The organism is Actinacidiphila sp. bgisy160, assembly GCF_057707815.1.
In genome coordinates this window covers 1-53,332 of sequence record NZ_JBYIQW010000054.1, presented here as the reverse complement: position 1 = coordinate 53,332, position 53,332 = coordinate 1, and the positions used below count along the sequence as shown (strand labels likewise).

At 73.7% G+C, this 53,332-nt stretch carries 49 protein-coding genes; 25 read left to right on the top strand and 24 right to left on the bottom strand.

The annotated features are described in order from the left end of the window. Positions 1 to 217: 217 nt before the first annotated feature. The 7 genes from AC3EUJ_RS30460 to AC3EUJ_RS30430 all read right to left on the bottom strand — a co-directional run bounded on the left by AC3EUJ_RS30460 (position 218) and on the right by AC3EUJ_RS30430 (position 6,218). Positions 218 to 1,627, bottom strand: a complete 1,410-nt coding sequence (locus AC3EUJ_RS30460) for a carboxylesterase family protein (protein WP_431967008.1) — start codon at positions 1,625 to 1,627, stop codon at positions 218 to 220. A 121-nt stretch (positions 1,628 to 1,748) separates the two neighbouring features. Continuing rightward, on the bottom strand, positions 1,749 to 2,510 hold the full coding sequence (locus AC3EUJ_RS30455; RefSeq protein ID WP_431967006.1) for a VC0807 family protein: 762 nt from the start codon (positions 2,508 to 2,510) through the stop codon (positions 1,749 to 1,751). Positions 2,511 to 2,646: 136 nt separating this feature from the next. Next, the gene (locus tag AC3EUJ_RS30450) at positions 2,647 to 3,015 is read right to left on the bottom strand and encodes a tetratricopeptide repeat protein (protein WP_431967004.1); all 369 of its coding nucleotides are present in this window, start codon (positions 3,013 to 3,015) and stop codon (positions 2,647 to 2,649) included. Further along, positions 3,012 to 4,001, bottom strand: a complete 990-nt coding sequence (locus tag AC3EUJ_RS30445) for a pirin family protein (protein WP_431967002.1) — start codon at positions 3,999 to 4,001, stop codon at positions 3,012 to 3,014. Before AC3EUJ_RS30445 ends, AC3EUJ_RS30450 begins: the two co-directional genes overlap by 4 nt. A 143-nt stretch (positions 4,002 to 4,144) precedes the next feature. Then, positions 4,145 to 4,468, bottom strand: a complete 324-nt coding sequence (locus AC3EUJ_RS30440; RefSeq protein WP_431967012.1) for a GNAT family N-acetyltransferase — start codon at positions 4,466 to 4,468, stop codon at positions 4,145 to 4,147. Beyond that, positions 4,468 to 5,109, bottom strand: coding sequence for an FMN reductase (locus AC3EUJ_RS30435; RefSeq protein WP_431967000.1), 642 nt, complete (start codon positions 5,107 to 5,109; stop codon positions 4,468 to 4,470). The genes AC3EUJ_RS30440 and AC3EUJ_RS30435 overlap by 1 nt, the downstream gene beginning before the upstream one ends. Further along, positions 5,106 to 6,218 carry an LLM class flavin-dependent oxidoreductase gene (locus AC3EUJ_RS30430; RefSeq protein WP_431966998.1) on the bottom strand — a complete coding sequence of 371 codons (1,113 nt, stop codon included), beginning with the start codon at positions 6,216 to 6,218 and terminating at the stop codon, positions 5,106 to 5,108. Before AC3EUJ_RS30430 ends, AC3EUJ_RS30435 begins: the two co-directional genes overlap by 4 nt. A 714-nt stretch (positions 6,219 to 6,932) precedes the next feature. On the opposite strand from AC3EUJ_RS30430, the gene AC3EUJ_RS30425 reads away from it, so the two are divergent. From AC3EUJ_RS30425 to AC3EUJ_RS30415, 3 genes are all read left to right on the top strand, one after another. After that, entirely contained in the window at positions 6,933 to 8,009 is a 1,077-nt protein-coding gene (locus AC3EUJ_RS30425) for a carboxylate-amine ligase (RefSeq protein ID WP_431966996.1), read from the top strand. Positions 8,010 to 8,493: 484 nt separating this feature from the next. Then, entirely contained in the window at positions 8,494 to 11,637 is a 3,144-nt protein-coding gene (locus AC3EUJ_RS30420; protein ID WP_431966994.1) for a hypothetical protein, read from the top strand. Then, positions 11,525 to 12,160, top strand: a complete 636-nt coding sequence (locus tag AC3EUJ_RS30415; RefSeq protein ID WP_431967010.1) for a CHAT domain-containing protein — start codon at positions 11,525 to 11,527, stop codon at positions 12,158 to 12,160. Before AC3EUJ_RS30420 ends, AC3EUJ_RS30415 begins: the two co-directional genes overlap by 113 nt. Before the next feature lie 20 nt (positions 12,161 to 12,180). Here AC3EUJ_RS30415 and AC3EUJ_RS30410 read toward each other — a convergent pair whose 3' ends face one another. From AC3EUJ_RS30410 to AC3EUJ_RS30400, 3 genes are all read right to left on the bottom strand, one after another. Next, the gene (locus AC3EUJ_RS30410) at positions 12,181 to 12,480 is read right to left on the bottom strand and encodes a YciI family protein (RefSeq protein ID WP_431966992.1); all 300 of its coding nucleotides are present in this window, start codon (positions 12,478 to 12,480) and stop codon (positions 12,181 to 12,183) included. 68 nt (positions 12,481 to 12,548) lie between these two features. After that, a complete protein-coding gene (locus tag AC3EUJ_RS30405) occupies positions 12,549 to 13,448 on the bottom strand; it encodes a hypothetical protein (protein ID WP_431966990.1) in 900 nt (299 codons plus the stop codon). 165 nt (positions 13,449 to 13,613) lie between these two features. Beyond that, the gene (locus tag AC3EUJ_RS30400) at positions 13,614 to 13,967 is read right to left on the bottom strand and encodes a hypothetical protein (protein WP_431966988.1); all 354 of its coding nucleotides are present in this window, start codon (positions 13,965 to 13,967) and stop codon (positions 13,614 to 13,616) included. 33 nt (positions 13,968 to 14,000) lie between these two features. Between AC3EUJ_RS30400 and AC3EUJ_RS30395 the strand changes: the two genes are divergently transcribed. Further along, positions 14,001 to 14,861: a phosphotransferase enzyme family protein gene (locus AC3EUJ_RS30395; protein ID WP_431966986.1), complete on the top strand. Its 861-nt coding sequence runs from the start codon at positions 14,001 to 14,003 to the stop codon at positions 14,859 to 14,861. Positions 14,862 to 14,918: 57 nt separating this feature from the next. Further along, positions 14,919 to 16,556 carry a PQQ-binding-like beta-propeller repeat protein gene (locus tag AC3EUJ_RS30390; protein ID WP_431966984.1) on the top strand — a complete coding sequence of 546 codons (1,638 nt, stop codon included), beginning with the start codon at positions 14,919 to 14,921 and terminating at the stop codon, positions 16,554 to 16,556. On the opposite strand, the gene AC3EUJ_RS30385 is transcribed toward AC3EUJ_RS30390, so the two are convergent. From AC3EUJ_RS30385 to AC3EUJ_RS30370, 4 genes are all read right to left on the bottom strand, one after another. Continuing rightward, positions 16,537 to 17,250 (bottom strand): 3'-5' exonuclease, encoded by a 714-nt coding sequence (locus AC3EUJ_RS30385; protein WP_431966982.1) that lies wholly within the window; start codon positions 17,248 to 17,250, stop codon positions 16,537 to 16,539. The genes AC3EUJ_RS30390 and AC3EUJ_RS30385 overlap by 20 nt on opposite strands. Positions 17,251 to 17,471: 221 nt before the next feature. Continuing rightward, positions 17,472 to 18,719 (bottom strand): DUF5919 domain-containing protein, encoded by a 1,248-nt coding sequence (locus tag AC3EUJ_RS30380; protein WP_431966980.1) that lies wholly within the window; start codon positions 18,717 to 18,719, stop codon positions 17,472 to 17,474. A gap of 125 nt (positions 18,720 to 18,844) precedes the next feature. Next, on the bottom strand, positions 18,845 to 20,137 hold the full coding sequence (locus AC3EUJ_RS30375; protein WP_431966978.1) for a copper amine oxidase: 1,293 nt from the start codon (positions 20,135 to 20,137) through the stop codon (positions 18,845 to 18,847). 19 nt (positions 20,138 to 20,156) lie between these two features. Then, positions 20,157 to 20,996 (bottom strand): Tat pathway signal sequence domain protein, encoded by an 840-nt coding sequence (locus AC3EUJ_RS30370; RefSeq protein WP_431966976.1) that lies wholly within the window; start codon positions 20,994 to 20,996, stop codon positions 20,157 to 20,159. A 234-nt stretch (positions 20,997 to 21,230) separates the two neighbouring features. Here AC3EUJ_RS30370 and glgX point away from each other — a divergent pair, with 234 nt between their 5' ends. From glgX to AC3EUJ_RS30355, 3 genes are all read left to right on the top strand, one after another. Beyond that, positions 21,231 to 23,351, top strand: coding sequence for a glycogen debranching protein GlgX (gene glgX, locus AC3EUJ_RS30365; RefSeq protein WP_431966974.1), 2,121 nt, complete (start codon positions 21,231 to 21,233; stop codon positions 23,349 to 23,351). A gap of 51 nt (positions 23,352 to 23,402) precedes the next feature. After that, positions 23,403 to 25,799 (top strand): malto-oligosyltrehalose synthase, encoded by a 2,397-nt coding sequence (gene treY, locus AC3EUJ_RS30360; protein WP_431966972.1) that lies wholly within the window; start codon positions 23,403 to 23,405, stop codon positions 25,797 to 25,799. A gap of 200 nt (positions 25,800 to 25,999) precedes the next feature. Further along, entirely contained in the window at positions 26,000 to 26,536 is a 537-nt protein-coding gene (locus AC3EUJ_RS30355) for a hypothetical protein (protein ID WP_431966970.1), read from the top strand. A gap of 14 nt (positions 26,537 to 26,550) precedes the next feature. Here the strand turns inward: AC3EUJ_RS30355 and AC3EUJ_RS30350 are convergent, their stop codons facing one another. Continuing rightward, on the bottom strand, positions 26,551 to 27,105 hold the full coding sequence (locus AC3EUJ_RS30350) for an FHA domain-containing protein (RefSeq protein ID WP_431966968.1): 555 nt from the start codon (positions 27,103 to 27,105) through the stop codon (positions 26,551 to 26,553). A gap of 238 nt (positions 27,106 to 27,343) precedes the next feature. Between AC3EUJ_RS30350 and AC3EUJ_RS30345 the strand changes: the two genes are divergently transcribed. From AC3EUJ_RS30345 to AC3EUJ_RS30335, 3 genes are read left to right on the top strand one after another with little or no spacing between them, the layout of a single operon-like run. After that, positions 27,344 to 28,252 (top strand): GNAT family N-acetyltransferase, encoded by a 909-nt coding sequence (locus AC3EUJ_RS30345; RefSeq protein WP_431966966.1) that lies wholly within the window; start codon positions 27,344 to 27,346, stop codon positions 28,250 to 28,252. Between the two features lie 29 nt (positions 28,253 to 28,281). Further along, on the top strand, positions 28,282 to 30,039 hold the full coding sequence (treZ, locus tag AC3EUJ_RS30340) for a malto-oligosyltrehalose trehalohydrolase (protein ID WP_431966964.1): 1,758 nt from the start codon (positions 28,282 to 28,284) through the stop codon (positions 30,037 to 30,039). A 13-nt stretch (positions 30,040 to 30,052) separates the two neighbouring features. Continuing rightward, complete coding sequence (locus tag AC3EUJ_RS30335; protein WP_431967014.1) at positions 30,053 to 30,190, top strand: hypothetical protein; 138 nt, start codon at positions 30,053 to 30,055, stop codon at positions 30,188 to 30,190. A 16-nt stretch (positions 30,191 to 30,206) separates the two neighbouring features. Here the strand turns inward: AC3EUJ_RS30335 and AC3EUJ_RS30330 are convergent, their stop codons facing one another. The 3 genes from AC3EUJ_RS30330 to zapE form a co-directional block, all read right to left on the bottom strand. Continuing rightward, entirely contained in the window at positions 30,207 to 31,085 is an 879-nt protein-coding gene (locus AC3EUJ_RS30330) for a PPK2 family polyphosphate kinase (protein WP_431966962.1), read from the bottom strand. Between the two features lie 64 nt (positions 31,086 to 31,149). Then, the gene (locus AC3EUJ_RS30325; protein WP_431966960.1) at positions 31,150 to 32,529 is read right to left on the bottom strand and encodes an alkaline phosphatase PhoX; all 1,380 of its coding nucleotides are present in this window, start codon (positions 32,527 to 32,529) and stop codon (positions 31,150 to 31,152) included. 108 nt (positions 32,530 to 32,637) lie between these two features. After that, positions 32,638 to 33,744 carry a cell division protein ZapE gene (zapE, locus tag AC3EUJ_RS30320; RefSeq protein WP_431966958.1) on the bottom strand — a complete coding sequence of 369 codons (1,107 nt, stop codon included), beginning with the start codon at positions 33,742 to 33,744 and terminating at the stop codon, positions 32,638 to 32,640. Between the two features lie 87 nt (positions 33,745 to 33,831). Here zapE and AC3EUJ_RS30315 point away from each other — a divergent pair, with 87 nt between their 5' ends. The 6 genes from AC3EUJ_RS30315 (at position 33,832) to AC3EUJ_RS30290 (ending at position 39,962) form a co-directional block, all read left to right on the top strand. After that, the gene (locus AC3EUJ_RS30315; protein ID WP_431966956.1) at positions 33,832 to 34,590 is read left to right on the top strand and encodes a pyrimidine reductase family protein; all 759 of its coding nucleotides are present in this window, start codon (positions 33,832 to 33,834) and stop codon (positions 34,588 to 34,590) included. Between the two features lie 195 nt (positions 34,591 to 34,785). Beyond that, positions 34,786 to 35,259 (top strand): indole-3-glycerol phosphate synthase, encoded by a 474-nt coding sequence (locus AC3EUJ_RS30310; protein WP_431966954.1) that lies wholly within the window; start codon positions 34,786 to 34,788, stop codon positions 35,257 to 35,259. A gap of 78 nt (positions 35,260 to 35,337) precedes the next feature. Further along, a complete protein-coding gene (murC, locus tag AC3EUJ_RS30305) occupies positions 35,338 to 36,729 on the top strand; it encodes a UDP-N-acetylmuramate--L-alanine ligase (protein ID WP_431966952.1) in 1,392 nt (463 codons plus the stop codon). 14 nt (positions 36,730 to 36,743) lie between these two features. Then, entirely contained in the window at positions 36,744 to 37,151 is a 408-nt protein-coding gene (msrB, locus tag AC3EUJ_RS30300; protein WP_431966950.1) for a peptide-methionine (R)-S-oxide reductase MsrB, read from the top strand. A 98-nt stretch (positions 37,152 to 37,249) separates the two neighbouring features. Further along, positions 37,250 to 39,334: a spermidine synthase gene (locus AC3EUJ_RS30295; RefSeq protein WP_431966948.1), complete on the top strand. Its 2,085-nt coding sequence runs from the start codon at positions 37,250 to 37,252 to the stop codon at positions 39,332 to 39,334. A gap of 4 nt (positions 39,335 to 39,338) precedes the next feature. Next, positions 39,339 to 39,962 (top strand): LysE family translocator, encoded by a 624-nt coding sequence (locus AC3EUJ_RS30290; protein ID WP_431966946.1) that lies wholly within the window; start codon positions 39,339 to 39,341, stop codon positions 39,960 to 39,962. A 26-nt stretch (positions 39,963 to 39,988) separates the two neighbouring features. On the opposite strand, the gene AC3EUJ_RS30285 is transcribed toward AC3EUJ_RS30290, so the two are convergent. Genes AC3EUJ_RS30285 through AC3EUJ_RS30275 form a run of 3 tightly spaced genes read right to left on the bottom strand, consistent with a single transcriptional unit; the run spans position 39,989 to position 42,157 of the window. Then, complete coding sequence (locus AC3EUJ_RS30285; protein WP_431966944.1) at positions 39,989 to 40,660, bottom strand: ABC transporter; 672 nt, start codon at positions 40,658 to 40,660, stop codon at positions 39,989 to 39,991. Then, positions 40,657 to 41,481 carry an ABC transporter ATP-binding protein gene (locus tag AC3EUJ_RS30280; RefSeq protein ID WP_431966942.1) on the bottom strand — a complete coding sequence of 275 codons (825 nt, stop codon included), beginning with the start codon at positions 41,479 to 41,481 and terminating at the stop codon, positions 40,657 to 40,659. Before AC3EUJ_RS30280 ends, AC3EUJ_RS30285 begins: the two co-directional genes overlap by 4 nt. A 1-nt stretch (position 41,482) precedes the next feature. Beyond that, positions 41,483 to 42,157, bottom strand: a complete 675-nt coding sequence (locus AC3EUJ_RS30275; protein ID WP_431966940.1) for an AIM24 family protein — start codon at positions 42,155 to 42,157, stop codon at positions 41,483 to 41,485. 68 nt (positions 42,158 to 42,225) lie between these two features. On the opposite strand from AC3EUJ_RS30275, the gene AC3EUJ_RS30270 reads away from it, so the two are divergent. The 5 genes from AC3EUJ_RS30270 (at position 42,226) to AC3EUJ_RS30250 (ending at position 47,265) form a co-directional block, all read left to right on the top strand. Next, positions 42,226 to 42,906 carry an aminoacyl-tRNA hydrolase gene (locus AC3EUJ_RS30270; RefSeq protein ID WP_431966938.1) on the top strand — a complete coding sequence of 227 codons (681 nt, stop codon included), beginning with the start codon at positions 42,226 to 42,228 and terminating at the stop codon, positions 42,904 to 42,906. A gap of 93 nt (positions 42,907 to 42,999) precedes the next feature. Continuing rightward, on the top strand, positions 43,000 to 44,385 hold the full coding sequence (locus AC3EUJ_RS30265; protein WP_431966936.1) for an MbnB/TglH/ChrH family RiPP precursor modification enzyme: 1,386 nt from the start codon (positions 43,000 to 43,002) through the stop codon (positions 44,383 to 44,385). A 162-nt stretch (positions 44,386 to 44,547) separates the two neighbouring features. Further along, positions 44,548 to 45,285, top strand: coding sequence for a DUF4142 domain-containing protein (locus AC3EUJ_RS30260; RefSeq protein WP_431966934.1), 738 nt, complete (start codon positions 44,548 to 44,550; stop codon positions 45,283 to 45,285). A gap of 14 nt (positions 45,286 to 45,299) precedes the next feature. Then, positions 45,300 to 46,442: a DUF1996 domain-containing protein gene (locus tag AC3EUJ_RS30255; RefSeq protein WP_431966932.1), complete on the top strand. Its 1,143-nt coding sequence runs from the start codon at positions 45,300 to 45,302 to the stop codon at positions 46,440 to 46,442. Between the two features lie 73 nt (positions 46,443 to 46,515). Continuing rightward, a complete protein-coding gene (locus AC3EUJ_RS30250) occupies positions 46,516 to 47,265 on the top strand; it encodes a TIGR04222 domain-containing membrane protein (RefSeq protein ID WP_431966930.1) in 750 nt (249 codons plus the stop codon). A gap of 21 nt (positions 47,266 to 47,286) precedes the next feature. Here the strand turns inward: AC3EUJ_RS30250 and hemQ are convergent, their stop codons facing one another. Both hemQ and hemG read right to left on the bottom strand, forming a co-directional pair. Continuing rightward, positions 47,287 to 48,018, bottom strand: a complete 732-nt coding sequence (gene hemQ, locus AC3EUJ_RS30245; protein WP_431966928.1) for a hydrogen peroxide-dependent heme synthase — start codon at positions 48,016 to 48,018, stop codon at positions 47,287 to 47,289. Positions 48,019 to 48,022: 4 nt separating this feature from the next. Beyond that, on the bottom strand, positions 48,023 to 49,468 hold the full coding sequence (gene hemG / locus AC3EUJ_RS30240) for a protoporphyrinogen oxidase (protein WP_431966926.1): 1,446 nt from the start codon (positions 49,466 to 49,468) through the stop codon (positions 48,023 to 48,025). Between the two features lie 127 nt (positions 49,469 to 49,595). Here hemG and AC3EUJ_RS30235 point away from each other — a divergent pair, with 127 nt between their 5' ends. Then, the gene (locus AC3EUJ_RS30235) at positions 49,596 to 50,639 is read left to right on the top strand and encodes a DUF4349 domain-containing protein (protein WP_431966924.1); all 1,044 of its coding nucleotides are present in this window, start codon (positions 49,596 to 49,598) and stop codon (positions 50,637 to 50,639) included. 47 nt (positions 50,640 to 50,686) lie between these two features. Here AC3EUJ_RS30235 and hemE read toward each other — a convergent pair whose 3' ends face one another. Continuing rightward, positions 50,687 to 51,730 carry a uroporphyrinogen decarboxylase gene (gene hemE, locus AC3EUJ_RS30230; protein WP_431966922.1) on the bottom strand — a complete coding sequence of 348 codons (1,044 nt, stop codon included), beginning with the start codon at positions 51,728 to 51,730 and terminating at the stop codon, positions 50,687 to 50,689. A gap of 89 nt (positions 51,731 to 51,819) precedes the next feature. Here hemE and AC3EUJ_RS30225 point away from each other — a divergent pair, with 89 nt between their 5' ends. Both AC3EUJ_RS30225 and AC3EUJ_RS30220 read left to right on the top strand, forming a co-directional pair. Continuing rightward, on the top strand, positions 51,820 to 52,470 hold the full coding sequence (locus AC3EUJ_RS30225; RefSeq protein ID WP_431966920.1) for a DUF3000 domain-containing protein: 651 nt from the start codon (positions 51,820 to 51,822) through the stop codon (positions 52,468 to 52,470). A gap of 215 nt (positions 52,471 to 52,685) precedes the next feature. Continuing rightward, positions 52,686 to 53,332: LuxR family transcriptional regulator (locus tag AC3EUJ_RS30220; RefSeq protein WP_431966918.1), on the top strand; the 647-nt coding region annotated here is incomplete at its 3' end.

Below are 53,332 nucleotides of genomic sequence, written 5' to 3'. Positions count from 1 at the left end.
CCCCCCCCCCCCCGGGCCGTCCACCGCGCGCGTGGCCGGGGCCGTGGCCACGCCCGCGGAGCCGGGGGTCCGGAACGGATCGATGACGGGGATCGGACCGCGCACCCTGAGCGGCGCCATCTGGTCGGGATCGGAGAACAGGTCTCGCTCATCGTCTGAAGTCGACATGCCCGCAGCGTATCCCGTGTTCGAATATCTGTGCGATCCCCCGGAAGAGTTAACGGACCGGCGGCCCGAACCTCCTCACCTCCGCGGCCGCCCCCGGCTCGTACGGCCGCCACGGCCCGCGCTCGTCGCCGCCCCCGCCGCCCCCGCCGCCCCCGCCGTCCCCGCCCTCCGGACGGCCGGTCGCCACGAACGCGGCGAGCGCCCCGCCGAAGGCCCGGGCGAGGGCGCGGTCGGCGTCGTCCACCGGGCCCAGCATCGGGGCGTCGGCGTACGCCGCGAAATCGCCGAAGAGGAAGGGGAGTTCCGCGCAGTGTGTGGCGCCCAGGGTTCCGTCGTCGCCGGACGGGCGCCGCGTGAAGCGGTAGGCGTACGCGGGCCGGCCCCGTTCCGCGCAGCGGGCCGCGATCTCGGTGACCCCGGCCCCGAAGACCCGCTCGGTCCCCGCCGCCGGATCGGGGAAGCCGGCCGGCGAGGCGGCACGGAAGGCCGTCATCTCGTCCTGTGTGCTGCCCAGCAGGACGTCCGTGCCGTCCAGGCCGCCCGCGGCCACCGCAGCCATCGGGGCGCGGGGCAGCCCGGACCCGCCGAGCACCGGGTACATCGGCGGGGCGACGTCATCGGGCCGGGCGCGCTCGGCCGCCAGTCGTCCGTACGCCGACACCAGGCGCTCCGCGGAGATCTCCCGCAGTTGCGGCAGGTGTGTGACGCCCAGGAGCCGGAGATAGGCGGCGGTGACCTCGGCCGCCTCGGCGCGCTCCCGCGGTTCCAGTCCCCACGGCCCGCTCTCGGCGATCACCCGCCGGACGAGCCCGTGTGTCCCGGGGTCGACGGCGAGGCAGAGCGCGCTGTACGCGCCGGCCGACTGACCTCCCACCGTGACCAGCGCCGGGTCGCCGCCGAAGGACGTGATGTTGTCGCGCACCCAGCGCAGCACCGCGGCCTGGTCCTGGCCGCCGAGGTTGTCCGCGCCGATTTCCGGCAGGTACAGCCAGCCCAGGGGACCGACGCGGTAGTTGGCGGTGACGACGACGATGCCGCCGAGTGCGGCCAGCCGCGTGCCGTCGTACCAGTCCCAGCCGCCCGAGCCGGTGGTGAAGCCGCCGCCATGGAACCACACCAGCACCGCCCGGGGAACGGCGCCGACGTCGAGCGCCCCTTGCGGCGCCCACACGTTGAGGGTGAGGCAGCCGTCCTCGTCGCCGTGCGGCTCGCGCGCCCCCATGACGACCGCCAGCCGGGACGGCGCCTGCGGCACGTCGGGGCCGGCGTGGGCCGCGTCGCGCACACCGTCCCAGCCGGGATGCGGTGCGGGCGGGGCGAACCGCAACGCGCCCACAGGCGACGCCGCGTAGGGGATCCCGCGGAAGGCCGTCACTCCCCCCTGCCCGGTCACCCCGCGCACGCAGCCCCGCTCCGTGACCACCACCGGCGGTCGCTGTCCTTCGGTCTCACTGTCCATGGCAGCCGGTCTACCGGCAACGACCGGCCGGCGGCCACGACGCGCCGGGTCGGCGCGGCGGCAAGGCAGGACCCCGAAGCCGCCCGGACTGCCGAACGCGTGCCGTACGCGGCGGCTCCCGTCAGCCCCCCGCCTGAGCGTCCTGCGTCGCCTCCGCGTTCTCCGCCACCTCGGCGTTCTTCACCTCGGCGTTCTCCGCCGCCTGCGCCTCCGCCTCCGCCGCCTCCGCCTCCACGGCCGACCGCGCCCGCTCCTTGCCACGGGCGGCGGCGCGCCGGCCGTAGAGGATCGTCCAGGCGATGAGGACACCGGTGACGGCGTACGCCATCACCGAGTTGACCGTCACCATGGTGGCGGTCGAGAGCTTGTACGAAAGGCCGATCCTGGTGAGGGCCTCCAGGACGTAGCCGACCCCCCAGACGACGGTCATGGTGCGGATGACGTGGCGGAAGCCCTCGTACTGCCAGAGGCCGTCGAACCGCTCGGCGTCCTCCTTGGTGCCGTCGGTGCCGAACTTGCGCCCGAAGTAGAACATCAGCGGCCGCGGCGCAAGCAGGCTGGCGAGGCAGACCACCCCGAACAGGCCGGTGACGGCGGAGTCCTTGACCAGCAGCAGGCGCGTGGAATGCGGGCCCACGACGGTGACGACCACGGTGATCACCAGGAAGACGAGGGTGATGACGGCGAACTCGTCCACCTTGCGGCGCCAGGCGAGTGTGATGGCGGTGTCGAGCACCGGCCAGACGCCGGAGAGGAGCAGGGCGGAGAACTCGCTCCAGCCGGCGTCGGTGAGCCGGCCGTAGGTGAGGATGGGCAGGACGATGTTGAAGGTGATGGTGAGCGCCCAGCCGAGCGCGGACGACGTGCCTGAACGTTCGGACAAGGCTTTCCCCCCGTATTTGTTGCCAAGCCGGAGGGGAGGGTACGTGCGACGCCGCCGCCCCCGCCGGACACTTTGCCCAGGCTTTTAGGACGGCGGCGCTGTGCCGCCGGGCCCCGCTCCGGGGCCCGGCACCGGCTCAGTCCTCCGGGGACAGCTCCCCCGCGAAGGCGGCGGCGAGCCGCAGCCAGGGGGCGGCCTCGGCCTCGCGGCCCTGCCGCTGAAGGGTGCGCCCCAGCATCAGGTGCGCGTAGTGCTCGACCGGGTCGCGCTCGACGACCGCACGCAACTGCTCCTCGGCGCGGCCGAGCTGGGCGGAGTGGTAGTAGGCGCGGGCGAGCAGGAGCCGCGGGGCGACCTGCTCGGGCACCTCGTCGACCACGGCCGTGAGCAGCCGGGCCGCCTCGGTGTACTCCTTGGCCTCGAAGTAGAGCCCGGCGCGCGCCCAGCGCTCGGCCGTGGTCTCCTCGTGGGAGGCGTAGGACTCGTGGGTGGTGACGGTGTTCACGCGAGCTCCTCTCCGGGTGCGGTGTGCGGCATGCGGCCGGCCGGCTCCAGTCCGAACCGGCCCCGCTCGAAGTCCTCGACGGCCTGCATGACCTCGGCCTTGGTGTTCATGACGAACGGGCCGAAGTGCGCGACGGGTTCGCGGATCGGGCGACCGCCCAGGATCAGGACGTCAAGGGCGGGGGTGCGGCTGTCGGGGTGGCCGGTGGCCTCCAGGGTCAGGGTGTCGCCGCTGCCGAACACGGCCAGCTGGTGCGCGTCCAGCGGGCGCCGTTCGGCTCCGGCGGAGCCACGCCCGGACAGTACGTACGCCAGGGCGTTGAAGTCCGGCCGCCAGGGCAGGACCAGCCGCGCGCCGGGGCTGACCGTGGCGTGGACCAGCGTGATCGGGGTGAAGGTGCTCCCCGGTCCCGCGTGTCCCGCGACCTCGCCGGCGATGACGCGGACCAGTGCGCCGCCGTCGGGCGAGGAGAGCAGCGCGGACTCGGGGCCCTCGATGCTCTGGTAGCGGGGGGCGTTCCACTTGTTCGCCCGCGGCAGGTTCACCCACAGCTGGACGCCGTGGAAGAGCCCGCCGGAGACGACCAGTTCCTCCGGCGGCGCCTCGATGTGGAGGATGCCGCTTCCGGCCGTCATCCACTGCGTGGCGCCGTCGGTGATCGTGCCTCCGCCGCCGTGCGAGTCCTGGTGCTCCATGCGGCCGTCGATCATGTACGTGACGGTCTCGAAGCCGCGGTGCGGGTGCCACGCGGTGCCCTTGGGCTCGCCGGGCGCGTACTCGACCTCGCCCATCTGGTCCATGTGGATGAAGGGGTCGAGCTCCCGCGTCGGCACGCCCGCGAAGGCGCGGTACACCGGGAAGCCCTCGCCCTCGAAGCCCTGCGGGGCGGAGGTCACCCGGCGGACGGGGCGCTGCTCGGCGGTCACCGGGTCGGGCTCGGTGACACGGGGCAGCAGCAGGGTGTTCTCCACGGTCACAGCAGGCATGACGCCCTCCTCGGCAGTTCCGGCGGGCCCGGTCCGGGCCCCGCACAGCCGGTTTAACATTCAACCAACCGGATCCATTCCGGCCCGCCCGACCGCCCCTCCGCTCCCCGGAAGGCCCCGGGGACTCCCGGGGCCCGGGGACCTCAGAAGCCGAAGCGCGGACGCTCGCCCTCGGGCACCAGTTCCACGTACTCGGGGTGCTTGCCGATCCAGGCGCGGATGAAAGGGCAGAAGGGCAGCACGGCGAGTCCGCGCTCACGGGCCGCGTCCAGCGCGGCCCGGGCGAGGACCCCGCCGAGGCCGCGACCGCCGAAACGGGGGTCCACCTCGGTGTGGATGAACGCGATCTGGTCCCGGTACAGGTGGTACTCGGCGAAGCCGGCCACCTCCTCGGCACCGCCCTCCTCCGCCGCGTCGAAGATCTCGAAACGGGACTTGCCGGGGTTGTCGGCGACGCGCAGTGCCATCATCTCTCCCACTCGGGCCGCAGGGCGGCCAATTGCTGCTCGAACGGAACGACCGTATCCGCCGCGGCCACGGGGGCCGACGGCCGCGTCACCAGCAACGCCGCCAGTTCGCCCGCGGCGCGGGCGATGCGGGTCGGCAGGGTGTCGGTGAGCGCGTCGCCGCTGCCGCCCCAGTCCTCCGACGCCGCGTACACGGCGGTCGGGACGACCACGGCCCGCAGGTAGGCGAAGAGCGGCCGCAGGGCGTGCTCCAGCGCCAGCGAGTGCCGGGCGGTGCCGCCGGTGGCGGCGATCAGGACGGGCTTGCCGGACAGCGCGTCGTTGTCGATGACGTCGAAGAACGACTTGAACAGCCCGCTGTACGAGGCAGAGAAGACCGGCGTCACGGCGATCAGGCCGTCCGCCCGCGTCACGGCCGCGACGGCCTCCGCCAGGGCGCGGCCGGGGAAACCGGTGACCATGTTGTTGGCGATGTCCACGGCCAGGTCGCGCAGTTCGACCACCCGCACGTCGACCGTACGGCCGCCGTCCGCGACGGCCCGCCGTACGGCCTCCGCGAGCCGGTCACCGAGCAGCCGCGTGGACGACGGCGTGCTCAGGCCCGCCGATACGACCACCAGCCTCAGGGGTGCGACGGTCACTTCACGGCCTCCTTCTCCTTGTCCTCCAGGGCCCGCGCGTCACGCCGGGCGACCAGAGAGGCGTGCGTCGGGGCCTCCGGCACGTCCTCGGGGCGGCCCTTGGCGAACTCCTCGCGCAGCACCGGCACGACCTCCTCGCCGAGCATGTCGAGCTGCTCCAGCACGGTCTTCAGCGGGAGTCCCGCGTGGTCCATCAGGAACAGCTGGCGCTGGTAGTCGCCCGCGTACTCGCGGAAGGCCAGCGTCTTCTCGATGACCTGCTGGGGCGAGCCGACGGTCAGCGGGGTCTGCTCGGTGAAGTCCTCCAGCGACGGGCCGTGCCCGTACACCGGCGCGTTGTCGAAGTACGGCCGGAACTCGCGGACGGCGTCCTGCGAGTTCCTCCGCATGAACACCTGGCCGCCGAGGCCGACGATGGCCTGCTCGGGGGTGCCGTGGCCGTAGTGCGCGTAGCGCGTGCGGTACAGCTCGACCATCCGCTTGGTGTGGTCGGCCGGCCAGAAGATGTTGTTGTGGAAGAAGCCGTCACCGTAGTAGGCGGCCTGCTCGGCGATCTCCGGCGAGCGGATGGAGCCGTGCCACACGAAGGGCGGCACGTCGTCCAGCGGCCGGGGCGTGGAGGTGAAGCCCTGCAGCGGGCCGCGGAAGCGACCGGACCAGTCGACGACGTCCTCGCGCCACAGCCGGTGCAGCAGAGCGTAGTTCTCGACCGCCAGCGGGATGCCCTGGCGGATGTCCTGCCCGAACCAGGGGTACACCGGCCCGGTGTTGCCGCGGCCCATCATCAGGTCGACACGTCCGCCCGCCAGGTGCTGCAGCATCGCGAAGTCCTCGGCGATCTTCACCGGGTCGTTCGTGGTGATCAGCGTGGTCGAGGTGGACAGGACCAGCCTCTCCGTGCGGGCCGCTATCCAGCCGAGCATCGTCGTCGGGGACGAGGGCACGAACGGCGGGTTGTGGTGCTCGCCGGTCGCGAAGACGTCCAGCCCCACCTCCTCGGCCTTGAGCGCGATCGCCGTCATGGCCTTGATCCGCTCGTGCTCGGTCGGCGTCCTGCCGGTCGTGGGGTCCATGGTCAGGTCACCCACGGTGAAGATCCCGAACTGCACCGCCTTCACCCTCCTCCGTCGTCTCACGATATGTTGTTGATGATTCAACCATCCCTGCCAACGGGATGACCACCCGGGCTATTCCTCCCTGCGCGTCACCCTGCGGGGCCGGGCGCCGAGCGGTGACCGCGGCGGACGCGCGCGCCGGCATGACGCCCGGGACGGGACGGAACGGGGCGCGCCGCACCCCGCGTACTCGCGCCGAGGCGGACGGGCGGCGCGACTGGCCCGGGGAGGCCATGGGCCTGTACGCGGCGAGCTTCGTCGTCCCCGTGGACGGCGGTACCGACGACCTGTGGGCCCGCCGCGCGCGAGGCGCGGGCCGATCCACTCCCGGCTCCCCCCGGAGGAGGTGCGGCCGCTCGTACGTGTCTTCCGGCTGACCTCGTTCCTGCCGCACCGCGCCGCCGCCCTGCTGCGGCGCGGCGAGTCGCGCGGCCCCCGGTTCGACGGGGCCGTGAGCAGACACGCCTGGACCTCCCCGAGACGTACGGGCCGCTGCGACTGGCCGCCGTCCACGGCGCCGCGCACACGAGCCTGTCCGGGGCGCCGCTGGTGATCGTGGTGGGGCTCGGCGGGCGGCTGTTCCTCAGCGTGACGTCCAGGGCGGGCGAGGAGGCCGAAGGCCTGTGCCGGCGCGCCCTGGACCTCCTGCTGTCCGCCGGGTGAGGACCGCGGACGGATAGCGGCGCGCTCAGCGGGTATCGGAACAGGGTGGCACGCACCGTGGGAGTCGAAGAAGAGCTTCTCCTGGTGGACACGCGAACCGGGGAACCGCGCGCGGTGGCCGACGCGGTGCTGGACGGCGGACCCTGGTCCCGGGAGCTGGTGGCCGAGCTGCAACAGCAACAGCTCGAACTGAACAGCTCTCCCTGCGTCACCCTGGACCAGCTCAGGGAGGAGCTGCGCGCCTGGCGACAGCGGGCGGCGGGGCTGGCCCGCTCGGAAGGCGTCACGGTGGCGGCGCTGGGGACCTCCCCGCTGGCGGTGCCGCCCCGGCTGACCCCCAGGGGGCGCTACCGCAGGATGGCCCAGGCCTTCGGCCTCACCGCGCAGGAGACCCTGACGTGCGGCTGCCACGTCCACGTGGGCGTCGAGTCGGACGAGGAGGGCGTGGCCGTCGTCGACCGCATCCGGCCCTGGCTGCCGCCGTTGCTGGCGCTCAGCTCCAATTCGCCGCTCTGGCAGGGCGCCGACACGGGGTACGCGAGCTATCGCTACCAGGTCTTCGGCCGCTGGCCCACCGCCGGGCCGACACGCGGCTTCGGCTCCGCCGCGGGGTACCACGCCGCGGTGTCGCGACTGCTGGCCACGGGGATCCTGATCGACCAGGGCATGCTCTACTTCGACGCCCGGCTGTCGGCGAAGTTCCCCACCGTCGAGGTGCGCGTCTGCGACGTGTGCCCGGAGTACCAGGACACGGTGGTGCTCGCCGCCCTGGTGCGCGGCCTGGTCGAGACCGCCGCCCGCGAGTGGGCCGACGGGCGCCCCGCGCCCGACGACGAACTGGCCCTGCTGCGGCTCGCCTCCTGGCGGGCCAGCCGCTCGGGGCTGGACGGGGCCCTGCTCGATCCGCGTACCTTCCGTCCGGCCGGCGCGCACGACGTCGTCGAGACCCTCGTCGCCCACGTCGAGGACGCCCTGAAGGACGCCGGCGACCTCTACACCGTGCGTGCCGGCGTGGACCGCCTGACCTCCCGGGGCTCCGGCGCCCGCCGGCAGCGCGAGGTCTACGCGCACGGCGGCGCGGCCGCGGTCCTCCGGGACGCGGTCCGCCGCACCGCGGCGTGACGGCGCCGCAGTCGGGGGCGAGGCCCGGTTCTGCGTGCCGTGCTGACCGGAGCCGTCGGCTCCGCTGATGGCCGGCGCGCTGCCGGCCGCCGCGGTGGAGAACAGCAAGCCGGCCACGCGCACGGTGAGCATCGGCACGCTGAAGGTCTCGTTCAAGGACACCTGGCGAGGCACGGGCATGAAGACCTGGACGATCGACTCGTCCAAGGCCTCCGCGTCCTGGAAGAGGGACGGCGCCGGCCGGTGTAGCCGGCGGAACGCGTCCAGGCGGGCTCGCGTACCGGGGCCGCAGTGCCGGGGCGCCTCACGCCGCTTCACCGCCGGGCACCACGTGCCGGCGATCTGCGGGGCCGGGCGGGCCTTTCCTCCGGGTGAATGTGGGCGCGGCCCCGCGGGATGCTCCGTCGTGCCGCGGAGTGAGCGGTCGGTCACGCGGGGCGCGCTATCCTGCCGCGACGCCGGAAGCGGGGATCGGGAGCGGCTGATGACGGACGCGCGCGCGGCTGTGGACCGCATGCTGACGCGCTTCGGGCTCGCGGAGCCACCTGCCACCGCCCGCCTCGTCGACGGCGCCGGAACGACGCCCGGGAGCCTGCTCGAGGCGGCCGGGAACCTGTTGCGGGAATCCTGGCAGGGCGAGGACGGCCGGGCCCCGGCCGCCGCCGCGCTCGCGCTGATGGTGCTGGGCCTGGACACGGCGCCCCGCGGGCATCCGCTGCGCGCCCGGCTCGTCCTGCACCTGCAGTTGGCCGACCGCACCCTGGCGCGCATGCACGGTGACTTCCGCACCGCGCCCGAGGTCCGCCACCACCTGGGGGCGCAGACCCAGCACCGCTCACCCGACGATCTCGTGGCCGTAGCGGCCGTCTACCCGTCGGGCCCCGCCCAGCAGCCGTTCCGGCCCGCGGACCCCGTGGAGGGCAGGGTGGCGGAGCTGCTGGCGACGCTCCCGCCGGACGATCTGAGCCGCCCCGGGCTACTCGCCCGGCTCGCGCACTCCGCGCTGATCCGTTACGAGTGCGGGGCCACGGACGAGTTGCCGGCGCTGTGGGCACGCGCCCGGGAGGCCTTCGCCGCGGTCACCCCCGGGCACGTCGACGCACCGGACGCGGGAAGGGCGGCGGTGCTCGCCGGGATCGCCTGGATCCGGGCCCGTCCCCAGGACCGGGAGGCGGTCGACGTCGCCGTGCGGGGCGGGCGGCTGGCGGTGGCCGCCGCGAGCGGGCGCGCCATGGGCGGGCTCCGGGACCGGCACGAGATGCGCAGCGTCCACTTCGCGCTGGCGGCCGCGCTGATGTGCACGCTGCCCTGGGCACCGGCCCGCGCGACGATCGACGAGGCGATGGGGCACCTGGAGGCATACCGGGCCGAGGGGCTGCCGGACGACAACGGGGCCTACGAGGTCAACATGGCCTCGCTGCTGGCCGCCCGCGCGGTCGTCGCCTGGGAGGCAGCGGACGCCGCCGAGGCCGAGCGCATGCTGCGCGCGCTCCTGGAGCGGCTGCCGCCGGGCCATCCGCTGCTGCCGCACATCGCCGGGAAGGCCGCCGCCGTGGGCGAACTCCGCTCCAGGATGCGGCTCTTGCCGCGGTCCCTCGGCTCGGTGGTGACCCGCTTCCTGCCGATGATGGTGCGGTTCGCGCCCGCGTTGCCGCCGGTGCAGTTGCGGACGGCCCTGCCGCCCGACGGCTTCCGTGCCGACCCCGGTCCCGTACCCCGCCCGGAACCGAGCTCGGAACCCCGCCCGGAACCGGGCCCGGGCGCAGGCAACGGCGAGGGCGACGACCTGTACGCCCGCTTCACGGCCGCCTTCCCCGTCCCTCCCGACCTGCGGCCCCTGGTCGACGCCCTGGCCAAGGGCCCCGGCACGCCCCAGGGCATGGATCCGGCCTTCGTCGCCGACGCCGAGCGGCGGTTGCGCGAGGCGCTGGGGCGGACGGAGCCCGGCAGCACCGAACGGGCCCGGACGGCCGGACTGTTGATGGCGGTCATCGCGATGCGCTACATGACCGACCAGGACGCCGCCGTCATCGAGGAGGCGGCCGCGCTCGGCGACCGCGTCCTGGCCGAACTCCCGCACGGCTCCGCGGAGCACGCCCGCCTGGTCCTCGCCTCGGCACCGTGGCAGCACACGCGGGCGGTGCTCGCCATGGACGTCGGCGCACTGCGCACCTGCTGCCGGGAGTTGCGAGCCGCGCTCGACCTGCTGCCCGGGGACGCGCCGGAACGCGCCGCCGGGGAAGTGGAGTACGCCAGCGCGCTCACCAACCTGGCCGGGCTCACCCAGGACCCCGTCCTGGCCGCCGAGGCGCGTCGCAGGATCGCCGACGCCTCGCGGCGCGTGGAGCGGGCCCCGGGCCTGACGGACCTGCTGGGCGGGATGGTCACGTCGTACGGCCACTGGGCGGACTACACCGACGCCACCGTCCGCGGGGACCAGGAAGCGGCGCGGGCGGCCGAGGCCGCCTTGGCGGCGGAGCCCGCCGACGAGATGCCGGCGCTGCGGTTCGAGGTGGCGCGCATCGCGATGACCGACGCGCTGGAGCGCCGCGACTGGGCCGCGGCCGCCGACGCGGCCGCACGCGCCCTGGAGACCCTGCCGTCGATGGCCTCGCGCGCCCTGGCGCGAGGGGACCGCCGGGCCTTGGTCGACGGGGCGCTGCTCGGCCGCCGCTACCCCATGGCGCACCTGCGGACGGACGGCGCCGACCCGGCGTCCGCCGGCCGGCCGGATCCCCTGACCGGTACGAGCCTGGGACGCACCGGCTGCGCCGCGGCGCTCGCCGCCGGGCGGCCCGCGCAGGCGCTGGCCCTGCTGGAGCAGGGCCGGGCGGTCCTGATGGGCCAGGATCTGGAGGCCCGCGCCGATCTGACCGCGCTGGCCGCGGCGCATCCCCTGCTGGCCCGGGAGTTCTCCGCGCTCGGGGGCCGCCTGCGGCGGGCCGAGGCGGGCGACGACTACATGGAACGGCACGTCGCGGCCGCCGAGTGGGAGGCGCTGCTGATGCGCGTCCGCGGCAAGGTGGGCTTCGAGCGGTTCCTGATACCGCCCACGGAACGGGAGATGCGGGCCGTGGCGGCGGAGGGACCGGTCGTCGCGGTCAACGTGGACCGGTTGCGCTGCGACGCGGTCGTCGTCACGCGGGAGCGGATCTTCTGCGTGCCGCTGCGCGAACTGACGGAGGGGCAGCTGGCGCTGCGGGCACAGCAGTTCCTCACGGCCGTGAGCCTGCCGCGGACCGCCCCCGACGAGGAGCACGACCACGCCCGCGAACTCGTGCTGGACACCCTCGCCTGGCTGTGGCGGACCGTGGCCGAGCCGGTACTGAACGCCCTCGGCCTCACCCGGCCGCTCCCCGAGGACGCCCCCGCGTCGGCCGCGCCCCGCCTGTGGTGGTCTGCCTCGGGACCGCTGGCGTACCTGCCGCTGCACGCCGCCGGGCTGCAGCGCAAGCACCAGCTGCGCGACGGACGCACCGTCCTCGACCGGGTGGCCTCCTCCTACAACCCCCACCCTGCGGGCCCTGCTGCACGCCCGGCGGATCTCCTCCGGCCGCACCGGCGGACGGCTGCTCGCCGTCGGCCGGCCCACCGGGACGGCGGGCTCCGCGGGCGCCTCGGCGCGTGAGATCGCCGCGATCGCGGACGCGCTGGGCGGCGTGCGCGCCGTCGAGGGCGAGGCGGCCACCCCGGAACGCGTCCTGTCGGCCCTGCGCACGGCGCGCTGGGTGCACTTCGCCTGCCATGGCGTCAGCGACCCGCAGGACCCGCCCGCCAGTCATCTGCTCCTGCACGGCGGGCCGCTGAGCGCCGCGGACGTCTCCCGGCAGGAACTGCTCTACGCCGAGCTGGCGGTGCTGCTCGCCTGCCATACCGCGCACACCGGGCAACTGCCCGACGAGGCCGTCCACCTGGCCTCCGCCTTCCAGACCGCGGGCTACCCCCAGGTCGTCGGCGCCCTCTGGGAGGCCGACGACGCGGTCTCGGCGCTCCTGGCCGCCCGCCTGTACGCCGCGCTCCGCGGCCGGACACCCGGCGCCGTCGCCCCCGCGGACGCGGGCCGCGCCCTCAACCACGTCATCCGCGTGCTGCGCACCCGCTACGCCCGCTCCCCCGCGGCCTGGGCGCCCTTCGTCCACATCGGCCGCTGAGCCCCACCGCGACCGGGGGGTCAGGCGCCGCCGAGCAGCCCGGCCAGGACCGGGTGCATGCGGGCCGGGTCGACAGTGGTGACGGTGTACGTGGCGACCCCCGAGGTCACCAGGGGGTCCTCCGCGGCGATCCGCTCGACCGTGCGGCGGTCCGTCCCGCGGGCGAGGATGACCCCGCCCTCGGACGAGGGCACCGTCTGCCCGGAGAGCAGGAACGTGCCGGCGCGGTGGTGGCGTTCCAGGAACGCCACGTGGGCGGCGACGAACGGCCCGGCGTCCTCTTCCGGTCCGGCGTACGTCAGGAACAGCAGGTACAGCATCCCCGTCCGATCTCGTGGCGGCGGGCCCGGCGGCCCGGCACATCATGGCAGCGTCCGCTCCGGCCGCGTCACCGGCGGCGGCGCAGCACCAGGTCGAGCTCCCGCCAGGTCGCCGGGGCGAGAGGCCCCGACGGGACGGGGATCCCCACCGCGCGGGCGACGGAACGCAGGCGCAGGTCCACGACGGCGTCGACGAGGTCGGCCAGGGCGAAGAGCCGTTCGCGGCCGAGCCAGCAGGCGGCGAACACGAGCACGGCGCCCGCGGCGAGCGCGGGCCACCACGCGGTGGCGCAGGCCAGCGCCGCGTACAGCAGACCCCAGCCGCACAGCCGGGTGGACGCCTCGAAGGCACCGGCCGCCGTGCGGATCTCCCTGCGGTCGGCCTCCGTGGCCGCCAGCCACAGGCGCGGCCAGACCGCCGTGAAGGGCACCGCGTAGTACGCGCCGACGCGGTGCTCCAGGGCGTGCATCCGGTCGCCCATGCGCGTGGGACGGGCCGGGGGCAGGGGCGCGATCCGGTCACGGCGCGCCTCGGCCGCGCGGGCGGCGGCCAGTTCGCTCTCGTCGCCACCGCGTTCGTAGTTCCGCAGGTGGGCCGCGACCTGCGCGTCGGCGCGTTCGCGGCGGGCCCGGCGCCTGCGCACGAGCCGCTGCCCCGATCCGCCCGGCCAGGGCCCGAGCCAGAGCACCTGGACGGCGCGCGCCAGGAGTTGCACCGCGAGGCCCGGCACGACGGCGAGCAGCAGCGCGGCGACCAGGACCAGGAAGAGCGCGGCGCCGCCGTGCGCGCCGGTCCAGTCCGCGTAGCGCTCGACCTCGCGCAGCAGGCGGCCGGCGTCGAACGGCCGTCGTCCGCCGAGCACATGGGCGGCCCAGGCGGTGCCGAGGAAGAGCGATCCGGGCAGCGCGAGCAGGGAGACCCAGCGCTCGGCGAGTTTCCCGCCGATCTCGTCCAGCAGACCCGCCACCGCGCTAGGACCTGCCTTCCGGGGCGCGGTGCCCTCGCGCCGTCCGGTGGGCGCGTCCGCCCCTCCGCCGTCGCGCACCGGCCACCCGGGCCGGCTGCTTCCTGCGCTGTGCGGCTGCGCGCACCGGACGAACCTCCTTCACCCGCGGGGACCGGGACGACAGGGCTAGTACCAGACGGGCCGCAGTTCGGCGTCCCAGATCGCGCAGCGCGGGGCGGTGACGGACGCCGTCGGGTCCTCGCTGCGGGCGCAGACGCCGCGCGGGCAGCGGTGGCGCAGGAGGCCGCCGCCCCCGCCGGTCATGCCGGGCACCTGGGAGTAGCCGCCGGCGTCCTTGCGGGGGCCGACGACCCGTACGCCGAGCCGCAGACCGAGGTCGGCGACCGCCGCCATGTCGCCGGCGCCTTGCCGTACGGCCTCGGTGACGGCCTCGAGCTCGGCCGCCTCGTCCGGGTCGCTCGCGGCGCCCCGCAGCCGCGGCAGCAGCTCGCAGAAGGCCATGACGTCTTCCTCGGTCACCGGGTCAGCCTACTGATCTGCGATCATCGCCGTATGGCGTTCACCGAAGAGCTCGCCCGGGCCGTCCTCGCGGCGGACGGACAGGACGGCGCGAAGCTGATCGCGCTCGGCGAGAACGCGGTGTTCGAGCTCGCGGACGGCGTGACCGTCGCGAAGGTGAGCCGCGGTCCCGAACTGCTGGACCGGGCCGCCCGCGAGGTGCGCACGGCGTCCTGGCTGGCCGCGCACGGCGTTCCGGCGGTACGGGCGGCGGCCCCACAGGCCCGGCTGGTGCAGGGGCATCCGGTCACGTACTGGGAGCGCCTGCCGGACACGGTACGGCCGGCGGAGCCCGCCGACCTCGCCGCGTTGCTGCGGCTCGTGCACGCCCTGCCCGAGCCGGACTTCACCCTGCCGCGCCGTGACCTGCTGGACGGGGTGGAGCGCTGGCTGCGGCTGGCCGGGACGGCCATCGATCCCGCGGACGCGGCGTATCTGCGCGAGCGCCGGGACGGATTCGCCGTCGCGGCCGCCGCGCTGACCCCGCGTCTGACCCCTGGGCCCATTCACGGTGACGCGCTGCCGCGCAACGTGCACGTCGGCCCGGACGGTCCGGTCATGGTGGACCTGGAGACCTTCTCCGCCGATCTGCGCGAGCACGACCTGGTCGTCATGGCGCTCAGCCGGGACCGCTACGGCCTCGGCGCGGACGCCTATGACGCCTTCACGGCCGCCTACGGGTGGGACGTGCGCGAGTGGGAGGGCTGCGCGGTGCTGCGCGGGGCACGGGAGACGGCGAGCTGTGCCTGGGTGGCGCAGCACGCGCCGGGCGACCCCGCGGCGCTCGCCGAGTTCCGCCGGCGGGTGGCCTCGTTGCGGGACGGCGATCCGTCGGTGCGCTGGTACCCCTTCTGACCCCGTCGCGCCGCCCGGGCTGGGAGGATGGGCGCTCCTCCAGTCAGGGCGGTGTCCATGCCGGAATCGTTGGTCGTCCGCCGTGTCCTCGGCGACCGTCCCTTCGCCGAGATCGGTGAACCGGGCGTCGCCGCCGTCGACGAGCGGCTGGGATGCCTCGTCGTGGGCGGCGACATGGGGTGGATTGCCTGGCCGAACCCGGGACGGGCTCCCATCGATCGGTGGCCGCGGTACCGCATCGGCGTCTACGACGCGGACGACCTGCGCTGCCGGCACGTGTACGACTGCCAGTGGCCGGTGATGTCGGTCGCCTTTCATCCGCTCCTCCCGCTGGCGGCCGTGGGTGTGGGCCGCTACGACGGCAGTTGGGACTTCGAGGGGCAGTTGCTGCTGATGGACCTGGAGTCGGGGCGGGTGCGGCCGCTCCTCGACGACGGCCGCCAGGTGACCTTTGTCCGGTGGCTGGACGCCCGGCGGCTGCGCCTGGTGGTCTCCCCCGAGGACAAGGACTCCGCACACGCCTTCAGCCACGGCTTCGAGGCCGTCCTGGAACGCCACGACTGGCGGGCGGTGCCCCCTCGGTCCGTCGGCCGGCGCGAGGTGACGGGCCCGCGGGTACGGTACGAGGGGCCGCCGGACCGGGATCGCGCCCGCGACCTGCTGACGGAGCGCAGCCGCCGCATCCCGGGGACGGTGTGGGCACCGCGCCGCCAGGTACGGGCGGTCGAGGTGCTCGGTGACGGCCGGGTGCTGGCCACGGTCGAGGGCGCGCGGCTGGAGTGCTGGCTGCCGTCGGGGGATCTGCAGTGGTCCGTGCCGGACCTGGACGGGGCGCGGCAGATCCACGTCGGCGCCGACGAGGCCTCGGCCTGGGTCAACGTGCAGCACACGGTGCGCCCGGCGGGGTCGGGGTGGCAGGGCCACGGCACCCTGGTCGAGCGGTTGTCGCTGGCGGACGGACGTTCCCTGGAGGCCTTCGATCCCGGTCACGCCGTGACGTTCGCCGCGAGCCGCGACGGCCGGCTGGTCATCCGGGCGGGCTCGCCGGACCAGCGGGGCGGCGAGACCCGTCTTCTGGCCCCCGACGGCACGGAGCTGACGCGCTTCACGCTGACCGCGAGCGACTTCCGCCTGCGTCGCGGCGCGGACCCGCTGTTCGTGCAGGACCTCCACACCCGCCCCGGGAGCCGGGCGTGGATCGGCGCGCTCACGATCGGGGAACCGGGCGCGGAGCCAGGACTGCGCAGGCTCTTCGCCCTCGACTGGGAGAGCGGGCGCGGCTCGCACCTCTTCCCCGGCCCGGCCGTCCAGCTCGGCGACGCCGCCCTGGTGCACGCCGCCGTGGTCCGTGACCACGAGGAAGTGCACGCGCGGAACGCCTTCGTGGTGCGGCGCCGGCTCCCGGACGGCGCGCCGCGGTGGGTGTTCGCCGCCGACGAGCCGGTCACGGCCCTGGACGCCGACGAGGACACCGTCTACGCCGCGCACCGGTCCGGGGAGGTCGTGGGGCTCGACCCGCGGACCGGCAGCCCGCGCCTGCGGCACCGGTTGCGCGTCGGCGGACAGGTGGTCGTGCCCCTGTCCCTCGCGGCGGCCGGCGCCGGCCGGTTGCTGGTCGGCACCGTGGACGGGCGGATCCTCGACTGCGCCCCGGCCTCGCCTGCGGGGCCCGCGGTCACCTCGGCCGGGGAATGACCGGCCAGGCGTGCTCGACGACGGCCGCCGGGTCGGCGGTGCGCCGCAGGTACGCCTGGAGGGAGGCCGACTGCTCGGCCGCCGCCCGGACCTGAAGGGCGTGCAGGTCCGCCAGCGGCAGCCGGCCGACGGGCTCGTGCCGCTCCCCCATGCGGCGCACCACGCGGGCCGCGGCCACCGCGTCGGCCCGCGCGTCGTGGGCGCCCTCCAACTGCACCCCGTAGTGGGCGCACAGCGCCTGCAGGGCCCGCCTGCCCTTGCGGTACTTGTCGACGTGCTTGTCGATGACCAGCGGGTCGATGACCGGCGACGGCACGCTGCCCAGGCGTTCGCCGACCGACGCGACGCCGTGCCGGCGGCACTCGCGGTCCAGCAGCGACAGGTCGTAGCGCGCGTTCATCACCACCAGCGGTGTGCCCGAGCGCAGCACCCCGGCGACGGTGTCGGCGATCTCCTCGACCGCCGGGCCGGCCGGGGCGCCATGGGCGCGGGCGTGGGCGGTCGAGATGCCGTGGATCGCGGACGCCTGCTCGGGTATGGCCACGCCCGGGTCGAGCAGCCAGGTCCGCTCCCGCGAGACGGCCCCGTCGGCCTCCAGCCGTACGACGGCCGCGGTGACGATGTGGTCGGTCTCGACGTCGGTGCCGGTGGTCTCCAGGTCGAACGCGACGAGCGCGTCGCTGATCCAGCTCATCGCCCGGCCCCCGTGCCCGTGGCGCCCACCGCGCCGCGCGGGCGGCTGCCCGCGCTCCTCCCCCGTCCGGAGCCGACCGTCCGTGCCCGGCGTCGTCCCATGCCCATTGGCGTACGTCCTTCCCGCTGTTCCCCCGTGTTCGGCCCCATCATCCCGTGCGCCACTGACACTGCTGCGGCCGGGCTGTGGGGGGAGACCCGGCCGGACGGTCCGCCGGGCCGTCAGGAGACGGGGCGGGAGTCGGCCCAGACGCCCTCGAACTCCTCGCGGTAGATCTCGAACAGCCCGTGCTCGGCCTCCGGGGCCTCGTCGGTCCTGGTCTGCACGAGTTCCCGCGGCCCGCCGCGCAGGATGAGCACCGGCGCCTCCATGCCACGGGCCTTGCGCAGGTAGGGCTGGACGACCGCGATGCCGTCCGAGGTGTCGCCGTCCACGAGGTAGGCGGTGAAGCGCGGGGTCTCGTCGAAGACCCGGATCTCGAACGCGGCGGTGTCCCGCAGCCGGGCGCGCACCCGCCGCATGTGCATGATGTTCATCTCGACGGAGCGGCTGAGCTCGCCGCGTCCGAGCCCGAGTTCGCGTTCGCGGCGGCGGACGGCGCTGCTCGCCGGGTTGAGGAAGAGCAGCCGCACCCGGCAGCCGGACTCCGCCAGCCGCACCAGACGCTTGCCCGAGTAGTTCTGCACGAGCAGGTTGAGGCCGATGCCGACGGCGTCGAGCCGTCGCGCGCCCCCGAACAGGTCCTCGGCGGGCAGCTGCCGCTGCAGCCGCACCCGGTCCGGGTAGACGCCGACGACGTCGGCGTAGCGGTCGGCGACGAGTTCCTCGACGGCGTCCACGGGCAGCCGCTCGGCGGAGGGGTAGCCGGGCCCGGAGCCGAGCATGTCCAGCAGCCGGGCGGCGGCCCGCTCGGCCTGGTCCAGGACGGTGCGGGACAGGGCGCGGTTGCGGGAGACGACGTGCCGTGCCACCTCCAGTTCGTCCAGGGCGAGTTCGAGCTCCCGGCGGTCGTCGAGATAGGGCTCGAAGCACGGCCAGTGCTGCACGGCGAGCTCACGCAGCTGCGGCAGCGTCAGGAAACTGAGGATGTTGTCGTCGGCCGGGTCGAGCAGGAACCCCTTGCGGCGGCTGACCTCGCGCACGGCGGCGGCCCGCTGCACCCACTCGTGACCGGCCGGGCCCGCGGCCGCGACCACCCACTCGTCGCCGTGCACGGGTTCGTAGATCGGGCGCAGCACGGCGTTGACGACGGCGCGCAGGCGCTGTTCGACGAGGTTGAGCCACACGTAAGCCCGTCCGGCGCGCCGGGCGCGGGTACGCACCTCGGCCCACTCGTCGGCGCCCCAGTCCAGTTCCGCTCCGATCTCCAACGGCAGTGCGAGGGCGGCCGTACCGGTGGTTCCTTCGCCGATGCCGCCGCCCGGGTCCCCCTGATCACCACCACCGGGGAGCACCAGACCTCCCGACATCACGACTGCACCCGCCTTCCCGCCCCCGTCCACGATCAAGGAAGGGTACTGCGGGGCGGGAGGCGGTGCAGCCGTAACGACGCTACTTCACCACATGCTCACCGGCTCGGACGGGGACGGGACGGTCAGTTTCCCTGGCCGTTGTGGCCCGACAGCTCGTCCGGTGTGAGCGGACTCATGGCCGTCACGTCGCGCGGCGCGAGCTGGAACCCCTGCCAGTGCACCGGCATGGGTGTCTGGTCCTCGTCGCGCGGGATGTGGTGGAAGCCGACGTTGACCCACATCACTGGGTGCGTGAGAGTCTCGCCGTTCGCCCACTTGTCCACCGAGGTGCCCCGGCCGTCGCACGCCGGGTCGCTGTTCCCGCTGGCCAGTTGCTCGCAGGCCCGGTACTGGGTGACGTACACGTCCTTCGATGTGTAGGCGTGGGCGTCGTAGCGGTCGGAGTGCTGCTGGACCAGTTCCCAGGAGCGCGGGTGCCGGTCGGCGTTCTTCCCGGCCGTGGAGACCACCCGCCACCAGCGGCGCAGCGCGGAGTTTGCGGCGAGTTCCCTGGTGACCGGGGTCCTGGTGGTCTTCAGGACGGCGGAGCCGGGGCCCCGGCCGGCCTTCTTGGTGTCGTACTGCTCGACCTTGGCCCGTGGGGAGCCGTCCAGGCCGAAGTCCAGCCGCCAGAAGACCGAGTGGTAGTGGCTGGTGGAGTGGTCGCGGTCGCCCTTGCCGATGGGCCAGCCGGTGCCCGCTCCGCTGTAGTCGCCGGGCGACAGGTCGCCGGTGGCGCCCATCTTGGCGGTGATGGTGCCGTCGTCGGAGAAGTTCCACTGGGTGATGTACTCGTACCAGCCGAGCTGGGACACGGAGAGGATGACCAAATCGCTCCCCTGCTTGGTGTACTTCTTGGCGGTGCCGTGGTCGTCGTCGACGTCGCTGCGGTAGGCGTAGCCGTGCGGCGCGGTGGTGGTGCACAGCGCCTTGACGGTGCGTTCCTGCTGCGGGACGTAGACCGGGCTGACGGTGCCGCCGGGGCACTCCTCGCGGCCGATGTCGATCGCGGTGTTGCCGAAGCCGATGTCGGACAGGTCGTTGTACTCGGTCAGCCCGGAGTCGTACGGGACGTTGACCTGCGCGAGCGAGGCCGAGGTCAGCACCTTGAGCGGCCGCGGCTCGTTCCTCGGACGGTACGCGATCCTCTCCAGGACCAGGCCCTTGGTGCCGCTCAGGCGCCAGCACATGCTCCAGCCGGTGCCGTTCGGCAGGGTCTTGGTCAGGGCGGTGGCGGTGCCGCAGTCCGCCGTGGCAGTGGTATCGGCCCGCGGGGCCGCATAGGCCCGTCCGGCCGTGGAGCCCGCGAGGAGCGCGGGCAGGAGGAGGAGCGCCGAGGCCGTACCGAGGGCCCGGCGCACGTGGTTGGTGCGCATGGTTTCTGGGTCTCCGCTCTTAGTGGATCCGGCCGACGGTGCGGTCGCTGAGGTCGACGACGAGATGGGTCGTGTCGATCCACGGCCCGTCCTTCACCTGCGTGAACAGCCGTACGCACCGGTGCTGACCGCACTTGGCCAAACCGGCCGGGGCGGTCTGCTCGGCGGTGTTGAACGAGATGCCGCGCAGTCGCAGCTGGTCGGGCGAGGTGAGCGCGCGGCCCTTGGTGGCGGCCGTGAAGTCGGCGCGGAGGCCCTTGCCGAGAGCGTCCCGGATGAGCAGTGCCGCCGCTTCCCGCGTCTCGTCGTTCGAGGGCGGTGGCTGCATGCCGGTGGCGGTGTCGGTGCGCTCGACGGTGCCGGAGGTGAGGTTGACGGTCTTCTTCACCAGCCGGTCGTGCCCGTAGTCGTAGAAGAGGACCTCGACCCGGCGGTCCCGGTCGGTCGGCGCCCCCGTGGCGTCGGCCGGTTCGGCGAGGTCGGTGTCGAGGTACTCCGGGCCGTGCCCTCCATCCACGTCCTGCGCGCTGCGCAGCGCGTCGCGGCGCAGGGCCATGGACTTCGCCCGGTCGACCTCGGCCTTGGTCAGAGGCCCACGACCGCTCTGGCGTGCGCCCTCGGGCGCGTCGTTCTCGGTCATTTCACCGCTGTCCGCGTCCTGCTGCCCCGGCGCTCCCGACGCGGCGGCGGGGCCGCCCGTCGTGGAGTGGTCGTCGCCGGAGGCGTCACGCGGCAAGGTGATGCCGATCATCACGGCGGTGGCGACGACGGCTGTGCCGCCGCCCCACAGGGCGCGCCTGAATCCGCGCCCGAGCCCTCCCTTTCGCGGTAAGGAACGGCCTTCCCCCTGATCTGTCACGTAGGTCTCCCCTGTGTCGTACTGTCACCCGTTCTGATGCGACCTCGACGGCACAGGTTGCCCCGGGACGGTGGATTCTTGCGGCAGGCAGGGGAATTGGGACACCCGTAACGGGGAAGATCTTGGCGATTCCATGCCCGGGGGGGCCTGTTTGCGTGACGATGCCCTTTCGGCACCGACGTGACCGGGGTGCGGCCTACCGGCGCCCGGCGGACAAGTGGAAGAGTCGACGACATGCAGGTCTGGCCGGGTCAGGCATATCCCCTCGGCGCCACGTACGACGGCGCCGGCACCAACTTCGCGGTCTTCTCGGAGGCCGCGGAACGCGTCGAGCTGTGTCTGCTGCACGACGACGGCTCGGAGACCGCCGTCGAGCTGCGCGAGGCGGACGCATTCGTCCGTCACGCGTACGTCCCGGGCATCATGCCCGGTCAGCGCTACGGCTTCCGGGTCCACGGCCCCCACGAGCCGACCCGGGGCCACCGCTGCAACTCCGCGAAACTGCTGCTGGACCCGTACGCGAAGGCGATGAGCGGGACGATCGACTGGGACGAGGCGGTGTACGGCTACCACTTCGGGGAGCCCGAGTCCCGCAACGACCTGGACTCCGCGCCGCACACCATGACCTCGGTGGTGGTGAACCCGTACTTCGACTGGGCGGAGGACCGCAGCCCCCGCATCGACTACCACCGCACGGTCATCTACGAGGCCCACGTCAGGGGCCTGACGATGCTCCACCCGGAACTCCCGGAGGAGATCCGCGGCACCTATGCGGCGCTCGCCCACCCCGCGGTGATCTCGCACCTGACGGAGCTGGGCGTCACGACGCTGGAGCTGATGCCGGTCCACCAGTTCGTCCACGACCACCGCCTGGTGGACGCGGGGATGCGCAACTACTGGGGCTACAACACGATCGGCTTCTTCGCCCCGCACAACGCCTACGCCTCGATGGGCGACCGCGGCCAGCAGGTGCTGGAGTTCAAGACGGCGGTACGCGAGTTGCACCGGGCGGGCATCGAGGTGATCCTCGACGTGGTGTACAACCACACGGCCGAGGGCAGCCACCTGGGGCCGACGCTGTGCTTCCGGGGCATCGACAACGCCTCGTACTACCGGCTGGCCGAGGACCCGCGCTACTACACGGACACCACCGGCACGGGGAACTCGCTGCTGATGCGCAGCCCCCACGTGCTGCAGATGATCATGGACTCGCTGCGCTACTGGGTCACCGAGATGCACGTCGACGGCTTCCGCTTCGACCTCGCCGCGACCCTGGCCCGGCAGTTCCACGAGGTGGACCGGCTGTCCTCGTTCTTCGACCTCGTGCAGCAGGACCCGGTGGTCAGCCAGGTGAAACTGATCGCCGAGCCCTGGGACGTCGGCGAGGGCGGCTACCAGGTGGGCAACTTCCCGCCGCTGTGGACGGAGTGGAACGGCAAGTTCCGCGACACGGTGCGCGACCTGTGGCGCGGCGAACCGGCCACACTGGCCGAGTTCGGCTCCCGGCTGACCGGCTCCTCCGACCTCTACCAGGACGACGGCCGCCGGCCGCTCGCCTCCATCAACTTCGTGACCTGCCACGACGGCTTCACCCTGCGCGACCTGGTGTCGTACAACGACAAGCACAACGAGGCCAACGGCGAGAACAACCGGGACGGCGAGAGCCACAACCGCTCGTGGAACTGCGGCGCCGAGGGTGAGACCGAGGACGAGGAGGTGCTCGCCCTGCGCGAGCGCCAGATGCGCAACTTCATCGCCACCCTGATGCTCTCCCAGGGCGTGCCCATGCTCGCCCACGGCGACGAGTTCGGCCGCACCCAGCGGGGCAACAACAACGCCTACTGCCAGGACAACGAGCTCGCCTGGGTGCCGTGGCCCAAGGAGGGCGACGCGGAGACCGAGCGGCTGCACGACTTCACCCGCCAGATGGTGTGGCTCCGCCGCGACCACCCCGTCTTCCGGCGCCGCCGCTTCTTCCACGGCCGGCCGGTCGAGGGGACGCACGACGAGCTCTCGGACATCGCCTGGTTCACCCCTGAGGGTGAGGAGATGATCCAGGACGACTGGGAGGAGGCACAGGCCAACGCCCTGGTGGTCTTCCTCAACGGCAGCGCCATCTCAGAGCCCGGCGACCGCGGGGAGCGGATCGCCGACGACTCCTTCCTGCTGATGTTCAACGCCTGGTACGAGCCGCTGGACTTCGTGGTCCCGGTCAACCACGGCAAGGAGTGGCAGGTGGTCGTGGACACCCAGCGCCCGGAGGGGGTGGCCCCCGGCTCGGGCCGCAAGGTGACCCAGGGCGACCGGCTGCGGCTGGCCGACCGGAGCATGGTGGTCCTGCAGCGCCCGGCGTAACCGTCCGCCCGATGTGATGGGCGTACCGGTCGGCGGGGTAGTCAGTCCTCCATGACAGAAAGCGCCGCGACCCCGCCGACCGCTGTCGTCCCCTCCGTGCCGATCGCCACCTACCGGCTGCAGCTCCAGCCCGACTTCCCGTTCGCCGCGGCCGAGGCCGTGGTCCCCCATCTGGCGACGCTCGGCGTCTCCCACCTGCACCTCTCCCCCGTGCTGCAGGCCGTGCCCGGGTCCACGCACGGCTACGACGTCGTCGACCACACCCGGGTGCGCGAGGAGCTCGGCGGCGAGAAGGGGCTGCGGGCGCTGGCGCGCACCGCCCGCGCGCACGGCCTCGGGCTCGTCCTGGACGTGGTGCCCAACCACATGGCCGTGCCGGCGCCCGAGCACCTGGCCCGGCCGCTGTGGGAGGTGCTGCGGGACGGGCCGGGGTCCCCGTACGCGCGCTGGTTCGACGTCGACTGGGCGGCGCAGGGCGACCGGCTGCTGCTGCCGGTGCTGGGCGGCCCGCTGGAGGAGGTGCTGCACGACCTGCGCGTCGAGCGCGACCGGGCCGCCGGGGAGCGGGTGCTGCGCTACCACGACCACGCCTTCCCGCTGCGCGCGGGCACCGAGGAGCTGCCGCTGCGCGCGCTGGTCGACGCCCAGTGGTACCGGCTCGCCTGGTGGCGGCAGGCCCGCACCGAGCTGAACTACCGGCGGTTCTTCACCATCTCCGACCTCATCGCGGTCCGCGTCGAGGACGACGAGGTCTTCTCCGCCACCCACGCCACCCTGCTGCGCCTGCTGGACGAGGGCGTCGCCGACGGCCTGCGCATCGACCACCCGGACGGCCTCGCCGACCCCGCCGGCTACCTGCGGCGGCTCGCGGACGCCTCCGGCGGCCGTTGGACGGTCGTGGAGAAGATCCTCACCGGCGACGAACGGCTGCCGGCCGGCTGGGCCTGCTCCGGCACGACCGGCTACGACGCCCTGGACCGGCTCGACGGGCTCTTCACCGACCCGGCGGGCGTCGAGGAGATCACCCGCTTCTACCGCGCCTTCACCGCCGCCCCCGCCGAAGCGGGCGGCGAGTGGCAGCCGACCGTTCGGGCCGCCGCCGAACGCATCGTCACGCACGACCTGGCCGCCGAGGTGGACCGGCTGACCCGCTCCGCCGTCCGGGCCACCGGGCTGGAGCACACCGTGCTGCGCGAGGCGATCGAGGCGACGCTCGTCCGGCTGCCGCGCTACCGCCCGTACGTCGTCCCCGGCGAGCCCGCGGACGCGGAGGACACCGCCCTGCTGGAAGCCGCGGCGGGCGCCACCGGGCACCCGGCGGCCGAGACGGTCCGCGACCTGGCCCTGGGCCGCCACCGGGGCGGCGGGGAGGCCGCGGCGGACTTCACGGTGCGCTTCGCCCAGGTCTCCTCGGCACTGCGCGCCAAGTCCGCCGAGGACACCGCCTTCTACCGCTACCACCCGCTGCTCTGCCTCAACGAGGTCGGCCGGGACCCGGACCGCCCCGCCACCTCGCCCGAGGAGTTCCACGCCTTCTGCGAGCGGCTGCGGCGCGACTGGCCGCTCACCGGGACCGTGCGCTCCACCCATGACACCAAGCGCAGCGCCGACGTGCGCGCCCGGCTCGCCGCGCTGAGCGAGCTGCCCGGCGAGTGGGCCGAATGGCTGGGCGCGGTCTCGGCGGACCTGCGGGCGTATCTGGAGCACCGCGGGATCCCGCTGCCGGAACGTCATGTGGAGTACCAGGCCTGGCAGTACGCGGTGGTCTTCTGCGACCCCGGCGCGGCCGGGCTCGTGGCCGCCACCATGCTCAAGTCGGAGCGCGAGGCGGGCCTGCGCACCTCGTGGACCGACCAGCGGCCGGAGTACGAGCAGGAGATGACCGGCTTCGTCCGCGAACTGGTGGGCGGCCCGGCGGCCTTCGCCACCGAGCGCGTCGACCGCGCCCTGCGCGGGCCCGAACGCGTCAATGCGCTCGGCGCCCACCTGGCGCACCTCACCATGCCGGGCGTGCCCGACCTCTACCAGGGCGACGAGGAACGGCAGCTGCTGCTCGTCGACCCCGCCAACCGCCGTCCGTACGATCCGGGCACGGCCGGGGGCGAGGTGAGCGAGAAGCGGCGGGTGACGGAGTTCGCGCTGCGCCTGCGCCGGGCGCGCCCGCAGTGGTTCACCGGCCCGGAGGCCTCGTACGAACCCCTGTACGCGCGCGGCCCGGCCGGGGAGCACTGCGTGGCCTTCGTCCGCGGCGGGCGGGCGCTCACCGTCGTCACCCGGCTGTCCCGGCGGCTCGCGGACGCGGGGGGATGGCGCGGCTCGGAACTGGTGCTGCCGGAGGGGGTCTGGACGGAGGTGCTGACGGGCCGCCCGTTCCAGGCCGTGGTGCCGCTGGCGGAGCTGCTGGACCGGCTGCCGGTGGGTCTGCTGGTGCGCGACGTGGACGAGTGAGCTCCCGGCGGGCGGACGACATCCGATACGAGGATCCCGGGCGGCGCGGGGGCGGCGCGCTTCGCGACCGCCGACGAGGTGCCGCCGCCGTGCCGCGGGCAGGTCCTGCGCCTCGCGGGCGGCCGGGAGCCGGCGCCGCGGTCCCGGACCGCCTGAGCGACGCGGGACGGATTGTCGGACCCCGCTGTTAGCGTCCTGCCATGGACGCCTCGGAAGCCCTTCTCGCCCGCATCGAGAACGACCCGGTCGCGGCACAGCGCCTCGCCTGGCCCGGTGACTTCGACATCACCCGCCGCGACCCGGTCGAGGACGTGCGCCTGCCCTCGGGCCTGACGATGCGGCCCATAGCCGGCGACGGCGCCGGCGGCACCTTCTTCCTGTGCGGTGAGCCCGGAGACGCCGAGCGGCCCGTGGTCTACGCGGACTCCGAGGGGCGGGCGGCGCTGATCGGCGCGGACCTGCCGGAGGCGGTGGAGCTGGTCGTCTCCTGCCCGATGTGGTGGCACGACGTAAACTCGGGACTCCCCCTGGAGGAACTGGCCGCCGAGGTGCGCGAGGACCACCCGGACCTGGACCGGGAGCGCGCGGAGCTGGCGGCGGCCCTCGGGCTGACGCTCCCTGCGGTGGAGAAGGTCGTCGCCCGGCTGCGGGCGACCGCGGCGCGTACGGCGCCGGGCTTCCTGCCGTACGTGGACGACGACGACCACCAGCCGTACGAACCGCTGTTCCGGTCCTGAGCCCCGGCGCGGCCTCAGGCAGTGGTGAGGCGGAAGCTCATCGCGCCGAAGGTGACCTGGTCACCGGGGCGGACGGCGGCGGCACCCATGACGCGGTGGCCGTTGACCCAGGTGCCGTTCATCGAGCCCAGGTCGCGCAGGACCCACAGCCCGCCCTCGTGGCTCAGCTCGGCGTGGAAACGCGACGTCGAGGAGTGGCTGAGCCGGAAGGTGCACGACAGGTCCCGGCCGATCCGCACCGGGAAGGGACCGGGAGCGGGAAGCAGCAGGGGCGGCAGTTGCTGGACGGCCCAGGCCTGCCGCATCCGGGCGCGGAAGGCCGACGTCTTGGTGACGGCGCGGACGATCGAGCCGGTCAGCCGGGCCCAACGACCCTGCGAGGGCGGCAGGTCCGCGATGAGGGCGGCCAACTCCTCGGAGTGGCGGGCCTTGAGCGCGAGTCCCATGCGGCGCACGAAGGTGTCGTGCGACAGTCGTCCGTCGACGGCACCCTCGCGAAGTACCTCGATGGCGCGCTCGCGTTCGGCGTCGGTGGGACGCGGCGGGTGCGTCGGGAACTCGTAGCTCACCTGCGTGATTGTCGGGCCGGGGAGGCCGGGGTGTCCAGAAGGTGCGGCACGTGGGGCGGCGGGGTCAATTGTGTGGACGCCGCAGAAACGGGATGGCTAAGGTGGGCGCACGCCCTGGACCGAGGAAGGAGGCGGAAGCCATGAACACGTTCGCCCTTTCGCGCTCCCGCCCCGTTGTCCGCAGGGCGTACCCCGTCTGACCGGGAGCGCTCCGCTCTCCCGTGAGGACTTCACCTTCATGACCGATCTGGTCTTCCGCCCGCTCGTCGCGGGCGAATCGCACCTCTTCCGTTCCCTGGCCACCGAGGACGCCGGCCTGGTGGGCCGGTCCTTGCTGGGCCACACGTTCGCCCTGACCGACGAGGGCGGCGAGTACCGCCCCGACTGGAGCTGGGTGGCCCTGCGCGACGGCGTCGTGGTCGCCCGCGCGGCCTGGTGGGGCGCGTCGACGGACGACGCACCCGTGGCCCTGGACTGGTTCGACTTCACCGACGCCGACGCCGCCGTGCGGCTGCTGCGGGCGGCACCGCTGAAGGCCGAGTACGAACTGCTGCTGCCGCCCGGCTGGCGGGACCGGCCCGAGGTCCGCGAGGCCGCCCAGGCCCGCATCGACGCGGCGATCGTCTCCGGAATGGAGCTGCTCGTCGAGCGCTACCGCTACACCTGGACCCCCGAGTGCGGGCTGCCCGAACGCACCGGACGCCTGGAGTACCGGCCCGAGCCGGACGACGCGGTGATCCTGGACGTGCTGAAGCGCATCGGGGCCGGCAGTCTCGACGCCCACACCCGCCGTATGGTCCGGCTGCACGGCCCGGACGCGGCCGCCCGCGAGGAGCTGGAGTTCCTCAACTGGCTCCAGTCGCCGCGCGAGTGGTGGCGGCTGGCGTACACCCCGCAGGGCCAGCTCGCCGGCATCCAGGTGCCGGGACGCAATCCGGGTGCGTTCTGCGTCGGCTTCATCGGTGTCCTGCCGGAGCAGCGCGGGCACGGCTACGCGTACGACCTGCTGCTGGAGTGCACGCACGACCTGGTCGGACACGGCGCGACGGAAATCGCCGCCGCGACCGACCAGGGCAATGCGCCGATGGCGGCGCACTTCGCCAAGGCGGGATATCCGGTGAGCCAGGAGCGCGTCAACCTGGTGTGACCCCCCGGACGCCGGGCAGCATGGTGCCCATGCGCTTCGACGTGTGGGCACCGGACGCCGGTGAGGTGGAGGTACGGGTCGACGGCCGGGCTCACGACATGGAGCGCGACCCCGAACGGCGCGGCTGGTGGTACGCGGACGTGCCCGCCGGGCACGGTTCGCGCTACTCCTTCGCGCTGGACGAGGGCCCGCCACGGCCCGACCCCCGCTCCCGCCGCCAGCCCGACGGGCCCGAGGGACCGAGCGCGGTCGTCGACCACGACCGGTTCGCCTGGGCCCACGAGTGGGCGGGCCGCCCGCTGCCGGGCGCGATCCTCTACGAGCTGCACGTCGGCACCTTCACCACCGTCGGCACCTTCGACGCGGCGATCGAGCACCTGCCCCACCTGGCCGGGTTGGGGATCACGCACGTCGAGCTGATGCCGGTCTGCCCGTTCCCCGGCACGCACGGCTGGGGGTACGAGGGCGTGTCGCTGTGGGCGGTCCACGAGCCCTACGGCGGCCCGGACGGGCTCAAGCGCTTCGTGGACGCCGCGCACGGCCACGGGCTCGGGGTGGTGCTGGACGTCGTCCACAACCACCTCGGGCCCTCGGGCAACCACCTGCCCGCCTTCGGCCCGTACTTCACCGACCGCCACCACACCCCGTGGGGCGACGCCGTGAACCTCGACGCCCCCGGCTCCGACGAGGTGCGCGACTTCCTCGTCGGCAGCGCCCTGGCCTGGCTGCGCGACTACCGCCTCGACGGGCTGCGGCTCGACGCCGTCCACGCCCTCGTCGACACCCGCGCGGTGCACCTGCTCGAGGAGCTGTCCACCGCCGTCGACGCGCTGGCTGCCTCCGTCGGCCGCCCGCTCTTCCTGATCGCCGAGTCCGACCGCAACGACCCGCGCACCACCGACCCGCGCGAGGCCGGCGGCCTGGGTGTGCACGCCCAGTGGAACGACGACTTCCACCACGCCCTGCACACCGCCGTCACCGGCGAGTCCCACGCGTACTACGCGGACTTCGCCGTCTCCCCCTTGACCGCTGTGGCCAAGGCACTGCGCCGGGTCTTCTTCCACGACGGCACCCACTCCGGCTTCCGGGGCCGCGCCCACGGCCGCCCCGTCGACCTGACGACCACCCCGGGCCACCGCTTCCTCGCCTACACCCAGACCCACGACCAGATCGGCAACCGCGCCACCGGCGACCGGCTCGGCGCCGGCGTCCCCCCGGGGCTGCTCGCCGCGGCCGCCGCGCTCGTCCTCACCTCCCCGTACACGCCGATGCTCTTCATGGGCGAGGAGTGGGGCGCCCGCACGCCCTGGCAGTTCTTCACCGACCACGACGACCGCGAGCTCGCCGCCGCCATCACCCGGGGCCGCCGCCGCGAGTTCGCCGAACACGGCTGGAAGGCCGAGGACATCCCCGACCCCCAGGACCCGGCGACCCGGCTGCGCTCCTGCCTGGACTGGTCGGAACCGGCCCGGGAGCCCCACGCGGAACTGCTGGCCTGGTACCGGCGGCTGATCGCGCTGCGCCACGCCGAGCCCGAACTGACCGACCCGGCCCTGGACGCCGTCCACGTCACCGTGGGCGGGCACACCCTGCGGCTGGACCGCGGGCGCTTCCGGATCGCCGTCAACTTCTCCCCCGAGGAAACGCTGATCCCCCTCCACCACCCGGGCCGCGCCGACCCGCCGGGCTACGTCCCGGTCGCCGCCTGGCGTCCCTGCCCGCCACCCACCGACACCGGCTGCCTCCACCTGCCCGGCCACTCGGTCGCGGTACTCCGTGAGCGCTGACTACCCTGACGGGGTGACGACCGACGACGAGCCCCGCGCGATCTGCGTCCACTGCGGCGACCCGACCGAGTACCCCGACTCGCAGCCGGGTGCGACCCTCTGCCCGGTCTGCGCCTGGCACGAGGCCCAGCGCACCGCCTGCAGCGGCTGAGCCGCCCGGCGGGCGGTCAGTCCTCGAGCAGTCGCCTGCGGGCGGCCTCGACGTCGAAGGACGCGGGCGGGCACACCGGGTCCACCAGTTCCAGGTGCTCCATCAGCAGCCGGCCGACGGCCCAGTTCCGGTACCACTTGCGGTCGGCGGGGACGACGTACCAGGGCGCGGTCTCGGTGGAGCAGCTGCCGAGCACGTCCTCGTAGGCCTCCTGGAAGGAGGGCCACAGCGCCCGGTCCTCCAGGTCGTCGGGGCCGAACTTCCAGTGCTTGCAGGGGTTGTCCAGCCGGGCCAGCAGGCGGGTCCGCTGCTCGTCGCGGCTGATGTGCAGGAAGACCTTGACGACGCTGACGCCGTCGTCGGCCAGCGAGGCCTCGAAGGAGTTGATCGTCTCGCAGCGCTCCTGCCACACCCAGCGCGGCGCCCGGCCCCGGACCCGCGGAACGAGGACGTCCTCGTAGTGGGAGCGGTCGAAGACACCTATCCGCCCGGGACCGGGCAGGGCGCGCTCCACGCGCCACAGGAAGTGGTGGGCCTTCTCCTCGGCCGTCGGGGCCTTGAAGGCGGTGATGCGGCAGCCCGCGGGGTCGAGCAGACTCGCGAGGTGCCGCACCGAGCCGCCCTTGCCCGAGGTGTCCATGCCCTGGAGTACGACGAGGACGGAACGCGGGTCGCCCGCCGTGCTCTGCGCGAAGAGCCGCTCCTGCAACGCCGTGATCCGGTCCCGTACGTAGGGCACGCACGCCAGCGCCTCGGCCTTCCCCGCCGGACCGCCCGGCGTGGCACGCGGGTCGTACGAGCGCAGCCGCACGGGGCCGCCGCCCGACGGGACCCGCAGCTTCGCACGCAGCCCGGGCGTGCTGCCGGATCCGGCCTTCGGGCTGTTCCTCGTCACCGCGCCTCCCTCCGTGACGACGGCCCCCCGGACGCCCGAGCGGTTGATCCGATGGTGCGACGGATCAGCCGTGTCCGCCAGCGCGGCCCCAGGGGCCCGTGACGGCGAAGGTGGTGCCCGGGTTGTAGCAGTTGACGTACATGGTCCGGCCGTCCGGCGCGAAGGTGACTCCGGCGAACTCGCCCCATTCGGGAGCGTCGGCGGTGCCGATGTTCTGGCGCCCGCGGGCCATCGCGTAGACCTCGCCGCGCCGGGTGACGCCGAAGACGTGCTGGGCCCCCTCGCCGTCCTCGCAGACCATCAGGCCGCCCTGCGGGGCGAGGGCGATGTTGTCCGGGGACTCACCCGGCAACCGCACGTCGGTCGCGGGCCCGAAGACCACGACGAGGGTCAGCCGCCGCCTGGCCGGGTCGTACCGCCAGACCTGGCCGAAGTGGGTGGCCGCCGAGCCCTCGGCGGCACGCGCGAAGCTGGAGACGAAGTAGACGCTGGTGCCGCCCCAGTAGCAGCCCTCCAATTTCTGGGCGTGCGTGATCCCGCGGGGGCCGAAGTCCTGCAGCCGCAGCGGGGTCTCCTTCGCCAGGGGATCGGGCACGCGCACCCATTCGATCCCGTCGAAGCAGGCCCCGGTCTCCTGCACCGCCGACAGGTCGGGCACGCCCGGTACGCGCATGGCCTCCAGGGTGCCGCCGGCCCGCAGGGAGCCGCGACCGCCGAGGGGCTTGCGGGGGTGGAAGCGGTAGAACATGCCGAAGGGTGCCTGGAAGGCGTCCTCCGTCTCGTACACCGTCCCGTCGCGGGGGTCGACGGCGATGGCCTCGTGCTGGAAGCGGCCCATGGCCGTGAGCGGCTCGGCGCCCGTGCTCCGCGGGTCGTGGGGGTCGACCTCGAAGATGAAGCCGTGGTCCTTGGCGTAGCCGCCGGTACCGGCCTTGTCCTCGGTCTCCTCGCAGGTCAGCCAGGTGCGCCAGGGGGTCGGGCCGCCCGCGCAGTTCACGGCGGTGCCCGCGACGGCCACCCGTTCCGAGGTGACCGCGCCGCCCCGGTCGAGCGCGAGGACGGTGCAGCCGCCCTTGGCCCCGGGGTCGTAGACCAGCCCGTCGACCAGGGGGACGGGAGCGGTGGCGGTGACGCGGTTCTCGTGGTTGCGGACCAGGTGGACCCCGCCGCCGCGGCGGGCGGGGAACGCGGCCATGCCGTCGAAGTTCCCCGGCACGGGGCCCTCGCCGGAGCGCAGTGGGTCGCCCTGACGGGACAGCACGCGGTAGCGGAACCCGCGGGGAAGGTCGAGGAGGCCGTCGGGATCGGGTACGAGGGGGCCGTATCCACCGGCCCCCGAGGCGAACGCCGTGCCGGCGAACACTTCTCCGACGCTCCCGGCGAAGGCGATCCCGGCGCCCAACGCTCCGGTCGTCGCGATGATCTGACGTCTGGTCACGGACATGGGTCACTCTCCCTGCTGGCGGACAGGCGATTGACCCGAGTGTGTCTAGCACGGCTCCGGGCAGGTGGGAACACGGCACCCCGCCCCGGGCGCCGCCGGGAGCGCGGGTCAGGAACCGTCCGGGGTGGCGAGGCGCTTGGCGTCGCGGGCGAGGGCGGTGAGGCGGGAGATCGCCCGGAAGTACTTCTTGCGGTAGCCGCCGGCGAGCATCTCCTCGCTGAAGATACGGTCGAAGGGCTCGCCGGAGGCCATCACGGGGACCTCGCGGTCGTAGAGCCGGTCGGCCAGGACGACCAGGCGCAGCGCGGTGGCCTGGTCCTCCACGGGACGCACGCCGCGCAGGAAGACCGCCTCGACGCCGTCGCAGAGCGCCCCGTAGCGGCTGGGGTGGACCCGGGCGAGGTGGGCGAGGAGGGCACCGAAGTCGTCCAGAAAGGCGCCGGGAGTGCGGCCCGCGGCGGCGGTGACCTCGTCGTCGGCGTACGGTGCCGGGGCCTCGGGGAGGCCGCGGTGACGGTAGTCCTCGCCGTCGATGCGCAGCGAACGGAAGCGGGCGGACAGGCCCTGGATCTCGCGCATGAAGTCGGCGGCGGCGAACCGGCCCTCGCCGAGCTTGCCGGGCAGGGTGTTGGAGGTCGCTGCCAGCTTCACGCCCGCGTCGGCCAGCTTGCCCAGCAGGGTCGAGACGAGCACGGTGTCGCCGGGGTCGTCGAGCTCGAACTCGTCGATGCAGACCAGCCGATGCCCGCTGAGTACCTGCACGGCCTGCTGGAAGCCGAGGGCGCCGACGAGGTTGGTCAGCTCCACGAAGGTCCCGAAGGCCTTCTGCTCGCGCGGCGCGGGCGTGGCGTGCCACAGCGAGGCGAGCAGGTGGGTCTTGCCGACGCCGTAGCCCCCGTCGAGGTAGACCCCGCCGGGGCCGGCCGGTACGGCCGGTACGGCCTGGCGCCGGAACCAGCGCTTGCGCCCGCCGTCGGCGGGGGTGCCCAGCCCCTCCGCGAAAACCCGCAGCGCGCCGACGGCCTGGGCCTGGCTGGGCTGCTTCGGGTCCGGGAGGTAGTTCTCGAACCGTACGGAGTCGAAGCGCGGTGGCGGCACCATCTCCGCCACCAGCCGGTCCGCCGGGACGTGCGGTTCGCGTCCGCTCAGCGAGGCGGGCGGCGTCCCGCCGGGTATCGGGCTGGTTTCTCGCGCGGCGGCGAAGGACGAGGACACAGCACTCCAGCCTAGTGCCTCGCCGGCGGTCCCCTCGCCGCCGGGTGGCCGACCCCACTGCGTGAGGGGCCGTGGAAGACTGCAGCCATGCGCCGCCTCTTCCCCGCTCCCGCGACCGCCGAGACCCTGGACACCGCCGAGACCCTGGCCGATGCCTACGCGTACCCGGAGCCGGCCGGCGGGGCGCCCTGGCTGCGGGCGAACATGGTGTCGTCGCTGGACGGCGCGGCCCGGCACGACGGGCGCTCCCAGCCGCTGTCCTCGGACGCCGACATGCGGGTCTTCGGAGTGCTGCGGGCCCTGGCCGACGTCGTGGTCGTCGGCGCGGAGACGGTGCGGCAGGAGGGCTACCGCCCGGCCCGCGCCCGGGAGGTCTTCGCGGACCGCAGGGCCGCGGCGGGGCAGGGCCCGGCCGCCGTGATCGCCGTGGTGAGCGCCCGGCTCGACCTGGACTTCTCGCTGCCCTTGTTCACCGAGCCGCTGGTACCCACCCTCCTGCTGACCGGCGAGGACGCCCCGGCCGACCGGGTCGCGGCGGCCGAGCGGGCGGGGGCGCGGGTCGTCCGGGCCGGCACGGGCACGGGCGTGGACCCGGCGCGCGCGGTGCGCGAACTCGCCGCGCTCGGGCTGCGCCGGATGCTGACCGAGGGCGGGCCGCGGCTGCTCGCCCAGTTCGCCGCGGCCGGGGTGATCGACGAGCTGTGCCTGACGATCGCGCCGCTGCTGACTGCCGGGGACGCCATGCGGATCATGAACGGCCCAAGCATCGCCGACCCCGTCCGCTTCACCCCTGTGTCGATCCTGGAGGAGGAGGGCTTTCTCTTCACCCGCTACGTGCGCGGCTGAGGCCCGTCCCGGAGCGGCCGGAATCCACCAGGACCGCCCGCTCCACCGGTTTCACCCGGATGGTGCCGATTGTCCACCCCCGCATGTCCGCCCGCCGCGGCCGGGGAACGCATGTCCCCGCGTGCCCCGCGCCCGGACGGGGCAGGATGGTTTCCGTGGCAGGCCCGACGGCCCGCGAGAGAGAAGGACGCGTCCGTGTTCACGACCGTACTCATGATCGAGCAGCCGCTCGTCCCCGCAGACGTGGAACTGGTCACCACGCTCCACGGTGACGAGCCCGTCTCCTTCGTCGTCCTCATGCAACCCCGCGGCGACCAGGACCGGCTGCTGCGGGCCATCGACGACGTCGCCCTGGGTGAACTGGACAAGGCCGTCCACGAGCGCGACCGCCCGGAGGGCGACCAGGCCCTGCTGCCCGCGGAGCGCGCGCTGAACCACAGCCTGACCGCACTGCGCGAGGCAGGCTGCGAGGCGGTGGGCGAGGTGGTCGAGCGACACCCCATCGAGTTGATGAAGTCGGTGGTCGAGCAGACTCATGCCGACGAGGTGATCGTGCTGACCGCCCCGCACCTGGTGGAGGAGTTCTTCCACCGCGACTGGACGTCCCGGGCCCGGCACAAGGTCGGCGTACCGGTGCTGAAGTTGTTCGCACACAACGCGGAGGACTGAGCGGACGCCGCGCCCCCGACTGGTGGAAGAATCGGGGAGGCCGACAACCGACCCCGTGAGTTCCAGGGAGCACCTCGCATGAGCCCCACCCTTCCCCCCGGCATGGACCGACCGCACTTCATCGGGATCGGCGGGGCCGGAATGTCGGGCATCGCGAAGATCCTGACCCAGCGCGGGGCGGACGTCGCGGGCAGCGACGCGAAGGACTCGGAGACCGCGGAGGCGCTGCGTGCCCTCGGCGCGACGGTCCGCATCGGCCACGCCGCCGCCCACCTCTCGCCGGAGGCGACCTGCGTGGTCGTCTCCAGCGCCATCCGTGACGACAACCCGGAACTGGCCGCGGCACGTGAGCGCGGCATCCCGGTGGTGCACCGCTCGGACGCGCTGGCGGCGCTGATGGAGGACTCGCGCCCGATCGCGGTGGCCGGCACACACGGCAAGACGACCACCACCTCCATGCTCGCGGTGAGCCTGTCCGCGTTGGGCCTGGACCCGTCGTACGCCATCGGGGGCGATCTGGACGCCCCCGGCTCCAACGCCCACCACGGCACCGGCGAGATCTTCGTGGCGGAGGCGGACGAGAGCGACCGCAGCTTCCAGAAGTACGTCCCCGAGGTGGCGATCGTGCTGAACGTGGAGCTCGACCACCACGCGAACTACGCGTCGATGGACGAGATCCACGAGTCGTTCGAGGTCTTCGTCGGCAAGATCGTGCCCGGCGGCACCCTGGTCGTCGGCGAGCACGCCGGTGCACGGGAGCTGGCCGCCCGGGTGGCGGGCCGCGGCGGGCTGAACGTCGTGCGCGTCGGCGAGGACGAGGAGGCCGACGTACGGATCCTGCGGGTCGTCCCGCACGGGATGTCCAGCGAGGTCGCCGTCCGCCTGGACGGCGAGGAGCACACCTTCACCGTGTCCGTGCCCGGCCGGCACTACGCCCACAACGCGGTCGCCGCCCTCGCCGCGGGCGTCGCGCTGGGCGTCCCGGCGGACAGCCTGGCCAAGGCGCTCGGCACCTACACCGGGGTGAAGCGCCGGCTGCAGCTGAAGGGCACGGCGGCGGGCGTCCAGGTCATCGACTCCTACGCGCACCACCCCACCGAGATGACCGCCGACCTGCAGGCCCTGCGCGAGGCGGCGGGCGACCGGCGCATCCTCGTGGTCTTCCAGCCGCACCTGTTCAGCCGCACCCAGGAGCTGGGCCGCGAGATGGGCCAGGCCCTCGCGCTGGCCGACGCCTCCGTGGTGCTGGACATCTACCCGGCCCGTGAGGACCCGGTCCCCGGCATCACCAGCGACCTGATCATCGACGCGGCCGCCGCCGAGGGCGCCGACGTCGCCGCGGAGCACGACAAGGAAGCGGTCCCCGAGGTCATCGCCGGAATGGCCAAACCCGGTGACCTTGTTCTCACCATGGGCGCGGGAGACGTGACCGATCTCGGTCCGCGCATCCTGGCGCGCCTGGAGAACTGAGGAGAGGGAGGACCATGGCGTACGAAGTCGACAAGTCCGAGGAGCAATGGCGTCAGGAGCTGACGCCGCAGGAGTACGCGGTCCTGCGCAAGGCGGGCACGGAGCGTCCCTTCACGGGTGAGTACACCGACACCAAGACCCGGGGCGTGTACTCGTGCCGCGCCTGCGGCGCCGAGCTGTTCACCTCGGACACCAAGTTCGAGTCGCACTGCGGCTGGCCGTCCTTCTACGACCCGAAGGACAGCAAGGCCGTCGAGCTGATCGAGGACCGCTCGATGGGCATGGTCCGCACCGAGGTCCGCTGCGCGCGCTGCGGCTCGCACCTGGGGCACGTCTTCGAGGGCGAGGGCTACGACACCCCGACGGACCAGCGCTACTGCATCAACTCGATCTCGCTGCGGCTGGCCCCCGCGGGGGACTGATCACGAAATCCGACGGCTAGGCCCCCCGCGTGGGGCTCGCGCGCCACGCGGGGCGCGTCCGTCGACTCGCCGCCCGCCGGATGGCAACGTGGCCCGGCATGGAACACCACGTACGGGCCAGGTTGCTGCTGGCCAGCGCCACCATGCTCTTCGTCGAACTGGCGCTGATCCGGTGGGCGGGCGCGAACGTCGTCCATCTGAGCTACTTCTCCAACTTCATCCTGCTCGGCTCCTTCCTGGGCATCGGGCTGGGCTTCCTCATCAGGGCGGAACGAGGCCAGTGGCTCAAGCGGTGGGCGCCGCTGCCCCTTGCGGTGCTCGTCGTGCTGGTGCGGGAGTTCCCGGTCCAGGTGCGGCAGAGCAGCGGCGACATCATCTACTTCACGGCGGTGAAGACCACCGGGCTGCCGCAGTGGGTGACGCTGCCGGTGCTCTTCCTGCTGGTGGCGGCCGCGATGATGGCGATCGGCAAGATCACCGCCGATCTGTTCCGGCAGCTGCCGTCGCTGGAGGCGTACCGCTGGGACCTGATCGGCTCGCTGACCGGCTCGGTGGCCTTCGCGGGGCTGTCGTGGCTGCGCGCGCCCTCGCTGGTGTGGGGGCTGATCGCCGCGGCGGCGCTGCTGGTCCTCGGCGGGCGGCGGAACACGCTGCGGTACGCGCTGCCACTGACGGCGATGGTCCTGACGCTGCTCTTCGAGTCGCTGGCAGCGGGGGTGTCGTGGTCGCCGTACTACAAGATCGAGCTGACCCGCCCCGAGCCGGGCACCAGCTCCCGGACGTACAAGATCGCCGCCAACGGCGTGCCGCACCAGAGCATCGCGCCGCTGCAGGTGCTGCGGCAGCCGGGCTCGCCGTACGAGCAGGCCTACCGGGAGACCCCGGACAATCCGCACCGCAAGGTGCTGGTGATCGGCGCGGGCAACGGCAACGACGTCGCCGTCGCGCTGGCCAACGGGGCGCAGTACGTGGACGCCGTCGAGATCGACCCGCGGCTGCAGGAGATCGGGGCGAAGCTGCACCCCGCGAAGCCGTACGAGAACCCGCGGGTGCACGTCCACATCAACGACGGGCGGGCCTTCCTGGAGCGGACGAACACCACGTACGACCTGATCGTGCTGGCACTGCCGGACTCGCTGACGCTGGTGTCGGGGGCCAGCAATCTGCGGCTGGAGAGCTACCTCTTCACCAAGCAGGCCTTCGAGTCGGCCCGTGACCACCTCGCGCCCGGCGGCGCGTTCGCCATGTACAACTACTACCGGCAGCAATGGCTGATCGACCGCTTCGCCGGGAGCCTGGACCAGGTCTTCGGGCATGCGCCGTGCATGACGGAGTACGGCAAGCGCGCCGCGGTGCTCGTGGCCGGGCTGACGCCGACGGACCAGAACTGCGGGACGGTCTGGCGGGCGAGCGGGGCGGTGCCCCCGCCCGCCGACGACGACCACCCCTTCCCCTACCTCCTCAACCGCACCGTGCCGAGCCTCTACCTCGGCGCGCTCGGCCTGATCCTGCTGGTCACCGTGATCTCGGTACGGCTGGCCGGGGTGCGGCTGCGCGGGACGCTGCGCTACACCGACATGTTCCTGATGGGCGCGGCCTTCCTGCTGCTGGAGACGAAGAACGTCATCGGCTTCGCCCTGTACTTCGGCACCACCTGGCTGGTGAACGCGCTGGTCTTCATCGGGGTGCTGCTGGCGGTGCTGGCGGCCGTCGAGGTGCGGCGCCGCATGCGCCGGCTCAACCAGACGGCGCTGCAGATCCTGCTCTTCGTGACGCTCGCCGTCGGCTGGCTCGTCCCGGCGCAGGCCGTGCTGTCGCTGCCCTTCGCCGCACGGCTGGCGGCGGCCGTCGCGCTCGCCTTCGCGCCGATCTTCTGCGCCAACCTGATCTTCTCCGACCGCCTCGCGCAGGCACCGGACCCGACCGCCGCCTTCGGCGCCAACCTCCTGGGCGCCCTGACCGGCGGCACCCTGGAGTACCTGGCGCTGCTCACCGGCTACCGCGCGCTGCTGGTCCTGGTGGCCGTGCTGTACGCCGGGGCATGCGTCGCGATGCGGCTGTCCGACCGTGGCGGCACCGGCGGCCCGGACGACTCGGGGCAGAGCCGGCCGGTCCTGAGCCGGCAGGACGCGACGGCGCACGGAAACCGGCTGGTGCGCGAGGGGCCCGCCGCAGCATCATGACGGGATGCTGAGCGTCCTGTTGGCCTTCCTCGGTGCCTGCACCCTCATCGCCGCGGCCCCCGGGCCGAGCACGGTGCTGATCATCCGGCACTCCCTGCGCAGCCGCCGCGCCGGCTTCGCGACCGTCCTCGGCAACGAGACCGGTGTGTTCGTATGGGGCCTTTGCGCCGCCTTCGGCCTCACCGCGCTCATCGCGGCCTCCCGACTCGCCTACGACGTCGTACGGATCGTCGGCGCGGCCGTCCTGATCTGGTTCGGCGTCCAGGCGCTGCGTGCCGCCCGCCGCGGCCCGGACCCCGAGCGGGCCGCGGCGGGTGAGGAGGTGACGGTCAGCCCATGGGCGGCCTACCGGGCCGGCCTCGGCATGAACCTGGCCAATCCCAAGGCGGCGGTCTTCGCGATGTCGTTCCTGCCGCAGTTCGTGCCCTCCGGCGTGCCCCAGCTGCCCACGATGGTGGGCCTCGCGACTTTGTGGGCGGTCTACGAGGTCGGCTATTACGGGGCGTACGTCTGGTTCGTCGACCGCCTGAGGCCGGTGTTCAGCCGCGCCACGGTGCGCCGCCGTCTGGAGGCGGTGTCCGGCGGCGTACTCGTGGCACTGGGCGTCCGGATGGCCCTGGAGGGCTGAGCGCCCCCACCTGCACCATCGCCACGTCACCCTCGGCGCGCGCTGAGCGTCGCGGCGAGCCAGGTGGCGCCCGCGGCCGCGAGCGCCGCCAGGAGCAAAGGCAGCAGCGGGAACGGGACCGCGCCGGTACGGGAGCCGGTGACGAGCCCGGTGACCGCCGCGTTGGCGGGCGATCCGGCGGCGACCAGGACCACAACCGCGGTGAGGGCCGTGACCGGCACCGCCCATCCGGGGCGGAGCAGCACCGGGGGGTTGGTGAGGGCGCCGACGGCGGTGCCGAGCAGGGCGGTCACCAGGGCGGCGAGGAGACCGGCCACCGCCGCCGTGAACACCGGAATGGCCTTCAGACGGTCCGTGGTGTGCGGGTCGGCGATGCCGAGCACCACCGCGGTGCCCGCGGTGCCCAGTACGACCGAGCACAGCAGCGCCGCCAGGACGCCCGCCGTGTGCGCCCGGCCCGGCCCGGTGGCCGCCGCGACGCAGGCGCGGCCGGCCGACGGCTCGGCGGTCACGCTGACCCGCACCAGCCAGGCCGCCGCCGGGAGCAGCGCGGCGGCGGCCCAGCCCAGGCAGTCCAGCAGCGGCCGCGGTCCCCCGGCGAGGCCGATCCCCATGACGGCCACGTAGAGCAGCAGCGGCGGCAGCCAGCGGAAAGACCGCAGGAGCAGGGCGGTCCGGTAGTGCAGGGTCGCGGTCATGAGGGCTCCGTGGGCGGCTGCGCGGGGCGGACCGCGCGGATGTGCCAGGGCGGGGTCGCGGTGAGCAGCCGCCGCAGGACGGCGTCGGCCTCCGCGGCCGGGACGGTCACCCGGAGCGTGCCGGGCCCGGCGGGCTCGTACGCGAGGCCGGGCGGCGGCTCCCCAACGCCCGTGGCCTCGATGACGACGCGCGGCCCGGCGGCGGCGTCCAGCGGCACCGGCACGAGCCGGGCGTCCTCGACGCGGTGCGCCGCCGTGGTGTCGCCGGCCAGCCGGCGTGGGTCGTGGTCGACGAAGACGACGCTGCCGCCGGCGGCGCTCCGGGCCCGGACGGCGTCGTCGAGGACGGTGCGCGCGTCCCGGTCGAGCCCGGTCCACGCCTCGTCGAGGACGAGGAGTTCCGGGTCGGCCACCAGTGCCTGGGCCACCGCGACCTTCTGGCAGGTGCCCTTGGACAGCTGGGCGAGCGGGGTCCGGGCGTACCCGGCGATGCCGAGGCACTCCAGCCACTCCGCGGCCCTGCGGGCGGCGGTGCGGCCCCGAAGGCCGTGCACCCGCCCGAGGTGCACGAGGTACCCGTGTGCGTCGAAGGGCAGCGCCGGCGGGAACCGCTCGGGCACGTACGCGGTGCGCGGGCGCCCGGTGACGCGGCCCGTGGTGGGGCGGTCGATGCCCGCGAGGATCCGCAGGACCGTGGACTTACCGCTGCCGTTCGCCCCCTCGACGCGCAGCACCTGTCCCCCGGGCACGTCGAGGTCGACGTTGCGCAGCACCCAGGGCCCGCGCGTCCCGTACCGGCGGCCGACCGCTTCCAGCCGCACGTCAGCTGGCGGGCTGGTGGGGCCGGGACTCGCTCGGCCGGACGATGACGAAGCCCTCCCCCTGCAACATCAGCTGCACGGCCTCGCCCGAGCCGCCGCGCAGCATCGAGCCGAAGCTCTGCGAGCGGTGCAGGGAGGTCTGCAGCTGGGCGCTCCAGCCGACGACGGCGTCGGTGTCGACGTACACCGGGGCGTGCGGGATGACCGGGATGACGATCGGGTTGCCCTCGCACATGACGCCGAGGCGGCCGTGCCCGCTGAAGACGCTGTTGAACAGGCCGCCGCCGACCATGCCGGCACCCTTCACGACCTTGATCTCGTAGGAGAGGGTCGAGTCGAAGACCAGCACGTTGCGGCCGTTGACGGTGAGGCTGTCGCCGGGGTCGAGGTCGACGACGAAGCAGTTGGCGGCCTCGTGCGCGAACCAGGCCTCGCCCTGGCCTCGCACCGACATCAGCGGGAGGCCCTCACCGGTGAAGGCGCGCTTGAGGAACGTGCCGACGCCCTGGCCCTTCACCTCGAACTGCAGGTTGCCGCGGAAGGCGATCATCGAGCCCTGGCGGGCCAGGCACTCGCCGTTCACCGCGTACTTGATCGACTTTGCGTTCTGGAGGGTCATGCCGGGCTCGGTGGCCGGCTGCGCCGTGTTCTCGGTCGCGAAGAGGTCACTGTGCACCCCGGCATCCTGGCCCGGAGGGATCGGCTCCGACAAGCTCTTCCCGGGTCGGGTGGCAGACTGTCGAGGTGACAACCGATCCTCGTGACGCCGCACCCCAGTTCGTCCTCCCCCTGGTCGTCCGCATCGAGCGGGCCGCCCCGCCGGCGCGTACCGACGCGCTGGAGACGGCCGCCCGCGCCGTGCTCCACCTGCGCTCCGACGAGCGCGCCACCGCCTTGGACGGGGAGTGGACCGAGGCGGTACGGGGCTGGGAGGACGCCCGCATCCGCAAGGTCGTACGGCGGGCGCGCGGCGCCGAGTGGCAGCGGGCCGAGGCGCTGCCCGGCATCAACGTCACCGGCAAGGCCGCCGAGGTCCGCGTCTTCCCGCCGGTGCCGCTGGACGGCTGGCCCAAGGACCTGGCCCGGCTGCAGGTGTCCGGGACGGAGCTGGAGGACCCGGAGCAGCCCGCCGCTCCGGAGACCGGGACACCGGTGCTCTGGCTCAACCCGGGGGTGCGGATGTCGGCCGGCAAGGCCATGGCGCAGGCCGGGCACGGCGCCCAGCTCGGCTGGCTCGCGCTGTCCCCCGCCGAGCGCGCGCTGTGGCGCGACGCCGGTTTCCCCCTGGCGGTGCGCACGGCGGAGGAGGCCGCCTGGGACGCGCTCACCGCCTCCGGGCTGCCCGTGGTGCGGGACGCCGGGTTCACCGAGATCGCCCCGGGGTCGTGCACCGTCGTGGCGGACCACCCGGCGCTGCGCCGCTGAGGCCCCAAGCTCAAATCAAGCTCTGAAACCCGCCCCCGCAGGGTTCACCGGCCCCGCGCCGGGCGAGAACCCCGGCAGGAGGAAGGGGGGCGCATGGAGCACTCGTATCTGGGCACGGGCATCGGCTGGCGGCCGGAGATCGCGGCGGCGGTCGAGGCACTCGCGCGGGCCGGCCGCGTCGACTGGGTCGAGGCGGTCGCCGAGAACGTCTGCCCCGGCCATCTCCCCGACTCCCTGCTGCGGCTGCGCGAGCGCGGTGTCACGGTCGTCCCGCACGGCGTCTCGCTCGGCCTCGGGGGCGCCGAGCGGCCCGGCGCGGACCGGCTGGCCGCGCTCGCGCAGCGCGCGGAGGCTCTGGGCGCGCCCCTGGTCACCGAGCACATCGCCTTCGTCCGCGGCGGCGGGGAGCCGACGGGCTCGCCGCGTCTGGAGGCGGGGCACCTGCTGCCCGTGCCGCGGACCCGGGACGCGCTGGACGTCCTGTGCGAGAACGTGCGCATCGCGCAGGACGCGCTGCCGGTGCCGCTCGCGCTGGAGAACATCGCGGCGCTGGTGGCCTGGCCGGACGAGGAGATGAGTGAGGGGGCCTTCCTCGCCGAGCTCGTCGAGCGGACCGGGGTACGCCTGCTGATCGACGTCGCCAACCTGCACACGAACCATGTCAACCGCGGCGAGGACCCCCTCGCGGCGCTCGACGCGCTGCCGGTGCACGCGATCGCCTACGTCCATGTGGCGGGCGGCGTCGAGAAGGAAGGCGTATGGCACGACAGCCACGCGCACCCCGTCCCCGAGGCCGTGCTGGACGTGCTCGCTGCGCTGTACGAGAGGGCCTGCCCGCCCGGTGTGCTGCTGGAACGGGACGACGCCTTCCCCGAGGGCGACGAGCTGGCCCGCGAACTGGCCGCGATCCGCCGCGTAGTGGACGCGGGCACGGGCGGGAGCGCTGACGTTCCTCCGGACGCGCCCGCCGTGCCCTCCGGGGCGGTCGCGGCGCCCGGGGCGGCGCGACAGTGTCTGGCGCTGCGGCAGACCGCGCTGCTGTCCGCCCTCGTGGCCGGGACGCCGGTGCCGGAGGGCTTCGACCGGACGCGGATCGGCGTGCAGAGCCGCGCGCTGGCCGCCAAGCGCGCCGGGATCGTCGCCAAGGTGGCGCCGGAACTGCCGCGGATCCTGGGGGCCGCGTACCGGCCGGCGTTCCTGCGCTACGCCGCCGCACGGCCGCTCGCGGGCGGTTACCGCCGCGACGCCCTGGACTTCGCGGCGTACGTCCTCGACAGTTTGGGCGGTACAAAGCATGCGGACGGTACGGACGACCCGGCGGTCACTCGGCAGTTGGCCTCGTGGTGGCGGGAACGCTCGGGCCCGGCGCCGCTCCCGGCCCGGCGGTCGCGGCTGCGCGGAAGGGTTTTCCCGGCCCCTCGACAGCCCTCACACGTATTCATACGTATGCGGGGCAGGCTCCGTTCAAAGCTGCCATAATCTTTTTCCAGGAGGCTCCCGACCTGCGACGGGAATGGCGGCGGGGCCTATCGGGCACGAAAAGGCAACAACTTATCAAGGCCCGCGCCCCGATTCCCGGAATTCGCGAATCCGTGACGGTTCCTCGCCTTGGGCGCTTCAAACGCACTAACGTGCGGTCCCATGCGATCCACCCGTTACGCCACCGGACTCAGCCTCGTGGTCGGGGCTCTCGTGGTCACCCTGGCCGCACTGGCCTACCCCGTCATGTCCGGGCTGAACAGCCCCGCCGTGACCGCGGCCGGCGCCCAGACCGTGTCCACGCAGTACGGTCCGCTCACCCAGCTGGACCGCACCTTCGTCACCAAGGTCCGGCTGGCCGGACTGTGGGAGTTCCCCGCCGGGCAGATGGCCCTGCAGAAGGGGACGACGCCTGCGGTCAAGCGAGCGGGGCAGCACCTGATCGACGGGCACACGAGCCTCGACGCCACGTGCCGTACGATCGCGCCCCAATTGGGCATCACACTGCCGAATCAGCCCACAGCGCAGCAAATGGGATTCCTGGCCACCTTCTCCGCGGCGAGCGGCCAGGACTTCGACCAGAAATTCGCCAATACCCTGCGGCTCGCCCACGGCCAGGTGTTCTCGGTCATCGCCCAGGTGCGCGCCACGACCCGTAATTCGCTGGTGCGGGAACTGGCCGACCAGGCGAACGCGACGGTGCTCGACCACATCACCGTTCTGGAGAAGACCGGGCTGGTCAACTTCGACCAGGTCGCCGTGGACACGACCGCCAGCCCCACCAACCCCGCCGCCGCGGTACCGGTCTCGCCGGCCCCGGGAGAACCGACCTTCATCGTCACCCCGTCCCCGACGTACTCACTTCCCCCAGCGGCATCATCCCCCCAGCCGTCGCAGTAGAAATGAGCGATCCCATGCCCACACGACAACACATGAACCACCGGCGCAGGTTGAGCACCAAGCAACTCGTGCTGATAGCCGTGCTGGCACTGCTCGGCTCCGGCGGCACCTTCGCCCTGGTCACCGGATCGGCCTCGGCCCACTGGCGGTCCAACTCGGGCCACTCGGGCGGCTGGCAGAGCCCCAGCCCGGGGAACAGCACCAAGGCCGACAACGGGGGCCAGAACGGTTCCGCGGCGCCCTCGGCGTCCGCCTCGGCCTCCGCGTCCGCGCCCGCAGGCGGCGGCACGCAGACCAACGGCCCCGCCCCCGAGGACTTCGCCGACATCCGCTCCGTCCAGCCCAACGTACAGCGGGCGGTGAACCAGCGCGGCGCCTCGCGCGGCACGTTCACGGCGCGCTGCGGCCGCAACGAGAACAAGCACCACAACCCCGACAACTTCATCGTGGCCCCCGGCGTCGCCAACGGAGCGCACCACGTCCACGACTACGTCGGCAACCTGAGCACCGACGGCTTCTCGACCAACGAGTCCCTGGCCGCGGCCGGCACCACCTGCGCCCGCGGGGACAAGTCGACGTACTTCTGGCCGGTGCTGCGCAGCCGCTCCGCCAACGACGCGCCGGACGCCGACGGCAACACCGGCACGATCCTGCAGGCGACCTCGGTGCAGCTGATCTTCCGCGGCAGCCCGACGTCCAAGGTGGTGGCGATGCCCTCCACGCTGCGGATCATCATGGGAGACGCCAAGTCCTTCACCAACGGCGTCGCCAACGCCAAGGCGTCGTGGAGCTGCACGGGCTTCGAGAACCGCCAGCTCACCGACAAGTACCCGCTGTGCCCGCAGGGCAGCCGGGTGGTCCGCACGCTGAACTTCCCGAACTGCTGGGACGGGACCAACACCGACAGCGCCAACCACCGCACGCACATCGTCTTCCCCGACGGTGCGGGGCAGTGCCAGGCCGGCTTCAAGGCCGTACCGCAGCTGAAGATGCGGCTCACCTACAAGGTCCCGCAGGGCCCGGACTTCGCGCTCGACAGCTTCCCCGAGCAGTTGCACAAGCCGGTCACGGACCACGCGGACTTCGCCAACTTCATGCCGGCGCGCCTGATGAACCAGGTCGTCAGCTGCATCAACGCCAACCGCAACTGCGGCTGACACGTCAGGCCGCGCGGCACCCGATTCGGGGAACCGCGGGCGGAACCCCGCGGGGGTCGGCTACAACTCCCCCATGTGGATGCTCTTCCTCCTCGTGGCCTGGGCCGCGGCGATCGCCTCCTGCGCACGCCTGTGCAGGGCGGCGGTCGCCGCGGCCGATCTGCCGGACGGGGCCGCCGCGGCGGCGGCCGACCACGCGCTCGGGCTCTACGAGATGGCCTTCCTGTCCGGCGGGCCGCGCCGGGTCACCGAGCTGGCGATGGTCACGATGGGGCGCGACCGGCGTCTGCTGCTCGCCAGGACGGGCTGGGCGACCGTCGTCGACCCGGATGGCCGCGATGCCATCGAGCGCTCCCTGATCGCCGCCACCGGCCCCGAGGGCCAGGCTCCCGTCCCCGCGATACGCGCGGCGCACGCCACCTCCGGCGAGGTCCGCGCCCTGGCCCGAGGCCTCGCCGACGCGGGGCTGGCGGTACCCCCGGCGGCCCGGGAGTCGGTCTCCACCGGTCTCCGCGAGGTCCGGGCGGCCTCCGTCCTCATCCTGGTCACGCTGGTCGCCGCGACGACCCTCAGCCCCGCCGGCCGGCCCCTGCTGCCGTGGTTCGCGCTCCCCCTGCTGGTCACCCTCGGCTGCCTGGCCATCGCGCGTTTCGAGATCCACCCCTACACCCGCTGGGCCGCCCCCGCGGGCCGTGAGCTGCTGCGCACCGTCGACGTCCCCCACGGCCCGGCCCCCGACGACCGCCGGCAGCTCCTCACCGCCCTCGCCGTCCGGGGCCCCTCCGCCCTCCCGGACCCCGCCCTCCGCGCGGCCCTGAGCTGACGCGTCGCGTGGGCTCGGGACTCAGGCCAGGCCGGCCACCAGATCCGCCACCGGCTTACGACGCCCGGTGTAGAACGGCACCTCCTCGCGGACGTGCATACGCGCCTCGGAAGCCCGCAGATGACGCATCAGGTCCACGATGCGGTACAGCTCGTCGGACTCGAACGCCAGGATCCACTCGTAGTCGCCCAGTGAGAACGACGCCACCGTGTTCGCCCGCACGTCCGGGTAGTCCCGCGCCATCTTCCCGTGGTCGGCAAGCATGCGGCGGCGGTCCTCGTCGGGAAGGAGGTACCAGTCGTAGGAGCGCACGAAGGGGTAGACGGAGACGTAGTCGCGGGCCGTCTCGTCGGCGAGGAAGGCGGGGATGTGGCTCTTGTTGAACTCCGCCGGGCGGTGCAGGGCCATGTTCGACCACACGGGCTCCAGCCGGCGGCCCAGCTCCGTGCGGCGGAAGCGGTTGTACGCGTCCTGGAGGGCGTCGGCGGTCTCGGAGTGCCACCAGATCATGACGTCCGCGTCGGCGCGCAGCCCGGACAGGTCGTACGTGCCGCGGACGATGACGTCCTTCTCGGCGAGCTGCTCGAAGAGCTCCTCCACCTCCTCCGCGTAGCGGGTGCGGTCGTCGGGGAGGACGTCGCGCAGCCGGAACACCGACCAGAGGGTGTAGCGGATGACCTCGTTGAGGTCCTTGGCCTTCTTGCCGGCGTTGGGGGCCTTGGCGGGGGCGGCGGAAGCAGGTGAGTCGGTCATGAGGCTATTGTCCTCCGTCCGTTTCCGCGGCCTGCCGCAGGGTGCCGAGGACCCGCGTCGCCGCGCCGCGCGCGCTCGCGACGCAGGCCGGGATGCCCACGCCCTCGTAGAGGGCGCCGCACACCTCGAGGCCGGGGAGCTTCGCGACGTGCTCGCGCAGCCGCGTCACCCGCGCCAGGTGGCCGACCGGGTACTGCGGCAGGCCGCCGTCCCAGCGGGTGACCCGGGCCGCGACGGGGGCCGCGGTGAGCCCGACGGCCTCGCCGAGGTCCTCGCGGGACAGGCGGACGAGGTCGGTGTCGTCCCAGGCAAGGTCGGCTTCCTGCCCGTGCCGGCCGATCGAGGTGCGCAGGACGTACACGTCGGAGTCGGCGGCGCCGCTCCAGTGCCACTTCTGGCTGGAGAACGTGGACGCCTTGATGGTGCGCCCGTCCACCGGGGGGACGAGGAAGCCGCTGCCGGGCAGCGTGTGGGCGATCTCACGGCGCCGGAAGGCCATGGTGACCAGGGCGACGCTCGCGTACTCCACCGCCGACAGCTCCGCGGCGGCGCCCGGCGACTCCGCGGCCAGCAGCCTGGCGGCGGCGGGCGCCGGCACGGCGAGCACGAGGGCGTCGGCGGCCAGCGTCTCGCGGGTGCCGTCGTGGTCGAAGGCGATCTCCCAGCCGCCGGGGGTGCGGCGCAGCGTACGGACCGGGGCGTCGGTCTCGATGCGGGCACCGGCGGCGCGGCAGGCCTCGGCGACGGCGACCGGGAGCCGCCCGACGCCTCCGCGGATGCCGGCGAAGACCGGGCCGTCCTGCCGCGCGGTGGTGGCCTTGCGCTGGCTCTCGCGGACGGCCTCGATGAGGGAGCGGCCGCCGCGCGCACCCTCGTAGAGCTGCGGGATGGCGGCGCGCAGCGAGATCTCGTAGGCGTTGCCCGCGTACACCCCGCCGAGCAGCGGGTCGACGAGCCGGTCGACGACCTCGTGGCCCAGCCGGGCGGCGACGAACGTGCCCACCGCCACGTCCTCGCCCACCTTGGTGCGGGGCAGGATGTGGTCGAGCGGCAGCCGCGCGAGCCCCGCCGCCGACAGCACGCCGGAGGCGGCGAGCGAGCCGAGGTCGCCGGGGACGCCCATGACGCCGCCCTTGGGCATGGGGCGCAGCCGGCCACGCGTCCACAGGCCCGCGCTGGTCGTGGCGGGCGCCTCCAGGTCGTCGCCGAGGCCGACCGCGCGGGCCAGGTCGACCGCCTCGGGGCGGCGCGCCAGGATCGACTCGGCGCCCAGGTCGACCGGGACGCCCGCGATCTCGTCCGCGTACAGCTTCCCGCCCAGGCGCCCGGAGGACTCCAGCACCGTCACCCGTGCCGCCCCGCCCTCCAGCAGGAAATGTGCCGCGGCGAGTCCGGAGACCCCGCCGCCCACGACCACCACATGCCCGGCCCGGGGCTGCGTATTGCTCATGACTCCACTGTCTCAGACGCCGGAACGAGCCCTAACCGTGACCTCTTCGGGATCGCGGACCCGAAACCCGGCCCGTGCCCCTCACGTCGAATCGGCAACAGACGCAACGGACCCGGGGGGATACCCTGTGAGCACGTCAACCACCGCCGCCCGCGGACCTCTTGCGGCCGCCTTGGGCGCCCTGACACTGGCCGCCGCCCTCGCCCTCACCGGCTGCGGCGCCGACAGCAGCAGCGACAGCAGTTCCAGCGAGGCGGGCAGCAGCAAGGCAGGCGCCGCCGCGGCCCCCGACGTGGCCGGGCAGCCCGGCGCGCGGACGGCGGACGGCGACGCGAAGAACGCCACCGGCAAGAGCTCCGGCAGCGGTCCCGGCACCGGCACCGGGGCGGGCAGGACCCCGACCCTGGCGCAGTCGTACATCGTGCGCACGGCGACGCTGACGGTCGAGGCCAAGAACGTCTCCGGCGCCGTGGCCAGGGCCCGCACGCTCGTGGAGGGGACCGGCGGCTACGTCGGCAACGAGAGCACCAGCCTGGACGACGACGGCCGCGAGTACTCCACCATCACGCTCCGTGTGCCGCCGGACGGCTACGACCGCGTGCTGAAGGACCTGTCGGAGCTGGGCACGCTGCGCAACCGCAAGGTGGCCGCCCAGGACGTCACCGGCCAGGTCGTGGACGTCGAGAGCCGGCTCAAGACGCAGCGGGCGAGCGTGGCGCGGGTGCGGGAGCTGATGGACCGGGCGACCAAGCTCAGCGACATCGTCGCCCTGGAGAGCGAACTCAGCTCCCGCCAGGCCGACCTGGAGTCGCTCGAGGCCCAGCAGGCCTCGCTGAAGGAGCGGACCGGCATGGCGACGATCACTCTGGAGGTGCAGGAGCCGGCCGTCGAACAGGCACCGGAGAAGGACGACGACGGCTTCTGGGCCTCTGTGGGTGACGCCTTCGGCAGCGGCTGGCACGCCTTCTACGTGACCCTGCGGGCCGTCCTCGTCGCCCTCGCCGCGGTGGCCCCGTTCGCGGTGCTGGCCCTCCTGGGCTACCTGGGCTTCCGGCTGCTGCGTCGTGTGCTGCCCGCCCGGCGCCCGATGGCCGGCCCCGCGGAGCCGCTGCCCGTGCCCGTGCCCGCGCCGGCCCGGGCGGGCGACGGCGAGGCACAGCCGCGGGAGTAGCGGCGGACACCGGTGACCCCGCGCCGGGCGGCGCGGGGTCACCGGTGTCACCGGGCCGTCTCGGTGTGGACGAAGTCCACGAGGCGGGTCAGGGCGTCGGGGTCCGTGCTCGGCAGGACGCCGTGGCCCAGGTTGAAGATGTGGCCGGGGGCGGCTCCGGCCGAGTACAGGACCTCGCGGGTCTTCTTCTCGACCGCCGCGCGCGGGGCGAAGAGCACCGCGGGGTCCAGGTTGCCCTGCAGCGCCTTGCCGGGGCCGACCCGGCGGGCGGCCTCGTCCAGCGGGACCCGCCAGTCGACGCCGACCACGTCCGCGCCGGCCTCGCTCATGAGCCCGAGCAGCTCGCCGGTGCCGACGCCGAAGTGGATGCGGGGCACGCCGTAGTCCGCGACGGCCCGGAAGACCTTGACGGAGGCAGGCATCACGTAGCGCCGGTAGTCCTCGGGGGCGAGGGCGCCGACCCACGAGTCGAAGAGCTGCACCGCGCTGGCGCCGGCCTCGATCTGCACCTTCAGGAAGGTGGAGGTGATGTCCGCGAGGCGGTCCAGGAGCTCCGCCCACAGCTCGGGCTCGCCGTACATCATGGCCTTGGTGCGCTCGTGGTGGCGCGACGGGCCGCCCTCGACGAGGTAGCTCGCCAGTGTGAAGGGCGCGCCCGCGAAGCCGATCAGCGGCGTCGCGCCGAGCTCACCCGTGAGCATGCCGACCGCCTCGGTGACGTACTTGACGTCGTCCGGGTCGAGCGGCCGCAGGCGCCGCAGGTCCTCGCGGGTGCGGATGGGCTGCTCGACGACGGGGCCGACGCCCGGCTTGATGTCGAGGTCGAGCCCGATGGCCTTGAGCGGCACCACGATGTCGCTGAAGTAGATCGCCGCGTCGACCTTGTGCCGACGCACGGGCTGCAGCGTGATCTCGGTGACGAGGTCGGGCCGCATGCACGACTCGAGCATGGGGATGCCCTCCCGGACCTTGAGGTACTCGGGAAGGGAGCGCCCGGCCTGACGCATGAACCACACGGGGGTGTGCGGCACGGGCCGGCGCCGGCACGCCAGGATGAAGGGGGAAGCAGCGGTCTGCTGGTGCGCACTCACCCCCGAATCTTCGCATGCGCCAAGTGGGCGACCCGCCCGACCGGGCGTCCTCCCTCACTGTGGGCCCCCTTCGGCCTACGCTTCCGGGCATGGCAGCGGCTCATGGGCACCTCTCTGACGGGAACGACGCCCCCCTCCCGTTCCAGCACGCGGTCGACGCACTGCTGCGCGCCCGGGTACGGCACGAGGTGGAGCTCGATCCGGTGCCCCCGCCCAAGCGCCTGGCGCCGCACGCGTACGCCCTGGAGGCGGCGGTCGTCGTCGAGGAGGAGGAGCTCGGCGACGGGCGCCTGGTGCTGCTCTACGACGCCGACGGACAGGAGGGCTGGCACGGCGCGTTCCGGCTGGTCACCCTGGTCCGGGCGGAGCTGGAGCCGGAGATCGCGGCGGACCCGCTGCTGCCCGAGGTGAGCTGGTCGTGGCTGACCGGCGCCCTGGAGGGCCGCGGCGCGGCCTTCACCGCGGCGGGCGGCACGGTCTCGCGCAGCTCCTCGCACCACTTCGGGGCGCTGGCCGGGCGGGAGGACTCCACCCGCATCGAGATCCGCGCCTCGTGGACGCCGCTCGCCGTGAGCGGCGGCGTACCGGACATGGCCACCCACCTGGCGGCCTGGTGCGACCTGATGTGCGCCTGCGCGGGCCTGCCGCCCGCGCCCGGCGAGCCCTCGTGCCCCCCGCCCGGCGGCGGCCCCTCGGTGGTGCCGCTGCCCAAGCGGCGCGGTCCGCAGCAGGCACGCTGAGGGCGGCCACGTCCGCGTTGACCATTCGCTTTACCGCCGTCAACCAGGTCTGACACCCGGTGACCGCGATCTTCACACCTTCGATCGACACTGGTCGACAGCGCGTCCGAATTGCCGGAATTGTTACTAAACAAGTCGTGATCATTCTCTAAAGCCGGGCGAAGTTGCTGCCGAAGGAACCTGTGACCCTTCCAGCCAATGTCCCAGGAGGCCCGGTGTCGGTTCTTCTCGAGCACCCCACAAGCCTGGTCGCCTACCGCCCCAACAAGCCGACGGCGATGGTGGTGGTCGCCGATCCCCGCGTACGTTCCACCGTCACACGCCACTTGTGGGCGCTCGGGGTGCGCGATGTGATCGAGGCGTCCTCCATCGCCGAGGCCAGGCCCCGGGTGGGCACCCCCCGAGACATCTGTGTCGCCGACGTCCACCTCCCCGACGGTTCCGGGCTGACCCTGCTCGCCGAGACCCGGGCGGCGGGCTGGCCCAACGGACTGGCCCTGTCGGCCGCCGATGACATCGGTGCCGTGCGCAACGCCCTCGCGGGCGGTGTGAAGGGCTACGTCGTCACCGGCACCCGCACCAACCTCGGCATCCCCGGCCGCCCCGGCGCCGTGCCCCTCGGCCCGGCAGGCCAGCGGCTGCAGCGCCGCCCACCGGGCGCGCCGGGCCACGGCGGCGGCTACCGCGAACTGTCGGGCCGCGAGGTGGAGGTCCTCAGGCTGGTCGCGGAGGGCCAGTCGAACAAGGCGATCGGCGTCTCCATGGGGCTGTCGGCGCTGACCGTGAAGAGCCACCTGGCCCGGATCGCCCGCAAGCTCGGCACCGGTGACCGCGCGGGCATGGTCGCGGTAGCGCTGCGTAC

What these genes read in the sequence shown, in the direction of transcription:
- AC3EUJ_RS30460 (WP_431967008.1), bottom strand. Translation starts at nt 1,627, where the DNA reads ATGGACAGTGAGACCGAAGGACAGCGACCGCCGGTGGTGGTCACGGAG.
- AC3EUJ_RS30445 (WP_431967002.1), bottom strand. Translation starts at nt 4,001, where the DNA reads ATGCCTGCTGTGACCGTGGAGAACACCCTGCTGCTGCCCCGTGTCACC.
- AC3EUJ_RS30440 (WP_431967012.1), bottom strand. Translation starts at nt 4,468, where the DNA reads ATGGCACTGCGCGTCGCCGACAACCCCGGCAAGTCCCGTTTCGAGATC.
- AC3EUJ_RS30420 (WP_431966994.1), top strand. Translation starts at nt 8,494, where the DNA reads ATGACGGACGCGCGCGCGGCTGTGGACCGCATGCTGACGCGCTTCGGG.
- AC3EUJ_RS30410 (WP_431966992.1), bottom strand. Translation starts at nt 12,480, where the DNA reads ATGCTGTACCTGCTGTTCCTGACGTACGCCGGACCGGAAGAGGACGCC.
- AC3EUJ_RS30395 (WP_431966986.1), top strand. Translation starts at nt 14,001, where the DNA reads ATGGCGTTCACCGAAGAGCTCGCCCGGGCCGTCCTCGCGGCGGACGGA.
- AC3EUJ_RS30390 (WP_431966984.1), top strand. Translation starts at nt 14,919, where the DNA reads ATGCCGGAATCGTTGGTCGTCCGCCGTGTCCTCGGCGACCGTCCCTTC.
- AC3EUJ_RS30385 (WP_431966982.1), bottom strand. Translation starts at nt 17,250, where the DNA reads ATGAGCTGGATCAGCGACGCGCTCGTCGCGTTCGACCTGGAGACCACC.
- AC3EUJ_RS30380 (WP_431966980.1), bottom strand. Translation starts at nt 18,719, where the DNA reads ATGTCGGGAGGTCTGGTGCTCCCCGGTGGTGGTGATCAGGGGGACCCG.
- AC3EUJ_RS30375 (WP_431966978.1), bottom strand. Translation starts at nt 20,137, where the DNA reads ATGCGCACCAACCACGTGCGCCGGGCCCTCGGTACGGCCTCGGCGCTC.
- glgX (WP_431966974.1), top strand. Translation starts at nt 21,231, where the DNA reads ATGCAGGTCTGGCCGGGTCAGGCATATCCCCTCGGCGCCACGTACGAC.
- treY (WP_431966972.1), top strand. Translation starts at nt 23,403, where the DNA reads ATGACAGAAAGCGCCGCGACCCCGCCGACCGCTGTCGTCCCCTCCGTG.
- AC3EUJ_RS30355 (WP_431966970.1), top strand. Translation starts at nt 26,000, where the DNA reads ATGGACGCCTCGGAAGCCCTTCTCGCCCGCATCGAGAACGACCCGGTC.
- AC3EUJ_RS30345 (WP_431966966.1), top strand. Translation starts at nt 27,344, where the DNA reads ATGACCGATCTGGTCTTCCGCCCGCTCGTCGCGGGCGAATCGCACCTC.
- treZ (WP_431966964.1), top strand. Translation starts at nt 28,282, where the DNA reads ATGCGCTTCGACGTGTGGGCACCGGACGCCGGTGAGGTGGAGGTACGG.
- AC3EUJ_RS30325 (WP_431966960.1), bottom strand. Translation starts at nt 32,529, where the DNA reads ATGTCCGTGACCAGACGTCAGATCATCGCGACGACCGGAGCGTTGGGC.
- AC3EUJ_RS30315 (WP_431966956.1), top strand. Translation starts at nt 33,832, where the DNA reads ATGCGCCGCCTCTTCCCCGCTCCCGCGACCGCCGAGACCCTGGACACC.
- murC (WP_431966952.1), top strand. Translation starts at nt 35,338, where the DNA reads ATGAGCCCCACCCTTCCCCCCGGCATGGACCGACCGCACTTCATCGGG.
- msrB (WP_431966950.1), top strand. Translation starts at nt 36,744, where the DNA reads ATGGCGTACGAAGTCGACAAGTCCGAGGAGCAATGGCGTCAGGAGCTG.
- AC3EUJ_RS30295 (WP_431966948.1), top strand. Translation starts at nt 37,250, where the DNA reads ATGGAACACCACGTACGGGCCAGGTTGCTGCTGGCCAGCGCCACCATG.
- AC3EUJ_RS30290 (WP_431966946.1), top strand. Translation starts at nt 39,339, where the DNA reads ATGCTGAGCGTCCTGTTGGCCTTCCTCGGTGCCTGCACCCTCATCGCC.
- AC3EUJ_RS30285 (WP_431966944.1), bottom strand. Translation starts at nt 40,660, where the DNA reads ATGACCGCGACCCTGCACTACCGGACCGCCCTGCTCCTGCGGTCTTTC.
- AC3EUJ_RS30265 (WP_431966936.1), top strand. Translation starts at nt 43,000, where the DNA reads ATGGAGCACTCGTATCTGGGCACGGGCATCGGCTGGCGGCCGGAGATC.
- AC3EUJ_RS30260 (WP_431966934.1), top strand. Translation starts at nt 44,548, where the DNA reads ATGCGATCCACCCGTTACGCCACCGGACTCAGCCTCGTGGTCGGGGCT.
- AC3EUJ_RS30255 (WP_431966932.1), top strand. Translation starts at nt 45,300, where the DNA reads ATGCCCACACGACAACACATGAACCACCGGCGCAGGTTGAGCACCAAG.
- AC3EUJ_RS30250 (WP_431966930.1), top strand. Translation starts at nt 46,516, where the DNA reads ATGTGGATGCTCTTCCTCCTCGTGGCCTGGGCCGCGGCGATCGCCTCC.
- hemQ (WP_431966928.1), bottom strand. Translation starts at nt 48,018, where the DNA reads ATGACCGACTCACCTGCTTCCGCCGCCCCCGCCAAGGCCCCCAACGCC.
- hemG (WP_431966926.1), bottom strand. Translation starts at nt 49,468, where the DNA reads ATGAGCAATACGCAGCCCCGGGCCGGGCATGTGGTGGTCGTGGGCGGC.
- AC3EUJ_RS30225 (WP_431966920.1), top strand. Translation starts at nt 51,820, where the DNA reads ATGGCAGCGGCTCATGGGCACCTCTCTGACGGGAACGACGCCCCCCTC.